This window comes from Streptomyces sp. NPDC110618, from assembly GCF_055657065.1.
Window position 1 is genome coordinate 111,705 of record NZ_JBVKBN010000016.1, and the last position, 56,232, is coordinate 167,936.

The following is a 56,232-nucleotide window of genomic DNA, read 5'->3' on the forward strand; positions in this document are numbered from 1 at the left end:
CGTCGAGGCGGCCGCCGCCGCCCAGCACCCGGCGTGCGCGCTGCTGCCCGCCGAGGCGGACGCACACGGCGTCAGCACCCTCGTCTGGCACCGCCGCCGCCCCTTCCACCCGGAGCGGCTGTACGCGGCGCTGGAGGACCTGACGTGCGCCGCCGCCCGCAGCCGGGGCCGCTTCTGGCTGGCCGACAAGCCGGACTCCCTGCTGCACTGGGACGCGGCCGGCGGCGCCCTGTGCGTGGAGAGCGCGGGCCCCTGGCTGGCCTCGCTCCCGGACGCGGCCTGGGAGCTTCTCCCGCCGGTGCGCCGGGCCGCCGCCGCCCTGGACTGGCACCCCGAGCACGGCGACCGCTGCCAGCACCTGGTCTTCACCTCGCCCGGCCTGGACCGCGACGGTCTGGAGCGGCTGCTGGAGTCCTGCCTGCTCACCGACGCCGAGTACACCGCGGGCCGCGACGCCTGGACGCGGCTGCCGCACTCCTTCGACACCTTCCTGGAGGTCTGACCCCATGCCCCCGAAGACCGCCCGCACCGCCCGCGGGGCCGTCAAGAACCGGCCCAATCCGCTGGACCGGGCGGGCATCGAGTACATCGACTACAAGGACACCGACCTGCTCCGGACGTTCCTCTCCGACCGCGGCAAGATCCGCAGCCGCCGTGTCACCCGGATCTCCGCCCAGCAGCAGCGGCAGCTCGCCAGGGCCGTCAAGAACGCCCGGGAGATGGCCCTGCTGCCCTACGCGAGCCGCTGACAACCCCCGCGCCGGGTGCTGTCGGCCCCTTCGGCCACATGGCCGACAGCACACCGGTCGGGAGGCGGTTCTGCGCCGTCCGGGGGAGACGGTCCCCCTCATTCGTACGACTGTTCCTCGCGCATGCGTCTGTATGGATCCGGCGGCATCCGGCACGGGATATCCGCCGACGGCCGACCCGCTCCCCCGGCGGATGACGGCCCGTCCGTCATCGGAGGCGGACGCCCCACTTCCCCGATGCCGTCCTGGCTGCCGACTTGCCCCACGCCAATGAGCGGATGACGGGCGTCCACTGGGACGAGACCCTTCCGGCCGGGTGCACTCGATCGAACACCGCTCGCAGGACGGAACACGAACGGCTCCTTGAGCGTCTCTTCTTCATGCACGAGCGAATCGATCCGGACGATCCGGCTCAGCTGTACGGCGCGGAGAACATGGGCGGAGCGAGACGTCCCTGCTGTAACCACGGGAACACCCCGCGTGCACGTGCATCTGCCCGTGCATCCTCCCATGCGTCTGCACATGAACGGGGTTATGATCCGGGTCAGTTGACCAATGCATCAATGGCCTCACCAGCCAGTGCACCACCGGGGAGCTACCTGTGGACCACGACGTGTACGACGTTGACGACGCGTCCAGCGTCTACAACGGCATGGCCGCGACCCGGCTCAGCGGGGTCCGGTGGCAGAAGAGCCGGCACAGCAATTCGCAGGGATCGTGCGTGGAGTTCGCCCGTCTCCCCGGGGGTGACGTGGCCGTACGCAACTCGCGCTTCCCGGACGGCCCGGCCCTCGTCTACACCCGCGCCGAGATCGAGGCGATGCTTCTCGGCGTCAAGGACGGCGAGTTCGACCACTTGATCGCGGGCTGAGACCGCCCGGCGCCAAAGCCGGGCTCCCCGCGGGCGACTCATCGGAGCGTTTGCGCCGGTCTACGGCGATTACCGACCGTGACAGTGTGGTTACGCGCGTAGAACCATGGCGCCGTGACGCGCCGTGGTTCCTCATTCGACGGGGTCGGACTGCGTCGGGTGCGGCAGGCGGAACAGCGCCCAGACCACCTTGCCGTGCAGCGTGCCGGCCAGCGGGTGCCAGCCCCAGCTGTCCGCGAAGGAGTCCACCAGGAACAGCCCGCGCCCGGACTCCGCCGAGAAGTCGTCCGAGTCCTGCGCCACGGGACTGTCGTGGCTGGGGTCGCGCACCGCGCACACCAGCCGCTCGGTCCACCGCATCAGATGCAGCCGCACCGGGGGCGTCTGCTCGGGCACGCGTGCGTGGCCGGCCGGAAGGGCGTGCCGCAGGGCGTTGGTGACCAGCTCGGACACGACCAGGCAGACATCGTCGAAGCGCTCGCCCATGTCCCACTGGTCGAGGGTTCTGCGGGTGAACTGGCGGGCCTCGCGCACCGCTTCGTAGCGGGCGGGCAGGGCGCAGGAGGCGGCGCTGGACACGGCCGCGGGATCCAGCGGCGGAAGGCCCTGCCGTAACGGCTCGAGCATGGTCGATCCATTCGTCCCCATGCGAGGCACTCCCGGGAATTCGCGGTCGTTGCGATGCAGCGGTTGCGCGGGACCATGGTTTCGGATGCGTACAGCAGATGCAAGGGCAGATGCACGTGCACGTGACCGAATTGGACCCTCCCGTACCGCTTGTTGGCCATTTTTTCCGCCATCTTCGCGTCCCCCGCTTGTGTTCCGCTCGTTCCTTCCTGAAGGAAATCTTTGGCTTCTTTCCGTCTCTGTAATCGGGCGAGTACAGCTCGGAGTGTTTTAGTGGCAGACTTCGGGCCCTGAAGAGGTTGGGGAGGCTGGCGAACGTGAGCGCGGGAGAGCCCGGATCGGTGGTGCGGCGCATGCTGCTCGGCTCGCAACTCAGGCGACTGCGTGAGGCGCGCGGGATCACGCGGGAGGCCGCGGGTTACTCGATCCGCGCGTCCGAGTCGAAGATCAGCCGGATGGAGTTGGGCCGGGTGAGCTTCAAGACCAGGGACGTCGAAGACCTGTTGACGCTGTACGGCATCACCGACGAGACGGAGCGCGCCTCACTGCTCTCCCTCGCCAAGGAGGCCAACGTCGCCGGCTGGTGGCACAGTTACTCCGACGTACTGCCCAGCTGGTTCCCCACCTACGTCGGCCTGGAGGGCGCCGCCGCCTCGATCCGGGTCTACGAGGTGCAGTTCGTGCACGGCCTGCTGCAGACCGAGGACTACGCCCGCGCGGTGGTGCGGCGCGGCATGAAGGGCGCGAGCGAGGCCGACGTGGAGCGGCGCGTGGCGCTGCGCCTGGAGCGGCAGAAGTACCTCGTCGACGAGAACGCCCCCGAGTTCCACATCGTCCTCGACGAGGCCGCCCTGCGCCGCCCGTACGGCGACCGTGATGTGATGCGCGGTCAGCTCCAGCATCTGATCGAGATCTCCGAGCGCCCCAATGTGCGCCTCCAGGTCATGCCGTTCAGCTTCGGCGGCCACTCCGGGGAGTCCGGCGCCTTCACCATCCTCAGCTTCCCCGACCCCGACCTGTCGGACGTCGTCTACCTGGAGCAGCTGACCAGCGCCCTGTACCTCGACAAGCCCGAGGACGTGGCCCAGTACGAGAAGGCGCTGAAGGAACTCCAGAACGACAGCCCGGGCCCCGACGAGAGCCGGGACCTTCTCCGAGGACTCCTTCAACTGTCTTGAAACACAAGTACGATGACGTGTGATCAGACCGTGGATGATCAAAACTGACCAGAAGTCCACAGGGATGTCCGCTAGGGGATTTGAGGGATCACATGTCGTCGTACTTCTCCGACCTGGCCCAGCAGTACATCGACGGTGAGTGGCGCCCGGGTACCGGCTCCTGGGACATCATCGACTTCAACCCGTACGACAACGAGAAGCTCGCCTCGATCACCATAGCCACGGTCGACGAGGTCGACGAGGCGTACCGGGCGGCCGCCAGAGCCCAGAAGGAATGGGCCGCGACCAACCCCTACGCGCGGCGCGCCGTGTTCGAGAAGGCCCTCGCGCTGATCGGGGAACGCGAGGCGGAGATCAGCGAGATGATCATCGCCGAGCTGGGCGGCACCCGGCTGAAGGCGGCCTTCGAACTCCACCTCGCCAAGGAGTTCCTGCGCGAGGCGATCCACCTCGCGCTGCGCCCCGAGGGCCGGATCATCCCCTCGCCGACGGACGGCAAGGAGAACCGCGTCTACCGCGTCCCGGTCGGCGTCGTCGGTGTGATCAGCCCCTTCAACTTCCCCTTCCTGCTGTCGCTGAAGTCGGTCGCCCCGGCCCTCGCGCTCGGCAACGGCGTGGTCCTCAAGCCGCACCAGAACACCCCGATCGTCGGCGGCACCCTGGTCGCGAAGCTCTTCGAGGACGCGGGCCTGCCCGGCGGGCTGCTCAATGTCGTCGTCACCGACATAGCCGAGATCGGCGACGCCTTCCTGGAGCACCCGATCCCGAAGGTCATCTCCTTCACCGGCTCCGACAAGGTCGGCCGCCACGTCGCCACGGTCTGCGCCTCGCACTTCAAGCGCTCGGTCCTCGAACTCGGCGGCAACAGTGCCCTGGTGGTCCTCGACGACGCGGACATCGACTACGCCGTCGACGCCGCGGTCTTCAGCCGGTACGTCCACCAGGGCCAGGTCTGCATGGCCGCCAACCGCGTCCTGGTCGACCGGAGCATCGCCGACGAGTTCACCGAGAAGTTCGTCGCCAAGGTCAAGACGCTCAAGGCCGGTGACCCGCGCGACCCGGAGACCGTGATCGGCCCGGTGATCAACTCCTCGCAGGCGGACGCGATTTCCGGTGTCGTCGAGCAGGCCATCGCCGAGGGCGGCACCGCCCTGGTGCGCGGCGCCACCACCGACAACCTGGTCGAGCCGTCCGTGCTGACCGGCGTGCCGGCCGACTCCGCGCTGCTGCGCCAGGAGGTCTTCGGACCGGTCTGCTTCCTCGTCCCGTTCGACGGCGAGGAGGAGGCCGTGCGCCTCGTCAACGACACGCCGTACGGCCTGAGCGGCGCCGTCCACACCGGTGACATCGAGCGGGGCGTGGCCTTCGCCAAGCAGATCGACACCGGCATGTTCCATGTGAACGACGGCACCGTGCACGACGAGCCGATCGTCCCGTTCGGCGGCGAGAAGCACTCCGGGGTCGGCCGTCTGAACGGCGACACGATGCTGGACGCGTTCACGACCCTGAAGTGGATCTCGGTACAGCACGGCCGCAGCGGATTCCCGTTCTAGCGACCCCTGAGGACTCCTGGGGGCTTCCAGGGACTCCCCTTTTCACCCACGCGGGCCATTGAGGACGGAACCTGTCCTCAATGGCCCGTAGCTTCATCGGTGTCAGGCAAGGAGCCCTCCCGATGAAAGGCGGCCGGTCATGGTCACTCACGTTCCCGCAGAGGCACACGGCGACGAGCGCGGAGCGCTGCTGAGCTTCCTGGAGGAGCAGCGCGGCGGAATCCGCCGCTCGGTGCTCGGCCTGACGGACGAACAGGCGTCGTCGCGGCCGAGCGCGAGCGAGCTGTCCCTGGCGGGCCTGGTCAAGCACGTGGCCGAGGTCGAGCAGGGCTGGGTCGCGCGGGCGAAGGGCGAGGCGCCCGCCGTGACCCGGGACCAGTCGAACTGGCACGAGTGCTTCGTCCTCGTCGACGGCGAGACGGTCGAGTCCCAGCTCGCGTACTGGGAGAAGGTCGCCGCCGAAACGGAGTCCTTCATCCGCTCCGCCCCGAGCCTGGACGACACCTTCGCCCTCCCCGACCAGCCCTGGTTCCCCCCGGAGGGCCGCGTCTCGCTGCGCTGGCTGCTCCTGCACCTCATCCGGGAAACGGCCCGCCACGCCGGGCACGCCGACATCATCCGGGAGTCCCTGGACGGCAAGACGGCCTTCGAACTGGTGGCGATGGAACAGGGATGAGGGCGCGGACGCCGTAGCCGGGGGCCCGCGGAGGCAGCGGGGAACGGGTCCCCGCCCGGCGGTCCAGGTCAAGGCCATAATCTGGACCGCATGTCAGCGATCCGTCTCCTGGTGCTCGGCGCGGTCCGCCAGCACGGGCGGGCCCACGGCTACCAGGTCCGCAACGACCTGGAGTACTGGGGCGCGCACGAGTGGTCCAACGCCAAGCCCGGCTCGATCTACCACGCCCTGAAGCAGATGGCGAAGCAAGGCCTGCTGCACGCGCACGAGATCGCGCCCTCCACGGCGGGCGGCCCGCCCCGCACCGAGTACGAGATCACCGAGAAGGGCACCGAGGAGTATCTGCGGCTGGTCCGCGAGGCGCTGGTCTCCTACGACCAGAAGATGGACGTGAAGTCGGCGGCGATCGGCTTCATGGTCGACCTGCCGCGCGCCGAGGCCGTCGCCCTGCTCAAGGAGCGCGTCCGCCGCAGCGAGGAGTGGCGCGCCGCCGTCACCGAGCACTACATCCCCGAGGAAGGCCCAGGTCAGCTGGGGCATATCGGCGAGATCATGAACCTGTGGGTCCATACGGCCGATGCCGAGGCCGAGTGGACGCAGGGCCTGATCGAGCGGATCGAGGGCGGCGCCTACACCTTCGCGGGTGAGGGCGAGCCGTTCGTCGGGGTCCTCGCCGACGGCGAGGAGAACCCGTACGCCTCCGGGGAGTGCCACCCCGGGGATCTCGATTAATCAAGTTTGACCAATCGCAGTTCGGGTACTAACGTCCAGGCGCCAGTAGTCAAGTTTGACTAACAAGGGAGTGTGCGTGGCCGACACCGCGATCACCGTCCGAGACGCGGAGAAGAAGTACGGCGACAAGAAAGCCCTCGACGGACTCGACCTGACCGTCCCCCGCGGCACCGTGCACGGCATCCTCGGGCCCAACGGCGCGGGCAAGACCACCCTGATCCGCGTCCTGTCCACCCTGCTGCGTCCCGACGCGGGACGGATCGAGGTGGCGGGCCACGACGTCGTGGCCCAGGCGCGCGCGGTACGCGCCCGCATAGGCCTGCTCGGCCAGCACGCGGCGCTCGACGAGGAGTTGGGCGGCCGGCAGAACCTGGAGATGTTCGGCCGCCTGTACCACCTGGGCGCCCGCCACGCGCGCGTGCGGGCCGACGAGCTCCTGGAGCGCTTCGGCCTCGCCGACACCGGCCGCAAGGCGGTACGGCGCTACAGCGGCGGTATGCGCCGCCGCCTGGACCTCGCCGCGTCCCTGATCACCGACCCGGAGGTGCTGTTCCTGGACGAACCCACGACCGGCCTCGACCCGCGCGGCCGCGCCGAGGTGTGGAGCGCGGTCCGCTCCCTCGTCGGCGGCGGGACCACGGTCCTGCTCACCACCCAGTACCTGGAGGAGGCCGACCAACTCGCCGACCGCATCTCGGTCGTCGACGCGGGCCGGGTCGTCGCCGAGGGCACGGCCGACGAACTCAAGGCCGCCCTCGGCGGCGACCGCATCGACGTCGTCCTGCGCGACGCGGGCCAACTGGGCGCCGCGGTGGCCCTGTTGCCCCTCGACCCGGCGGACGTCCGCGTCGACGCCGACCGGCGGCTGCTGAGCGCCCCGGTGACCGACCGGATGACCGCCCTCACCGGCGTCGTACGGGCCCTGCACGAGGCCGGGATCGAGGCGGAGGACATCGCCCTGCGCCGCCCGACCCTCGACGAGGTGTTCCTGCACCTGACCGGGGACGAGTGCCGGGCGATGGAATCCGCATGACTCCGACCGGGGGGGCGAGTGCCGGGCGATGGAGTCTGCATGACTCCGACCGGGGGGGGGGCGAGCGAGTGCCGGGCGATGGAGTCCGCATGACGACGACCGGGGACGAGTGCCGAGCGAAGGAGCCCGTATGACGACGACCGGAGACGACCGCCGAGCGAAGGAGCCCGCATGACACAGACCGCCTACGCGCTGAGCGACTCCTGGACCATGACCCGCCGCGAACTCGCCCACTGGGCACGCCAGCCGGTGCGCATCGTGGTCGGCCTCGTCTTCCCCGTGATGCTGATGCTGATGTTCGGCTACCTCATCGGCGGCGGACGGGGCGTGGAGGGCTCCTACATCGACTACCTGATCCCGGGCATGCTCGCGCTCACCATGGCCTTCGGCCTGGAGTCCACGATGATCGCGGTCACCCAGGACCTCAACAAGGGCGTGATCGACCGCTTCCGGTCCATGCCGATGGCCGACAGCGCGGTCCTGGTGGGCCGTTCGGCCGCCGACATGCTCCAGTCGGCGCTCACCCTCGTCGTCCTCATGGCCGTCGGGTACGCCCTCGGCTGGCGCACGAGCGGCGGCCCGGGCGCCCTCCTGGCCGCCGTGGGACTGCTCCTGCTGTTCCGTTTCGCCATGCTGTGGGTCGGTATCCACCTGGCCCTGGTCGCCGGTAAGCCGGAGATGGTCCAGGCGGTGCAGATCCTGGTCTGGCCGGTCGGCTTCCTGTCCAACGCCCTCGCCCACCCCGGCACCATGCCCGACTGGCTGGGCACGGTCGTGGAGTGGAACCCGATGTCCCACACGGCATCGGCGGTGCGGGACCTGTGCGAGGGCGGCGGCACGGGCCACGTGACGGCGGCGGTGCTCTGGCCGCTGCTCCTGCTGGCGGTGTTCTTCCCGCTGGCGGTGAGGCGGTTCGGGCGGTTGAGCGAGTAGCGGGGCGACGGGCGAGGGAGGAAGCAGGGCGACGCCGAGCACAAGCGTGCGGCCAGGGCCGGAATTTGTGCGGCGAAGAGCGGAACCCGAACCCGGTCTGCGGTGTACCAGGAGTAGCAATCGGCTGCCGGCCACCGCAGATCGGGGGATTCATGGGATGTCGCCTGCCGAGGGCCCTTCGGTTCTCGCTCCTGCTTCTCCTCCTCCTGACCCTGTTCCTGCCGCTCGCCGCGTGCGACGCCGGGTCGGCGAGCGGGCGTGCCGGGAGTTCCGTCGCGCCGTCCGGCACGCCCCCGGCCGCAGCGCGGTCCCCGCGGATACCGTCCGCGCCGGACCTCCCCGGCTGGTCCCACAGCGTCGGCTTCGCCGCCGACGGCTCGGGGTTCGCCCTGCTCGCGCGGTGCGACGACGCGCGCTGCGAGCAGCGGGTAGCCGTACTGGACAAGGGCGCCGCCCGCTGGCGCCTGGCCGCGTCCCCGTTGCCGGACGTCACCGGCGACCGCGGCATCACGGCCGGGCTGACGGTGCTCGGTCCGGGCCGGGCCGTCGTCGTCGACGTGGGCGAGCACTGGCTGCGGCCCGCCCCGACCTGGTTCACCCGGGACAACGGCCGCACCTGGAAACGCGGTTCGACCGAGCCGACGGGCCGCACGGCGACCGTCCCCGAGGGCGCCCTGCTCACCGACGAGTGCCTGGAGCCGGAGCCCGACCTCAACTCCTGCGCCCGCAACCGCCTGCTCGCCGTCCTGCCCGGGACCGGCGAACACCGGGTCCTGGAGCGGCAGCCGCCCCTGAAGGGCGTCCTCGTACCGGCCGGTGACGTCTCCGGGACCGCGCTGTTCGTCTCCGGCACGGACGCCTCCGGCCGCCCGGCGCTGGCGAGGAGCACCGACCGGGGCCGCACCTGGGAGGTGGCCCGCTTCGACTATTCCGCCGCGGGTGGCGGCAGCCCCCGCGTGGTCGCCGGACCGGACCGCCTCTACGCCGCCCAAACCGGCCAACTGCCCGAGGAGGAGGGCGTGAAGAACGGCCTGCGCGCCATCCACACCAGCCGCGACGGCGGCCGGACCTGGCAGCGCGTATGGGCCTACCGCCCGGGCGTCGAACCCCTCTCGCTCCTTGGTGACCTCGTCGCGACCGCCGACGGCGGCGTCACGGTCCACGGCGAGCGGGGCGTGTGGCACAGCACCGACGGCGCCCGCACCTTCCGCTCCGACGGCACCGACCGCACCCCCGCCGGCTCCGTCGCCCACACCCCCCTCGGCTGGCTGTGGAGCCGCAGCTACACCCACGGCCGCTACCGCATATCGGCGGACGGAGCGCACTGGCAGGGGTTCGGACTGGGCGAGCGCGGCCAGTGACGGCGGGAGGGGAGGGGATCTAGTGGTGGAAGGCCGTGGCCTGGCCGACGTCACGCCCCAAGGGATGCGACTGGCGCCGCAGTTCCGGCAGCAGGCGCTTCAGGTCCTCCAGGAGCAGCGTCGCGAGGTCCTCCGAGAAGCCGTTGCGGCACACCACCCGGAGCACGGACAGGTCCTCCCGGTTCGGCGGGAAGGTGTACGCGGGCACCAGCCAGCCGTGCTCACGGAGCCTGCGGGAGACGTCGAAGACGTCGTACGCCGTCACATCGGGTGCCGTGGTGAAGGCGAACACCGGCAACTGGTCGCCCCGCGTGAGCAGCCGGAAGTCCCCGAGGGCCTCGATGTCCGCGGCGAGCTTGCCGGCGACGTCCCGGGAGGCCTGCTGCACGGCCCGGTACCCCTCGCGGCCCAGCCGCAGGAAGGAGTAGTACTGCGCGACGACCTGGGCGCCGGGCCGGGAGAAGTTGAGCGCGAAGGTCGGCATGTCGCCGCCCAGATAGTTCACCCGGAACACCAGTTCCTCCGGCAGCGCCTCCCGGTCCCGCCACAGCGCCCAGCCGACGCCCGGGTAGACCAGGCCGTACTTGTGTCCGGAGGTGTTGATGGACGCCACGCGCGGGAGGCGGAAGTCCCAGGCCAGGTCCTCGTCGAGGAAGGGCGCGACCATCGCCCCGGAGGCGCCGTCCACATGGACGGGGATGTCCAGGCCGGTGCGTTCCTGGAGGGCGTCCAGGGCGGCGCACAGGTCGGCGACGGGCTCGTAGGACCCGTCGAAGGTGGAGCCGAGGATGCCCACGACGCCGATGGTGTTCTCGTCGCACAGCTCGACCGCCGCCTGCGGGTCGAGGTGGTAGCGCTCGCCCTCCATGGGCACCAGCCGGGCCTCCACCTCCCAGAAGTTGCAGAACTTCTCCCAGCAGACCTGGACGTTGACGCCCATGACGAGGTTCGGGCGGCCTCCGGTGTTCCGCTTGCTCCAGCGGCGCTTGAGCGCCATCCCGGCGAGCATGCAGGCCTCGCTGGACCCGGTCGTCGAACAGCCCACCGCGGCCGAGGGGTCGGGCGCGTGCCACAGATCGGCGAGCATCGCCACACAGCGCCGCTCCAACTCGGCGGTGCGCGGGTACTCGTCCTTGTCGATCATGTTCTTGTCCCGGCACTCCGCCATCAGCACCTGGGCCTGCGGCTCCATCCAGGTGGTGACGAAGGTGGCCAGGTTCAGCCGCGAGTTGCCGTCCAGCATCAGTTCGTCGTGGACGAGCTGGTACGCGGTCGACGGCGACATCGGCCGGTTCGGCAGCCGGTGCTGGGGCGGTGCCTCGGCCATGTCGCCGACCGGATTGGCCTCGCCGTAGAAGGGGTTGACGGACAGGGGGCGGTCGTCGGGCCGGTCGGGGCCTTTGTGGAGCGGCATCGGGGGTCTCCTTGTGGATGGGGGAGGGTGCCGGGGTCAGCGGACGGCGGTGCCGTCCTCGCGCAGCTGCATCTGAGGGCGCCCGGTGACCAGCAGCCAGGCGGGCAGCGAGGCGATGCAGAGTAGGGAGAGGATGGCGGGGGAGACGACCAGGACGGCGGCGGTGAACAGGCTCACCCAGCCCTGGCGGGTGACGGCGAGCAGGATGCCGAGCACTCCGGTCGAGACAGCGAGCGCCGGATGCACCTCCGGCACCAGCGCATGGGCGCACAGGCCGAGGGCCACGCCCACGAAGACGGCCGGGAAGATCCGCCCGCCGCGGAAGCCGCAGGCGGCGGCGACCACCAGCGCGGCCAGCTTCACCACCGCCATCCCCGCGAACTCGCCGGCCGTCCAGCCGTCGGGATCGGAGGCCAGCTCCCCGATCTCCTCCAGCCCCTTGAACAGCGTCAGATGGCCACCCAGGGCGCCCAGCAGCCCCAGGACGAGCCCGCCGGCGGGAAGCATCAGCATCGGGTGCCGCAGCCGCTGGAAGGCGGCGTGGACGTACGGGAAGACGTACACGCCCGCCATGCCGAGCACCGCGGCCGCCGAGGCGATCACCAGCGCCGCGAGCAGGTCGCTCCAGCCGGGGTCGGTGAAAGGGGGCAGATCCAGGTCGAAGGAGGGCTCGGCGACCAGGGTCATGGTCATCGCGCCGACGGCGGCGGCCATGAGCGGGGCGAAGACGTTGTCCCACAGCTTCCCGCGGATCGACCGCCCGGCCAGCGCCTCGGAGATCACCAGCGCCGCCGCCACCGGCGTGCCGAACAGCGCTCCGATGGTCGCGGCCTCCGCGAGCGCCATCCACACCTGGCCCGGCGCCCGGGGTGCGAACCGGCGCCCGAACCAGACGGCGAGCCCCACATTGGCGGCGATGATCGGGTTCTCCGGGCCCAGGCTGGGCCCGCCCGCCAGCATCAGGGCGGCGGCCAGCAGCAGACCGGGAAGCACCGCGGGCGGCAGCGCGGGGGCCTCCAGGCCCATGGTGGCCGGATCGGGCCCGGCGTGCCCCGGCACCTTCCACACCACCAGACCGACGGCGATGCCGGTCGCGGTGAGCATGGTGATCATCCACAGCGAGGAGTAGCGGCCGATGCCGAGCGCGTCCGGCAGTGTCTCCCACAGCACGTCCTGGAGGGCCTCGGCGGCCTCGCTCACGCCGAGGAACAGCAGGCTCGCGCCCACGCCCACGAGCAGGGCGGGGAGGAGCAACGGCAGCAGGGCGTGTGCCGGAGTCGCCGGGGCGGGGGGCGCCTGCGGCGCTGGGTCCTGAGCCACGGGGGACACCATAAGGTCGCAAATAGTGCAATCCGGGCAATGAAAAGGGGCTTGCACCTCACGTGGCGTGAGGATTCACCGTGGAGTGCGTACCGAGAAGGGAGCGGACGAAGTGAGCTACTCCGTGGGACAGGTCGCGGGCTTCGCCGGTGTGACGGTGCGCACGCTGCACCATTACGACGACATCGGCCTGCTCGCCCCGAGCGAGCGCAACCACGCGGGTCACCGTCGCTACAGCGACGCCGACCTCGACCGGCTGCAGCAGATCCTGTTCTACCGGGAGCTGGGCTTCCCGCTCGAAGAGGTCGCCACCCTCCTCGACGATCCGGACACCGACCCGCGCGCGCACCTGCGCCGCCAGCACGAGCTGCTGACCGCCCGGATCGAGAAGCTGCGGAAGATGGCGGCGGCCGTGGAGCAGGCCATGGAGGCACGCACGATGGGAATCAACCTCACGCCCGAGGAGCGCTTCGAGGTCTTCGGGGACAAGGACCCGGAGCAGTACCGCGAGGAGACCGAGGCACGCTGGGGCGACACCGAGGCGTACGCCGAGTCCCAGCGCCGCGCGGCGACGTACACCAAGGAGGACTGGAAGCGCATCCAGGCCGAGGTCGACGACTGGGGGCGGCGTTACGCGGCCCTGGTGGCGGCGGGCGAGCAGCCGTCCGGGGAGGCCGCCATGGACCTCGCCGAGGAGCACCGGGAGCACATCAGCAGGTACTACTTCGAGGTGCCGTACGAGATGCACCTGTGCTTCGGCGACATGTATGTTTCCGACGAGCGCTTCAAGCAGTTCTACGACGCCATGCACCCCGGCCTGGCGGAACACCTGAGGGACGCGATCCGGGCGAACGCCGCCCGCCGCACCGCGTGACACGTGGCCCGGGGGAGCCCTACTCCCGGGCCACGACCACGGCCGTCCCGTACGCGCAGACCTCGGTGCCGACGTCGGCGGCCTCCGTCACATCGAAGCGGAACGCCAACACCGCGTTGGCCCCGCGCGAGCGGGCCTGCTCCACCAGGCGCTCCATGGCCTGGTTGCGGGTCTGCACCAGCGTCTTGGTGAGCCCCTTGAGCTCGCCGCCGACCATCGACTTCAGCCCCGCGCCGATCTGGCTGCCCAGATGGCGCGAGCGCACCGTCAACCCGAAGACCTCCCCGATGACCTCCTGCACCCGGTGGCCGGGCAGGTCGTTCGTGGTCACCACCAGGACGTCGGACTGCGGGACTTGCCCGCCGCCATACTCATCGATACCCATGGTTCACAGCTTTGCCCGAGCCGGAGCAAAGGGCATCCCGGGTTCGCCCGTGGAACCTACGGCTCCAGCGGTGCGTTGGTAGGGGTGCCGCGTTGGTACGTTTAGCAACCAGCCCCCGCCCGACCCACCCCGCAGGAGCCACGAACCCGTGACCACGCTTGCGCTCGGCCCCGAGTGGCTCAGCCCGGAACACCTGATCGAGACCTTCAGCCTGCCCGGCATCCTGCTGATCGTCTTCGCCGAGTCCGGACTCTTCGCCTTCCTGCCCGGTGACTCGCTGCTGTTCACGGCGGGTCTGTTCGTGGCCGAGGGGACCTACATCGACCAGCCCCTGTGGCTGGTCTGCACCCTGATCGTGCTCGCCGCCGTCATCGGCGACCAGGTCGGCTACATGATCGGCAAGTTCTTCGGTCCGAGGCTCTTCAACCGCCCCAACTCCAAGCTCTTCAAGCAGGAGAACCTGGACAAGGCGCACGAGTTCATGGAGAAGTACGGCCCGAAGGCGATCGTCCTGGCCCGCTTCGTGCCGATCGTGCGCACCTTCGCGCCCATCGTGGCCGGCGCCGGCCGGATGAAGTACCGCACCTTCCTGACGTACAACGTCATCGGCGGCGTCGCCTGGGGCACCGGCGTCACCCTGGCCGGCTACTGGCTCGGCCAGATCGACGTCATCAAGGCCAACGTCGAGGCCATCCTCGTCCTGATCGTCTTCGTCTCGGTGGTCCCGATCATCATCGAGTACCTGCGCGAGCGCTCCAAGAAGAAGCGGGCGGCGGCCGAGACCCCGGCCTCCCGGCCCGCCCAGCAGCAGCCGCAGCACCCGCAGGTCATGGACGACGCGACGACCCAGCTCCGCCGCATCGACCCCACGGACGAGCCGCCCCAGCAGCAGTACTACGGCCAGCAGCAGCCCTACGCCCAGCAGTACCCGCAGTCGTACGGCAACCAGCAGCAGCCCTACGGCGCCGCTCCGCAGAACGACCAGTACCCGTACAACCAGGGGTACTAGAACGCCGGTAGAGGGCGCGGGGAAGCCTCAGAATCCCCGCGTCCGCTTGGCCGCACGCCGTCCCGCCGCCGCCCCGCCGGGCAGCCGCAGGAACAGCCGCGAGATCTCCGACCCCAGATTCACCCCAATGGCGATGGCCATGGCCAGCGACGCCGCCGTCGCCAGTGACACCAGCCCCCGGTCCATCTCGTTCTGCGCGATGGCCAACAGGCCGAAGTACGTCGCGGAACCCGGCAGCAGCGGCCCGATCGCCGCCGTCGTGTACGGCAGCGCGGAGGCGAACCGGTACCGCGACAGCAACTGCCCGAACAGCCCCACCAGCCCCGCCGCCGCGGCCGTGGAGGCGACCGGCGACAGACCGCCGGCGTAGTGCATCGCGCCGTACACCGACCAGGCGACCCCGCCGTTGAGCGTCACCGCCAGCACGGTGGATCGTTCCTGCTGCAGCAGCACCGCGAAGGTCAGCGACAGCAGCATCGACGCGCCGATCTGCCACAAGGGCCGCTCGGAGACGCTCAGCGCCGCGTCCGGGTTCAGCTCGGCACCCAGGTTCACGCCGAAGTACAGGACGATCAGCACCCCGACGACGATTCCCACGAAGAAGTACATGACCTCCAGCAGCCGTGCCGCCGCGGTGATGTAGAAGCCGGTCAGCCCGTCCTGCACGCCCGCCACCAGCGCCCGCCCCGGCAGCAGCGCGAACAGCCCACCGGTGATCACCGCGGACGCCTTCGCGTCCACGTGCGCCAGGTTCAGCGCGACCCCTATCGCGGCGGGCGGCATCGCGGCCACCGTGAACTGGTAGAACTCCGGCAGCCCCCGCCCCGCGCACAGCCACGCCAGCCGGTCCCCGAGCATCGCGCCGACCGCCGCAGCGACGAACACGATCAGGTCACCGCCGACCAGCACCGAGGCGGCACCGGCCAGCAGCCCGCTCGCCGAGGTCAGCACCCAGGTCGGATACGGGTGCCGGTTGCGCCGGATCTCCGCGAGCCGCCGGTAGGCCTCCTCCAGGGAGATGTGGTTCTCCGGGTCGCTGAGGTCGTCCACCAGCCGGAACACCGCCGCGAGCCGCGTGTAGTCGGTCCCGCGGCGCCGTACCGTACGCGCCGCCGACACCGGATGGTCCACCAGCGACGGCTGGTAGGAGATCGACAGCAGGGTGAAGGTGACGCTCGGCTCGCAGCGGTCCAGGCCGTAGGAGCGGCAGACCGCGAACATCGCCGCCTCGACGTCCTCCGCGCCCTCCCCGCCCGCCAGCAGCAGTTCGCCGATACGCAGGGTCAGATCCAGCACGCGCGGAACGGCCGGACCCTCCTCCTCCGACTTGGGGACCCGTTCCGGAGCGGGCCGCTCGGCCACCGGCATCCGCAGCATGGTGCGCATCCGGTCCTGCCACGGCACGTTCTTGGTCAGACTGACCGCCGGCACCCCGGTCGCCGGGGTGAAAGCGGGCGGCGCGTCCTGCACGTGATAGGTGCTCGGCGTGCTGAACGCCGACCCCTCCGGCTCCGCCACCGGCCCCGGCGGCGCGCCCAGCCCCTCCGGGACGGCGAACTCGGACGTCGTCTCCGGCTCACCGCCCGCCTTCGGCACGGCGAGCCCGTCGGGAATGGCGAACTCGGATGTGATCTCGGGGTCGAACGAGCCGCTCGCCTCGTCCGACGGCGGCTTGCGGTCCTCCGCATCCGTCACTTGCGCAGCGCTCCCTGTACGACGCCTCAAGGCCAAGCCTCAGTATGCGCACACACAGCGGAACGGGCCGCACGCGTGCGCGTACGACCCGTTCCGGTGGACGTGGGGGTCAGTGACCGCCCTGGTCCTTGAAGCGCTTGTAGGAACGCTCGATCTCGGCCTCGGCCTCGGTACGGCCCACCCAGTCGGCGCCCTCGACGGACTTGCCGGGCTCCAGGTCCTTGTAGACCTCGAAGAAGTGCTGGATCTCCAGGCGGTCGAACTCCGACACGTGGTGGATGTCGCGCAGGTGCTCCACACGCGGGTCGGTCGCCGGGACGCACAGCAGCTTGTCGTCGCCGCCCGCCTCGTCGGTCATCCGGAACATGCCGATCGCGCGGCACTTGATGAGGCAACCCGGGAAGGTCGGCTCGTCAAGGATGACCAGCGCGTCCAGCGGGTCGCCGTCCTCGCCGAGGGTGTTCTCGACGAAGCCGTAGTCGGTCGGGTAGGCGGTCGAGGTGAAGAGTCGACGGTCCAGGCGGATCCGACCGGTCTCGTGGTCCACCTCGTACTTGTTCCGCGAACCCTTCGGGATCTCGATCGTGACGTCGAACTCCACCGGTGGCTCCTCCATGATCAGCACATAGTTCTGGTGGTTAAGTGTCCCTCACGCAGGTGTGTGATCGCGAAAGGGGCTGGTGGTCGTGCCAGAGCTGAGGCCATGGCGGGCCGCGGGACCGCGACTGGCGCGGATCGCGGACGCCGTACGACCGCGTCTCGCCCGTACGGCCACGGCCGCGCGGCCCCGCCTGGTGAGGCTGGGCCGGACCGTGTCGTCGCAGGTCACAAGGCCGAAGACCTGGCAGTACACCGCCGGTGCCGCCACCGCGGGCCTGGCACTGGCCGTCGGGGTGGTGACCGCCGCCGGTCCCTGGGACTCCTCGGGTCAGCGTACGGCCGAGCGGGACCGGGCAGCCGCCCAGCGGCCCACGGGTGGCGCAGATCACGGTCGTAATTCCGCTACGACCGACCGGGCGCCCCGCCCCGCGCCCAGCGCCGCGTCCGTCCTCACCGGCCTCGGCGGCGCCACCGGCGGGGCCAGGCCGGCGCCGCGCACCAAGGCGCTGGCCAAGCTCCTGGGCCCGCTCCTGGACGCCCCCGCGCTCGGCGACCGGCAGTCCGCCGCCGTCGTCGACATCACCACCGGCAAGCGTCTGTACGGAGAGGGCGCCGGGACCGCGCTCACCCCCGCGTCCACCACCAAGATCGCCACCGCCGCCGCGGCCCTGTCCGCCCTCGGCCCCGACCACCGCCTCACCACCCGCGCCGCGCTGGAACCGGACACCGGGGAACTCGTCCTCGTCGGCGGTGGCGACCCCACCCTCACCGCGCGCGAGGACGCCGACGGCTTCGCCAGCCTGCGCACCCTCGCCGAGGACACCGCGGCCGCCCTGAAGAAGGACGGCGTGCGCGAGGTGACCCTCTCGTACGACACCACGCTCTACGCGGGCGACGAGCTCCACCCGATCGGCGTCGACGACAACATCGCCCGGATCACCGCCCTCATGGCCGACGAGGCCCGCGCCGACGACTCCACCAGCGGCCACGCCCCGCGCGTGCCCGAACCGGCCGTGGAGGCCGCCCGCACCTTCGCCGACCTGCTGAAGGACCACGGCATCAAGACCACGTCCCCCGGCCCGTCCAAGGCGACGAACCGCGCCAGGACCCTCGCCGAGGTCACGTCCCCGCCGCTCTCCGCCCTGGTCGAACGCATGCTGACCAACAGCGACAACGACATCGCCGAGGCCCTGGCCCGCCACACGGCCCTCGCGACGGGCGAACGCCCCGACCTGGAGGGCGCGGGCAAGGCGATCAAGGCCGAACTCACCAAGCTCGGCCTGCCCATGAAGGGCACGGCATTCCGGGACGGCAGCGGCCTGGACCGCGGCAACCTCCTCACCGCCGACCTCCTCACCACCCTCCTGACCAAGTCCGCCGACCCGGCCCACCCCGAACTGCGCCCCATCCTCACCGGCCTCCCCGTGGCCGGCTTCACGGGCACCCTCACCACCCGCTACGAGTCCGGCGCGGCGGGACTGGTCCGGGCCAAGACCGGCACCCTGACCGGCGTCAACGCCCTGGCGGGCACGGTCGTGGACGAGGACGGCCACCTCCTCGCGTTCGCCTTCCTGGCGACGGGCACCCCCAGCACGCCCGAGGCCCGCACGGCCCTGGACGAGGCCGCCACGGCCCTGGCGGCGTGCGGCTGCACCTGACGGCCGCGGCGCCGGACACAGCCCCAGCCGTACCTGTATCGGTCCCGTGGCCCACCGCAGGTGCGGGCGCGGACTGCGTTCACCCCCGGCCCCGTCGGCAGACAGTCGCGGCCTGCCTTCCGCGGCACCGCTCACGTACGGTTGACGCATGACGAGCATCGGTGGTGCCGCAAGTCCTGGGATGGTCGACTGGAACCTCGCGGTGGCGACCGCGACCCGGCTCGTACGGCCGGGCCCCGAGGTCAGCCGCGACGAGGCACGGGCCGTCGTCGCCGAACTGCGCCGCCACGCCAAGGCCTCGGAGGAACACGTCCGGGGCTTCACTCGTCTGGGTACCGAGGAGACCCACGACACCCCCGTCCTCGTCGTGGACCGCCCCGGTTGGGTGAAGGCCAACGTCGCGGGCTTCCGCGAACTGCTCAAGCCGCTCCTGGACAAGATGCAGGAACGCCGCGGCGCCACCCCGGGCGGCGCGGTCCTCGGCGCCGTCGGCGGCAAGGTCACCGGCGTCGAACTCGGCATGCTGCTGTCGTTTCTGGCCTCCCGGGTTCTCGGCCAGTACGAGACCTTCGCCCCCGCCAGCCGCGAACTGCCCGCGGCGAGCGGCGGCGGCCGACTGCTCCTCGTAGCGCCGAACATCGTGCACGTGGAGCGCGAACTCGACGTCCAGCCCCACGACTTCCGCCTCTGGGTCTGCCTGCACGAGGAGACCCACCGCACCCAGTTCACCGCCGTGCCCTGGCTCCGGGACCACCTGGAGGGCGAAATCCAGTCGTTCTTGGCGGAGACCGACGTCGACCCCATGACCGTGCTGGAGCGCATCCGCGAAGCCGCCCAGTCCCTCGCCGGCGGACGCCCCGAGGGCGAGGAGGACGACGGCGGCCGCTCCTTCGTGGAGATCGTCCAGACCCCCGCCCAGCGCGAGGTCCTCGGCCGCCTCACCGCCGTGATGTCCCTGCTGGAGGGCCACGCCGACTTCGTGATGGACGGCGTCGGCCCCGCCGTCGTGCCCTCCGTCGCCGAGATCCGCGAGAAGTTCCAGCAGCGCCGCGCCAAGGGCGCCTCCCGCCTGGACCTCGCCCTGCGCAAACTCCTCGGCCTGGACGCCAAGCTCCGCCAGTACCGCGACGGCGAACGCTTCGTACGCGCCGTCGTCGACCAGGTCGGCATGGACGGCTTCAACCGCGTGTGGACCTCCCCCAACACCCTCCCGACCAAGGCCGAGATCGCCAAACCCGCCGACTGGGTCGCACGCGTGCACCGCAAGGCCGAGTCGTGAACCCCGGCACACTCCGTGGGGCGAATCCGGCCGACGGCAGACCGGCGCCCCTCCAATCACCCGTCCGAGGGACCGTGAGTCATGGGTGGGCGTGCAATGCTCGGGGAACCGCCCGTTTCTGTCACCATCTACACACTCTGCGTGACCGGACTCGGGCTCACCCCCCGAAAACTTCATGAAGGGAACCGGACATGGGTCCCCATCCTGCGGTCGCGGCGATACGCCTGGCGGTCCGCCGCGTCCTCCACGACATCCTCACCGAACACAGCCGAATCACCGCCGACACCCCTGACGCCCCTGACATTCAGGACACCCCGCACGAGCGCCCGCCGTCGCCGCTCGTGCTCGTGGCGTGCTCCGGCGGCGCCGACTCCATGGCCCTCGCCTCCGCCCTCGCCTTCGAAGCCCCCAAACTCGGCATCCGCGCGGGCGGCATCACCGTCGACCACGGCCTGCAGCCTGGCTCCGACCTGCGCGCCGCCGAAGTAGTCCTGCGCCTGCGCGAACTCGGCCTCGACCCCGTCGAGTCCACCGCCGTCACCGTCGGCCGCGAAGGCGGACCCGAGGCCGCCGCCCGGGACGCCCGCTACGCCGCCCTGGACGCCGCGGCCCAGCGCCACGGCGCCACTGCCGTCCTGCTCGGCCACACCCGCGACGACCAGGCCGAGACCGTCCTGCTCGGACTCGCCCGCGGCTCCGGCACCCGCTCCCTGTCCGGTATGGCCGCGGTCTCGGGGGCCGGCGGCCGCTACCGGCGCCCCTTCCTGGAGATCGACCGGCAGACCGCCCGCCGCGCCTGCATGGTCCAGTCCCTGCCCGTCTGGGACGACCCCCACAACACCGACCCCGCCTACACCCGCTCCCGCCTGCGCCATGAGGGCCTGCCCGCCCTGGAGAAGGCCCTCGGCAAAGGCGTCGTCGAAGCCCTCGCCCGTACGGCCCAACTCTCCCGGGACGACGCCGACGCCCTCGACGCCTGGGCCAGCCAGGCCGAGTCCTCCGTACGCGACGCCACCGGCAGGCTGGAGTGCGCCAAGCTCTACGCCCTGCCGCCCGCCGTACGCCGCAGAATCCTGCGCCGCGCCGCCATCGAGGCCGGTGCGCCCGCCGGTTCGCTGTTCGCCCGGCACATCGAGGAAGTCGACCGTCTGATCACCGGCTGGCGCGGCCAGGGGGTCATCAACCTGCCCGGCAAAGTCGTGGCCCAGCGGCAGGGTGGCAGACTGGTGATCCGGCAAGGCTGAATCCTTACCCCTGTGACCGGGGGTCGGGTGGGCCGGTGGGACGACCGAAAGTGATGCGGGTGGACGCGAAAGACATGGGTGCCGACCTTCAGCAGGTGCTCATCACCAAGGAACAGATCGACGCGAAGCTGGCCGAGCTGGCCGCGAAGATCGATGCGGAGTACGCGGGCAAGGACCTGCTCCTGGTCGGTGTGCTCAAGGGCGCCGTCATGGTCATGGCCGACCTGGCCCGGGCCCTGTCCACCCCCGTCACCATGGACTGGATGGCGGTGTCCTCCTACGGCGCGGGCACCCAGTCCTCCGGCGTGGTGCGGATCCTCAAGGACCTCGACACCGACATCAAGGGCAAGCACGTCCTGATCGTCGAGGACATCATCGACTCCGGACTGACCCTGTCCTGGCTGCTGTCGAACCTCGGCTCGCGCGAGCCCGAGTCGCTCAAGGTGTGCACCCTCCTGCGCAAGCCGGACGCCGCCAAGGTCGCCATCGACGTGCAGTGGGTCGGCTTCGACATTCCCAACGAGTTCGTCGTCGGCTACGGCCTCGACTACGCCGAGAAGTACCGCAACCTGCCGTTCGTCGGTACGCTCGCGCCCCACGTCTACGGCGGCTGACCCGTCGGCCCGGGCCGGTGACCCACCGGTGACTGAGCCACAAGGGCGACGCTTGTAGGACGATCGGGAACCCCGGCGCGGTTCGCGCCGTTGGAGCATGCAGAGACGGGATTGCCAGCCGTCCGTGCGGCTTCGGGCCGATGCTGGGGTACCGTCAGAAGAACTGTCTTATCAAACTCACTATGGCAGGAGGGACGGGGCGGCACCGCTCCGTATGGATGGACGTGAAGCGATACTTCCGTGGGCCGGTCATGTGGATCGTGCTGGCCGTCCTTGCCGTGGTCGTGTTGATGCAGGTCGTCGGCTCGTCCGGCGGCTACAAGACGGTGGACACCGGCCAGGTCGTCCAGGCGATCAATGACAACAAGGTCCAGTCGGCCAAGCTGACCACCGGCGACGAGCAGACCATCAAGGTCCAGCTCAAGGACGGCGTAAAGATCGAGGACAGCTCGAAGATCCAGGCGAGCTACATCGGCGACCAGGGCGTCAACCTCGCGAACACCCTGCAGACCAAGTTCCAGGACAAGCAGATCCCGGACGGCTACACGGTCTCACCGACCAAGCAGAACGCCTTCGTGAGCATCCTGCTCTCGCTGCTGCCCTTCGTCCTCATCGTCGTCGTCTTCCTGTTCCTGATGAACCAGATGCAGGGCGGCGGCTCCCGAGTGATGAACTTCGGGAAGTCCAAGGCCAAGCTCATCACCAAGGACACCCCGAAGACGACCTTCGCCGACGTCGCCGGCTCGGACGAGGCGGTCGAGGAACTCCACGAGATCAAGGAATTCCTCCAGGAGCCCGCCAAGTTCCAGGCCGTCGGCGCCAAGATCCCCAAGGGCGTACTGCTGTACGGCCCGCCCGGAACCGGCAAGACCCTGCTCGCGCGCGCCGTCGCGGGCGAGGCCGGCGTGCCGTTCTACTCGATCTCCGGCTCCGACTTCGTCGAGATGTTCGTCGGTGTCGGTGCCTCCCGAGTCCGCGACCTGTTCGAGCAGGCCAAGGCCAACGCCCCCGCCATCGTCTTCGTCGACGAGATCGACGCGGTCGGCCGCCACCGCGGCGCCGGCCTCGGCGGCGGTCACGACGAGCGCGAGCAGACCCTCAACCAGCTGCTCGTCGAGATGGACGGCTTCGACGTCAAGGGCGGCGTCATCCTGATCGCCGCGACCAACCGGCCCGACATCCTCGACCCGGCCCTCCTGCGCCCCGGCCGCTTCGACCGCCAGATCGCCGTCGACCGCCCGGACATGCAGGGCCGTCTGGAGATCCTCAAGGTCCACCAGAAGGGCAAGCCGGTCGCCCCGGACGTCGACCTCGCCGCGGTCGCCCGCCGCACCCCCGGCTTCACCGGTGCCGATCTGTCCAACGTCCTGAACGAGGCCGCCCTGCTGACGGCCCGCTCGGACAAGAAGCTGATCGACAACCAGATGCTCGACGAGGCCATCGACCGCGTCGTGGCGGGCCCGCAGAAGCGGACCCGGATCATGTCGGACAAGGAAAAGAAGATCACCGCGTACCACGAGGGCGGACACGCCCTGGTCGCGGCGGCCTCCCCGAACTCCGACCCGGTCCACAAGATCACGATCCTCAGCCGCGGCCGCGCCCTCGGCTACACGATGGTCCTGCCGGACGAGGACAAGTACTCGACCACGCGCAACGAGATGCTGGACCAGCTCGCCTACATGCTGGGCGGCCGCGCGGCCGAGGAACTCGTCTTCCACGACCCGACCACGGGCGCCGCGAACGACATCGAGAAGGCCACCGCCACGGCCCGCGCGATGGTCACGCAGTACGGCATGACCGAGCGCCTCGGTGCCATCAAGTTCGGCGGCGACAACACCGAGCCCTTCCTCGGCCGTGAGATGGCTCACCAGCGCGACTACTCCGAAGAGGTCGCCGCGCTGGTCGACGAAGAGGTCAAGAAGCTCATCGAGACGGCGCACAACGAGGCGTGGGAGATCCTCGTCGAGAACCGCGACGTCCTCGACAACCTCGTCCTCGCGCTGCTGGAGAAGGAGACGCTGGGCAAGGAGGAGATCGCCGAGATCTTCGCCCCCATCGTCAAGCGCCCGCCGCGCCCGGCCTGGACCGGCTCCTCCCGCCGCACGCCGTCCACCCGTCCGCCGGTGCTCTCCCCCAAGGAGCTCGCCCTGACGAACGGCGCCAACGGCGCGACCCCGGCGATCAGCACCGCCAAGTCGACGGTCTCGGAGCAGACCCCGGAGCCCGCCCCCGAGGAGCGCCCGGAGAGCTGACCCGAGCCCCGGTGACCTCGCCGGGCCCGGAATGGATGCCGCGTCCCCCTGGTTCTAGCCTGGGGGACGCGGCATTTTCGTATGCCCGCACTTCAGACGCGTGACCCACACGCGCCACCCGCACAGGAACGAGGCACCACACATGACCGACCCCGTGACGCTGGACGGCGAGGGCCGCATCGGCGAGTTCGACGAGAAGCGCGCCGAGAACGCCGTACGCGAACTGCTGATCGCGGTCGGCGAGGACCCGGACCGGGAGGGGCTGAGGGAGACGCCGGGGCGGGTCGCCAGGGCCTACAAGGAGATATTCGCCGGGCTCTGGCAGAAGCCGGAGGACGTGCTGACCACGACGTTCGACCTCGGGCACGACGAGATGGTGCTCGTGAAGGACATCGAGGTCTACTCAACCTGTGAACACCATCTGGTCCCGTTCCGGGGCGTGGCGCACGTGGGATACATTCCGGCCACTTCCGGCAAGATCACGGGGCTGTCCAAGTTGGCCCGGCTGGTCGACGTCTACGCCCGCCGTCCGCAGGTGCAGGAACGACTCACCACGCAGATCGCGGACTCCCTGATGGAGATCCTGGAGCCGCGCGGTGTGATCGTCGTCGTGGAGTGCGAGCACATGTGCATGTCGATGCGGGGGATCCGCAAGCCGGGCGCGAAGACCCTCACGTCGGCGGTGCGCGGTCAGCTGCGGGACGCGGCGACCCGGGCCGAGGCGATGAGCCTGATCATGGCTCGCTGACGCCTTCTAGGCGGCCGGGGCCGCGCCTGTGCCGTTGTGGTTGTCGTCCTCCGGGAGGCGGCAGACGCGCTGGAGGAAGAGGGCGGCCGCTATGACGGCGATGCCTGCCAGGACCGAGAAGCCGGCGTAGATGGCCTGGTCGCGGCGGGCGGGGATGTCCAGGGACTCCAGCAGGAAGATGCCGGTGCCGCCGTACATGCCGGCGACGAGGGCGGCGACCAGGGCGCTGGACTGGCCGAAGACGACCGCGCGGGCGGCCATCAGCGGGTCGACGCCCTTGGCGCCGGGGCGTCGCTCGCGCTGGGCCTTGAGGCGGGAGCGGATCGACAGGGCCGTGGCCAGCAGGACCGCGGCGATCAGGGCCAGCACAATGGGCGCGGCCAGGGGGACGCTGGGCAGGGTCCCGATCGAGTTCCAGAGGCGGGCGCCCGCCCAGGACAGGACGAGGGCGACGACGAACACGCCGGCCAGCACCCTGATGCGCAGCTCTCTCACGGTGTCCCTTCAGCTCCCCCGGATCCCCACGGACCGCGGTCGGTCGTCTTGACCTTAACGACTACTCGGGCAGCCGGAGTTCCAGGTCCCCGCGCGGGACGACGCCCTCCCGGGGCACGGTGTCGAGCAGGTCGGCGACGGCGCCGCGGCCGGGGAGCTTGGCGCCGGGGTCGACGTCGTGCCAGGGCGCGAGGACGAAGGCGCGCTCGTGGGCGCGGGGGTGGGGCAGGGTGAGCGTCGGGTCGTCGGAGACGACGTCCGCGTAGGCGACGATGTCGACGTCCAGGGTGCGCGGGCCCCAGCGCTCGTCGCGGACGCGGTGGAAGGCTTCCTCGACCGCGTGCGCCCGCTCCAGCAGGGAGGACGGGGGCAGGGTGGTCTTGAGGATGACGACGGCGTTGAAGTAGGAGGGCTGGCTGCCGGGCTCGACGCCCCACGGCTCGGTCTCGTAGACGGGGGAGACGGCCTTGATGCGCAGGCCCGGGGTGTCCGCCAGCGCGTCCACGGCGCCCTGGAGGGTCTCCAGGCGGTTGCCGAGGTTGGAGCCCAGGGAGATCACGGCGCGCTGCGGGTTGTGCAGGGTGGTGTCGGCGGCGTCGACCTGCTCGACGACGGAGGCGGGTACCGGCTGTACGGTCGGGTCGCTGTGGCCCTTGGTGAAGGACGCGGTCATGAGCGGCTCCGGGTGATGGTGACGGTCACGTCGTCGAAGGGGACCGTGATGGGCGCGTCGGGTTTGTGGACGCGGACCTCGACCTCCTGGACCTCTTCGTGCTTCAGACAGACCTGGGCGATGCGTTCGGCGAGGGTTTCGATGAGGTTGACGGGTTCGCCCTCGACGACGGCCACGACCTCCTCGGCCACGATGCCGTAGTGCACGGTCTTCGTCAGGTCGTCGTCGGCGGCGGCCGGCCGGGTGTCCAGGCCAAGGACGAGGTCCACGACGAAGGGCTGGCCCTCCTCGCGCTCCTTGGGGAACACACCGTGGTGCCCGCGGGCCCTGAGGCCGCTCAGCGCGACACGATCCACGCGAATCACTCCTGCAATCGTCGGTAGCGGCCGGTCCGTACCGCGTGCGGGCGGCACACCGGCCTCGAACGAATCTACCTGCGGGCACTGACAGAGCCGTGCCACGGGGCGTGGCCCGTGCGGGGGCCGGGGGGATTTCCCGGTGTGTTTCCCGTGGGGAACCCGGCGGCTCACGGGTTGGTAGCCGCCCCTACCCAGGGCGGCGTGATTCCAACCACCTGTTCATCCCTGCGGGCGGTCTCCGTCGGGCCGCCCGTGGTCCGTGCGGGGCGACGGTCCGCTCACGCGGGTGAGTCGTCCTCGTCCTCGTCGGCTTCGGCGAGGACCGGTGAGGCGTGGTGGGACCAGAGCTTCCAGCCGTCGGGGGTGCGCCGGAAGACATTGGTGGCGACCACGAGCTGTCCGACGAGGGGGCCGAGTTCCTCGCTGCCCTCGGGGGTGGGGCCGCCGCTGAGGATGTTCTCGGTGCAGGTGACGAGGGCGGTGTCGCCGGTGACGGAGACGTGCACGTCGGTGAGGAAGAACTGGATGTACTCGGTGTTGGCCATGATCAGCGCGTACGACCTGAGGACCTCGCCGCGGCCGTTGAGGACCGGCCAGCCGGGGTGCACGCAGGAGATCACGCCGGCTCCGGCCGGGTCGTGGTACGTCTCGTCGACGCCCAGGTCGGCGGGGGTGAGCCAGAGGGAGGACAGCTCCTCGAAGTCGCCGCGCTCCAGTGCTTCGTAGAAGGCGGTGTTGGCGGCTTCCACCTGCTCGACGTCGGTGTGGGGGGCGCTCACCGGGCTCCTTCGGGGGAGTGCGCACCCCGTTCAGGGGCGTGTATGGCGTTGTGCGCGCCGAGCGCGTGTCCTGTTTCGCGCGCCCTCTCTACGGCGCGTGCGACGCGTACCGCGTCCGCCGTGGCGCGCACCTCGTGCACGCGCACCGCCCACGCGCCGGCGTGCGCTGCGAGCGCGGAGACGGCGGCCGTGGCGGCGTCCCGCTCGCGCGCGGGCGGGGGTGTGTGGTCGGGGCCGCCCGCCAGGACCCGGCCGAGGAAGCGCTTGCGGGAGGCGGCGACCAGCAGGGGGTGGCCGAGGGCAAGCAGCCGGTCGAGGTGGGCGAGCAGCTTCAGGTCGTGCTCGGCGTCCTTGGAGAAGCCGAGGCCCGGGTCGACGACGATCCGGTCGGCGGCGATGCCGCCCGCGAGCACGGCCTCCACACGCGCGTGGAGTTCGTCGGCGACTTCGGTGACGACGTCGTCATAGTCGCCCTTGACGTTGCCGCCTTCCAGGAAGCCGCGCCAGTGCATCACGACGAAGGGGGCGCCGGCGTCCGCGACGACGGGGACCATCGCGGGGTCGGCGAGGCCGCCGCTGACGTCGTTGACCAGGGCGGCGCCAGCCGCGAGGGCCTGCTCGGCGACGGTTGCCCGCATGGTGTCGACGGAGATCGTGACGCCCTCGGAGGCGAGGCCGCGGACGACGGGGATGACGCGCTTGAGTTCCTCGGCCTCGTCGACGCGGGTGGCGCCGGGGCGGGTGGACTCCCCGCCGACGTCGACCAGGTCGGCGCCCTCGGCGACCAGGGCGAGGCCGTGCTTGACGGCGGCGGTGGTGTCGAACCAGCGGCCGCCGTCGGAGAAGGAGTCGGGGGTCACGTTCACGACCCCCATGACCGCGCAGCGGTCCCATTCGGGAAGCCCTGTCACGCGCCCGCGTCCGCTCTGCTTGCTCATACGTTCAGCGTAGGCCCCCGGAGGGGCCGGGCCGGTCGGGCGGTGGGGCCGAGGGCGCCGGTGGCGTGGTGTGCGGCCCGGACGGCGGGCCCCAGGGGGAGGGGGCCGCCGCCCGGACCTGTCCGGGGTCACGCCGCGCGGGCGGTGGTGTCCGTCGCCGCGTGGGCGCAGGGGCGTGCGGGGGTGGTGCGGCGGCGCAGAGGGCGCGGGACGGGGCGCGGGAGGTTGAGGAAGCCCTCCGCCTGGAGGGCGGCGAGGCTGATGCGGGGCAGGTCGCCGGAGCCGCGGTAGACGACGAAGCGGGGCTCCCAGCGGGGGCGGAACTTGGCGTTGAACCTGTACAGCGACTCGATCTGGAACCAGCGCGAGAGGAACACCAGCAGCCCGCGCCACGCGCGCAGTACCGGGCCCGCGCCGATCCGCTCGCCGCGCGCCAGCGCCGAGCGGAACACGGCGAAGTTGAGCGACACGCGCGCGATGCCGAACTTCGGGGCCGCCTGGAGGGCGGCGACGATGAGGAGTTCGTTCAGGCCGGGGTCGGCGGTGCGGTCGCGGCGCATCAGGTCCAGGGAGACGCCGTCGGGGCCCCACGGCACGAAGTGCAGGACGGCCCTGAGGTCGCCGTACGGCCCGGGGGCGGCGTCGGGTCGGTGGGCGGTGGCGACGAGGCAGTCGCCGTCGGCGGGGTCGCCGACTCGGCCGAGCGCCATGGAGAAGCCGCGTTCGGTGTCGGTGCCGCGCCAGTCCTCGGCGGCGCGGCGGATCCGGTCCAGTTCGGCCTCGCCGAGGTCACGGACTCGTCGTACCCGGGTTGTGTATCCGGCTCGCTCGATGCGCCTGACCATCTGGCGTACGTTGCGCATCGCGCGGCCGGCGAGGGAGAAATCCGCGACGTCCACCACCGCCTCGTCGCCCAGTTCGAGGGCGTCCAGGCCGGTCTCGCGGGTCCACACCTCGCCGCCGGTCTCGGAGCAGCCCATGACGGCGGGGGTCCACGAGTGGGCCCTGGCGACGTCCATGAAGCGTTCGATGGCGCCGGGCCAGGCCTCCACGTCGCCGATCGGGTCGCCGCTGGCGAGCATGACGCCGGAGACGACCCGGTAGGTGACGGCGGCCTTGCCGCTGGGCGAGAAGACGACGGCCTTGTCGCGGCGGAGCGCGAAGTGCCCCAGGGAGTCGCGGCCGCCGTGCTTTTCGAGCAGGGCCCGCAGACGGGCCTCGTCCTCCTCGGTGAGGCGCGCGGCGGGGTGTTCGGGGCGCAGGGCGAGGTAGAGCGTGGTGACCGCGGTGAGCAGGCCGAGGGCGCCCAGCAGGCAGGCGACGGTCCGGGAGGTGCTGCCCTGGTACTGGACCGGGCCGTCGAGGCCGAACAGGCCGTACAGGACGTGCGCGATGCGCTCGGCCATGCTCGGGTTGCCGACCAGGGTGCTCGGGTGGGCGCTGACGACGACCAGGCCGAGGGCGAGGGAACCGGCGCCCATCAGGACGAAGTTGGCGAGCGCCATCCAGCGGCTGCGCGGGTCGGGCAGGGCCGCGAACCGGTCGCGGTGGCGCAGCAGGACGGCCAGCAGGGCGAGCGAGATGACGGCGCCGAGCAGGGAGTGGCGGTAGGCGAACTGGGCCAGCGCGCCGAGGGGGAGCAGGGCCACGGCGGCCCGCCAGGCCCGCCGCTTTCCGCGCTTGAGCGCGTGCGCGAGCAGCAGCAACAGCACGCCCGCGCTGAGCGAGAGGGCCGCCGCGAACGGGCCGAGCGCCCCGGGGAGCACTTCGGCGAGTGTGTGCAGACGGCTGTTCCGGAAGCGCGGGAAGACGCCCGCCGCGATGTCCAGGAGCCCGACCAGGGTGCAGGCCCGGCCGACGAGAAGCGGGACCGCCTCGGGGCGCGGGCCGCGCGGGAACCGGCGCCCGCGGCCCGGTTGTCGCGGGGCTCCGCCCGGCATGTGCTCATCTGTCCTGACAGGCATCGCATCCCGTGGTTCTGCGAGAGCTGGGTTCCGGTCCCGATTCGGGCATCCGGCGACATTGCGCCCTCTAGGACGGTGAGTCGCGGGGAGAGGTTCACTCGCCCCGGCAAAGCCGGTACCAGGGCGTCAGGAGGGGCGGAATGCCGGTTCCGGGGCGCCGAAGTGCCCGGCTGGGAGCCGGTGATTCGGTGAAGTCCTTGGGATGGCTGTGTTTTTACGGGGCGGGGCTCACAGAATTGCCTACGCGCGGTAAGTTTCTGGCCATGCCACGTGGACGTCACCGCCATTCCCCGCCCTTGCACAGGCTGCTGCCTCCGTCGGCCATCGCGGGCGTCTCCGTCGTCTGCGCGCTCGGCCCCTGGGTGTTCTCGGAGCCATTGGCGCTCCGGGGCCTGGCCGCGGCCGCCGCGGCGACGGCGGTCGTCGGCGCGGTCGTCATGCGCCGCTGGGACAGCCAGGCCGGTAAACGCGTCGCCGATCTGACACGCGCGCGTGCGAGCGACGAGTGGCGCTTCGAGGAGCGGGTCGCCGAACTGGAGGCCGACCTCGACGAGTCGCGCGAGCTGCGCGGCAAGCTGGAGCAGCGGCTGCGCGCCAAGCGCGCGGAGCTGGCCGGGCTGCGCAACGAGCACGCGGCGCTGCTGCGGCGGTACGCCACCGCCGAGACCGAGCGGGCGAGCGCCCTGGAGGGGCGTCGGCTGCTGGAGATAGAGGCGGCCGAGCCCGCGCGCGCGTTGCCGCCGGGAGCGGCGGCCGACGCGGCGGACGCGGCGGAGTCCGAGGCCGGGGCCGTGGCAGCCCCGGACGTCGAGACGGACGGCACGACCGAGTCCGACGCGGAGGACGCGCAGACCACGACCGCGGTCTTCTCGCCCGAGGGTTCGAAGCTGTTCCTGCGCGCGCGTGCGGCGCTGGCCAAGCTCGACCGCGAGGAGTCCTCGGAGCCGGAGGGGGACGGCGGTCCCGAGGGCGACGGCGGTCCGAAGGGCGACGGCACGCCGAAGAACGGCGGTGAGGCGGAGGCCCCCGCGCGGGGCGACGCCGACGCGCCGACCTCCGGTGACGCGCAGCCGTCCGAGGGCACGCCGGCCGAGGTGCCCGCGCAGCACGACGGCTCCTCGAACGACCGGGCCGCGCAGGCCGGTTCGGCCGCGCAGGAGGACGAGGCCCAGGGGAAGCCCGAGGCGGCCGACGCGCAGGAGCACGTGCACGCGGCCGCCGGCCCCCAGGGCAAGCCCGCGCTGCCCGCACAGCAGCCCGCCGGGCACTTCGTCGCGCCGACCGCGGTGGCCGTGGTGCCGTCGACGCCCGTGCGGCGCCCGGCGGTCGAGGGCGGCTTCGACTTCTTCGGTACGAGCAAGGGCACCGCGCCCGCCCTGGAGGATGTGCAGAACGAGGACCTCGCCGACGTCGTCGGCCAGGAGGCGCTCGCGCTGCACAAGGCCGAGGCGGAGGCGGAGTTCAAGCCCGCGAACGAGGAGTCCCGCGGCGTCGGCCAGGTCATCGACCTGACCGCGCACGACGAGACCGAGCAGATCGACGTCCAGGGGCTGCGCAGCGCGGTGTCCTGACGCGGGGCGAGCAGGAACGTTCACATGGGGTCGGCCCGAGGGGCCGGCCCCTTCTGCCGTCCCGGGCCCATTAGGCCATCCAGCGGTCCGGCCGGGCGTCCCGCCGTCCGGTGCGCGAGCGTTCGGCCTGGGCCCGCAGCAGCACCGCCGCCTCCTCGGCGTCCCGCAGACGCGCCGTGACCGTCTTGTCGGCCCCCGTGTCCACGTGGACGTCGGCGAGGCCCAGAGCGCGCTGCCAGGGGCCCTGGACGAGCCGTACGCTCTGCACCTTCGCGTGCGGAACCAGCGCCAGGCTCCGGCGCAGCAGCCCCACGTGCGCGGCGAACACGGCGTCGGTGACGACCAGACCGTAGCCCCGCCACCACACCGGTACGCACCAGCGCGCACGTCGGGGCGGCCGGGACAGCGCCGCGTCCGGCGGCACGCTCACGCCGGGCAGCACGCGCGCGATGACGGCCTCGGCGACCTCACGCGGGGCGACCGGAACCAGCACGGAGTTCGACGATCCCGCCACGTCCAGCTCCACCCGCACCCAGCCGCGCCGCCGCCACAGCAGCGGCCGCACGATCCGTACGGTCTGCACCCGGCCCGGCGGCACCGTCTCGTGGACACGGTCCAGCAGACCGCGGTCGATGCGCAGCCCGTCGGGGGAGTCGGCGACGGTCCAGTCGTACTCGGCGACGAAACGGCCCACGCTGCTCGCGCCCGCAGCACCGAGCAGCGGCAGGCCGGTGGCGAGGACTGTCCACAGGCTGTGGGTGGCGAACCAGAGGACCGGCGGGACGACAAGGGCGGCGATCAGGGTGCCCCAGGTGGCGCCCGTCAGCACGAGGGAGAGCGCGAGCTCGCGCGGGGGCGTGCGCATGAGCTCGCGCGCCGGAGCCTCGCCGACTTCGTGTGCCGTCTCGGGTGCGAATCCGGCGGCGCGCGCGAGCAGTTCCGCGCGGAGCGCACGCGCCTCCTGCGCGTCCAGGAAGGCGAGCTCGTCCTTCTTGTCGGTGCCGACGACATCGAGTTTGAGCTTGGCGACGCCCGCCACGCGCGCGAGGAGCGGCTGCGTGACGTCGATGGCCTGGATGCGTTCCAGCCGGATGTGCGCGGTGCGCCGGAACACCAGGCCGGTACGGATACGCAGTTCGGTGTCCGTCACCGCGAAGTGGGTGAACCACCAGGTGAGGAAGCCGTACAGGGCGGCGGCCGGGACGGCGACGGCTATCGCCAGCAGCAGGGTGGTCGTGGTCAGCCGCGTCAGCTGCCGCTGCGTCTGGTCCGGGTCGTGCACCGCCCACCCGATCACCACCGCGACCGGCGCCCACGCCCGCCTCAGGGGCGTCACGGGGTGCAGACGCCGCTCGATCACAGGCGGCCTCCCGCGTACGGCGCCGTCGACGCCCGGGAGGCTCACAGCCCCGCCGATCGGGCCTCACCGAGCTCGGTGAGCCGGTCGCGCAGCCGTTCGGCCTCCGCCGGGACGAGGCCGGGGATGGTCGCGTCGGTTGCCGCGGCAGCCGTGTGCAGCTGCACGCTGGCCAGCCCGAAGTGCCGCTCGACAGGCCCCGAGGTGACCTCCACCAGCTGCATCCGCCCGTACGGCACCACCGTCTCCTCGCGCCACAGCACGCCCCGGCTGATCAGCAGGTCGTCGGCGCGCTCGGCGTAGCGCCAGGAGCGCCAGTTGCGGCCGAGCATCACCCAGCCCCAGACCCCCACCGCGACGGGAAGCAGGGCGAACGCGCTCCAGGCCGGGCCGGCGAGCAGACCCAGGAGCACACCGAGGCCCACGGCCAGCAGTCCCAGCCACACCACGAGCAGCAGTCTCCGCATCCGCAGCAGCCCCGGTGGCAGTCCGGTCCAGTCCGGCTCGTGCCCGACAGCAGGCGCGGCACCGGTTTGCCCGGTATGCACCGCGTTTTCCTGGCTCCCCGTCTCCATACGGCCAGCCTACGTAGGAGAGACTGTGTCCATGCCTACGACGGAGACCATGGTCGGTATCGGCGGCGCCGCGGAGAGCACCGACATGGTGCTCAACATCGGTCCGCAGCACCCGTCCACGCACGGCGTGCTGCGCCTGCGGCTCGTCCTGGACGGCGAGCGCATCACCAGCGCCGAGCCGGTGATCGGCTACATGCACCGCGGCGCGGAGAAGCTCTTCGAGGCGCGCGACTACCGCCAGATCATCATGCTCGCCAACCGCCACGACTGGCTGTCGGCGTTCTCCAACGAGCTGGGCGTCGTCCTCGCCGTGGAGCGCATGCTCGGCATGGAGGTGCCCGAGCGGGCGGTGTGGACGCGCACCCTGCTCGCCGAGCTGAACCGGGTGCTCAACCACCTGATGTTCCTCGGCTCCTATCCGCTGGAGCTGGGCGGGATCACGCCGATCTTCTACGCCTTCTCCGAGCGCGAGGAACTCCAGCACGTGATGGAGGAGGTCTCCGGCGGGCGCATGCACTACATGTTCAACCGCGTGGGCGGCCTGAAGGAGGACCTGCCCGCCGGCTGGACGGCACGCGCGCGTGCCGCCGTCGCGGACGTGCGCTCCCGGATGGACCGCTTCGACGACCTGGTCCTCGGCAACGAGATCTTCCGCGGGCGCACGCGCGGCGTGGGCGTCCTGTCACCGGAGGCCGTGCACGCGTACGGCGTGAGCGGGCCGATCGGGCGCGCCTCGGGCGTGGACTTCGACCTGCGCCGCGACGAGCCGTACCTCGCCTACGGGGAGCTCCAGGACGTCCTGAGGGTCGTGACCCGGCAGGAGGGCGACTGCCTCGCCCGGTTCGAGTGCCTGCTGGAGCAGACCCACATCTCCCTCGACCTCGCCGACGCCTGCCTCGACCGGCTCGCCGAACTGGAGCCCGGCCCGATCAACCAGCGGCTTCCCAAGGTCCTCAAGGCGCCCGAGGGCCACACCTACGCCTGGACCGAGAACCCGCTCGGCATCAACGGCTACTACCTCGTCAGCAAGGGCGAGAAGACCCCGTACCGGCTCAAGCTCCGCTCGGCCTCGTACAACAACATCCAGGCCCTTGTGGAGCTGCTGCCCGGCACGCTCGTGGCGGACATGGTGGCGATCCTGGGCTCAATGTTCTTCGTGGTCGGGGACATCGACAAGTAGCTTCCGCAGCGGTCCGCCGAGGGCCGCCTCCGGCATGCCCACGCGCTGCAGCAGCCAGCCGAAGTCGCCGAGCCCGCCGGGCGCGGTCAGCTCGGCGGCCTCACCGGCGCTCGCGAGGGCGCGTACATAGGCGGCGGGTTGCGTACTCGCGAGCGAGAGCGGGGGGCGTGCGCCCGTGATGCCGAGGGCGCGCAGAGCGTCGCGCTGCGCGAGCAGCCGCGCACGTGGGAGCCCACGCGCCGGGGTGTCCAGCTCCACGCCCGCGCGCGAAGCGCGGTCAGCGCCCGCGCTTTCCTCTGCCCTCGCGCCGGTCGCGTGGGCGTCCGCGCCCGCGCCCGCACTCGTCTCCACGCCCGCGCACGGCTCTACCCCCACGCCCGCGCTTGCTTCTGCCCGCGCGCCGGGCGCATTGACCTTCGCGCCCGCGCTCGCGTTCACCTCTCCGCCCGCACGCGGATCGTCACCCGCGCCGTCCTCTTCGGTCATCGCGCGGCGGGCGTCGACTCCCGCGCCTGCATGAGCTTCCACGCCCGCGTGGGGATCGCGGCCCGCGCCCGCGCGCACCTCTGCCTCCGCGCCGCGCGCATCGGCATCCACGCCCGCGCCCTCCAGCGCCCCCACGCCCGCCCCCGCCCAAGCACACGCGTCCAGTGCCACATGCGCCGTGATGTCGCACGACCCGTCTGGAGCTGGCGCCGTCTCCCGGCCTTCCCGGAAGCCGGTCAACGTGCCGAACAGGGGGCGCGCGGCCGCTGTGTGGGCGTAGTCGACCGCGACCGCGACGCCCCGTGAGAGTGAAGCGACCGCTGTCGCCCACGCCGCGTCGCGGGGCCGCCCGATCTCGGCCCGGAGACCCTCCTCCGGGGGCAGCGGCCACCATCGGGCAAGCCACGACGCGTCCGCCCCGCCGACCGGCTCCCCGAGCCGTTCGGTGCCGTCGCGGCGTACGAGCACCAGGCGGGGCACTCCGGCCGCGTCGACCTGCGCGACCTCGACCGGCACGTTGTCGAGCCACTCGTTGGCGAAGAGCAGGCCTGTGATGCCGTGCGGCGGGCGGGGCAGCCACTCGATCCGGTGGTCGAGGCCGGACGGGCGAGGGGCCAGTTCGACGGCGTACGCGCGCGTGCGGGCGGACACATAGGCGGGGAGCGCGGCGAGGACGGCGGTGATCAGTTCGCCGCGGCCCGCCGCCACGTCGACGAAGTCGAGGGTCCGCGGGCGGCCGAGCGCCTCGTCGACGTGGCACAGCAGGCGGGCCACGGCCTCGGCGAACAGGGGCGAGGCATGCACCGACGTACGGAAGTGGCCCGCCGGGCCCTCGGGCCGGAGGTAGAAGCCGTCAGAGCCGTACAGCGCCTCCTGGGCCGCCGCCCGCCACCCACGCCATTCCTCACCTGTGTCCATCGTCACCGGCCCAGGCTAAAGGCACAGGCGAACGGGGCCTCCACCTTGCGGAGTACGCGCGCTCGCCCCGGATCGGCCCTCCGGTTGACCCGTGCACACGTCACGCTTCCCTACGCTGGGTTACGTGCAGCGCATCTATGACTTCATCCGCAGGCACCCGACATGGGTCGACAGCTTCTGGGCCGTCTTCCTGTTCGGGATCTCGTGCGTGTCTGCGGTCGCGCGGCAGGAGGTGGAGCGTGCCGACTACCCGGTGGTCGCCGTGCCGATCGCCCTGCTGCTCTCCCTGGTGGTCGCCCTGCGCCGGCGGATGCCGGAGAAGATGCTGCTGCTGGCCATCGGACTCGGCGTGGCCCAGCTGGTGCTGGACGTCGAGACGATGCCCGCCAACTTCGCCATGCTGGTGATCACCTACACCGTCGCCGCGACCGGCGCCCGCTGGGCCTCCCGGCTGGCCCTCGGCGTCGGCCTGTGCGCCGCGCCGCTGGCGCAACTGCGCTGGCCGGAGCGCGAGGCGAACGCGCTGCAGTACCTCGCCATCATCGTCTTCACCACCGTGCCGTTCGCCCTCGCCTGGGTGCTCGGCGACTCGATACGCACCCGGCGCGCCTACTTCGCGGAGCTTGAGGAGCGCGCGAGCCGGCTCGAAAAGGAGCGCGAGGCGCAGGCGAAGGTCGCGGTCGCCGCCGAACGCGCCCGGATCGCGCGCGAGCTCCACGACGTGGTCGCGCACAACGTCTCGGTGATGGTCGTGCAGGCCGACGGCGCCGCCTACGTCCTCGACGCCGCCCCGGAGCAGGCGAAGAAGGCCCTGGAGACGATCTCCTCCACCGGCCGCCAGGCACTCGCCGAGATGCGCCGCCTGCTGGGTGTGCTGCGCACCGGCGAGCACCAGGAGAGCGGCGAGTACGTCCCGCAGCCCGACGTCGAGCAGATCGACGAACTCGTCCAGCAGTGCCGCAGCGCCGGGCTGCCCGTCGACTTCAAGGTCGAGGGCACCCCGCGCCCGCTGCCCAGCGGCGTCGAGCTGACCGCGTACCGGATCGTGCAGGAGGCGCTGACCAACACCCGCAAGCACGGCGGCCCCAACGCGGGTGCGAGCGTGCGGCTGGTCTACTTCGACGACGGACTCGGCCTGCTCGTGGAGGACGACGGCAAGGGCGCCCCGCACGAGCTGTACGAGGAGGGCGGCATCGACGGCCAGGGCCACGGCCTGATCGGCATGCGCGAGCGGGTCGGTATGGTCGGCGGCACCCTGGACGCCGGCCCCCGCCCCGGCGGAGGATTCCGCATCAGTGCCCTGCTCCCGCTCAAACCCGTGCACTGAGGCCAGCCGCGCCTCGTGTTGACACCTGTAACGCCCCCGCAGACGGACATGGAAGAGGACCCGATGACGATCCGCGTGATGCTCGTCGACGACCAGGTGCTGCTGCGCACCGGGTTCCGGATGGTGCTCGCCGCCCAGCCGGACATGGAGGTCGTCGCGGAGGCGGGCGACGGCGTGGAGGCGCTTCAGGTGCTGCGGCAGACGCCCGTCGACGTGGTGCTGATGGATGTGCGCATGCCGAAGCTGGACGGTGTGGAGACCACCCGCCGCATCTGCTCGGACCCCAACCCGCCGAAGGTGCTGATCCTGACCACATTCGACCTCGACGAATACGCCTTCTCCGGGCTGAAGGCGGGCGCCTCCGGCTTCATGCTCAAGGACGTGCCGCCCGGCGAACTGCTCGCCGCGATCCGCTCCGTGCACAGCGGCGACGCGGTGGTCGCCCCCTCGACCACGCGCCGCCTGCTGGACCGGTTCGCGCCGATGCTGCCCAGCACCGGCAAGGAGCCCCAGCACAAGGAGCTGGACCGGCTCACCGACCGCGAGCGCGAGGTCATGGTGCTGGTCGCGCAGGGGCTCTCCAACGGTGAGATCGCGGCCCGGCTGGTGCTGTCGGAGGCGACCGTCAAGACACACGTGGGCCGCATCCTGACCAAGCTCGGTCTGCGCGACCGCGTGCAGGTGGTGGTCCTCGCCTACGAGACCGGGCTGGTGCGGGCCGGCGGACAGAACTGACCCCTCACCGCAGCAGCGCCTCCAGAAAGTCGCTGCCGAGCCGGGCCACCGCCGTCACGTCCAGCTGGTGCAGGACGTACCGCCCGCGCCGCCGGGTGGTGACCAGGCCCGCCTTCTTCAGCGCGCCCAGGTGCCGGGATATCTCGGGCGCGGTCATGCCGTGGATCTGAACCAGCTCGCCCGTGGTGTACGTGCTGCGGGCGAGGTTGCGGCACAGCTGCATGCGCACCGGGTGGGACAGCGCGGTCATGCGCAGGACCAGCTGGTCGACCGAGGGCGGTGCGGCCGGTTCGGCGGAGGTGACCGGGTAGTGCAGGACCGGCTGCCAGCCGTGCCGGTGCAGCACCATCAGATGCGGGCGGCCCAGGCCGGTCGGGATGAGCAGCAGGCTGCGGTCGCGGATGACGGTGTGGCCCTGGCGCAGCTTGTCGATGGTGATCCGGGCGCCGTCCTCGTCGAGCGTGATGGCCGCGGACACCGAGGTGAGGGCCTCGGCCAGCCCTTTGTGGCGCATCAGGTCGGTCCGGTGGCGGGCGTCGGCGGCGAGTTGGTGGCGCAGGCGGTGCCAGACGTCCGCGAAGAACGCCTCGTCGCAGTCCTCCAGGAACCGCCGCAGCCAGGCCCGGATCCGCGGCGGGTCCTCCAGCAGCCGCTTGGTGAAGCGCAGTTGCTGCGGCCCGCGCGCGGCGGCCAGTTCCAGGGCGCGGCGGCGCAGCTCGGCGTCGGCGAGCGCCGACGGGCCCGGGGTGGTGTAGGGCAGCGCGCAGGTGAACTCCAGGGCGGCGTCCACGAACTGTTCGTCCGTCAGCTTGTCGAGCAGGTCCAGGTCCTCGGCGAGACTCGCGCCGGGCAGAGCGGGGCCGCCGGGGACTCCGGCACAGGGCAGGAACAGGTCCGAGAACGTCGTACGCCACAGGAAGTCGGCCTCGCACATACGGTCGGCCAGATGCGGGTCCAGGCCCGCCGTCACGCTCGTCACCCAGCCCTGGAGGCCGGGGTGGTGGGCGGGCTCGGACAGCGCGTGCAGCGCCATGCCGAGCTCGGCGAGGGGAGAGGGCACGACGGCGACCCTCTCCGGCCGCAGCCCCGCGATGTCGATGCTCACGCTCATGCCCTCATGGTGCACCCCGCCACTGACAACGCCGTCCCCGTTTGACGCCCGCCGTCAATCGACGCGACGCGGGCGCCAGGAAGGCGCAGGCTGTAGGGACACGACCGGGGCGCCGCGGAGCCGTCCGGGAGCCCCCGAGCCCGTCCCGAAGAGGCGAACGCCATGAGCATCACCCAGCAGTACCTCCTCGACGCCTACCGGGCCCAGCAGCACGGCGAGCCCGCGCCGCCCGCTCCGGGCACCCACGACGCGCGGGTCGTACGGCAGTGGCGGGACGAGCGCCGGTTCCGTGCCGTCCTCGCCGGGCGCCCGGCCGGTGGCAGGCTCCGTCGTGCCCTCGCCCGCAGGCTGCGCCCTACGCGCTGACCGGCTCCGCCAGCCGCTCGGCGAACTCCGCGACCGCCGTGCGCACGTCGGCGGCGCTCCACTCCAGGCCCGCCGCGCGTACGTCGATCTCCGTGACGGCGAGCCCGGGCCCGGGCGCGGCCCAGGGGCGGGAGAACAGCAGGGTCCCCGTCTCCTCGGCGTGCCGGACGGCGGCCTCGGCGGCGGTGTCGGCGTCGTGCGGCAGCCAGAGCTGGAACTCGTTGGTGTGGGGCACGTCCGGATGGACACGGACCCAGGGCAGGCCCGCCGCGGCGAACCCCTCCCGCAGCGCCTCGGCGACCACGCGCGCGTGGCGGACGTAGTCGGGCAGCCGGGGCAGCTCCCGCTCCAGGCCCACCAGGGCCGACAGCGCGGTCGGGAACTGCTGGAAGACGGTGCCGCCGTACCGGTGCCGCCATGCCTTCAGCTCGTCCACGAGGGTCTGCGGGCCCGCGACCGCGGCGCCGCCGTAGCCGTCGAGGGACTTGTAGAAGGACACGTAGACGCTGTCCGCGAGGTCCGCGATCTCGTCCAGGGGCCGCCCGAAGTGCACGGTGGACTCCCACAGGCGCGCGCCGTCGAAGTGCACCACCGCCTCGCGATCCCGCGCCGCCTCGGTGAGCTCGGTCAGCTCCTCGAAGGACGGCAGGACGAAACCGGCGTCCCGCAGCGGCAGTTCCAGCATCAGCGCGCCGAAGGGCTCGTCGAGGCCGCGTACCTCTTCGGCGGTGGGCAGCCGGGGCTCGCTCGTCACCCTGACCGGACGCAGGCCGCTGACCTGGCTGAGCGCGTTGCGCTCGTGCACTTCGGGGTGGGCCAGCGCGTGCAGGGCGACGGCGGGGTTCTGGGTGCGGCCCGCCCAGCAGCGCAGGGCCACCTGCTGGGCCATGGTGCCGGTCGGGAAGAACGCGGCGGCCTCCTTGCCGAGCAGACCGGCGACCTTGGCCTCCAAGGACTCGACGACGCCGTCGCCGTACATGTCGGCGGGCTCGTCGAGGTCGTACACCTCCGCCGCGTGCTCCAGCAGCGCGAGCCGCTCGCGGAGCGTGCGTTGTGCCACAGCGCGCCCCAGCGTGCGCCGTGCGCCCCTGGACGCGCGGATGCGCCGCTCTCTGAGGCGCTCGCGCCGTTCGGTGTCCGAGAGCCGCTCCGTACCCTGCTGATTCGTCTCCGCCGCATCGCTCACCCCCGGATCATGTCGCGCACCGCCCCCCTCGGGCACCCGCATTTCGGCAAGCGTTTGCCCCGCGCGGGACGGGTCCGGGGAAACCCACAGGCTGTGGACAGCCGAACGCCCCTCGAACCAATCGCGTTAACATGACGAGAAATCGTCCGGTACCCCGAGCGGACTGGAACGGGAAGGCCACCGTCGCGTGAGTACAAGCCAACAGCCAGATCCGAAGGACCGCCCGGCGCGGCTCACCGTCGGCGTCGTCGGCGCCGGTCGCGTGGGACCCGCGCTCGCCGCGTCCCTCCAGCTCGCCGGGCACCGCCCGGTGGCCGTCTCCGGGGTCTCCGACGCCTCCCGGCGCCGCGCCGCGCAGATGCTGCCCGACGTGCCCCTCGTACCGCCCGCCGAGGTCCTGCGCCGCGCCGAACTGGTCCTGCTCACCGTCCCCGACGACGCCCTGCCCGGACTGGTCACCGGACTCGCCGAGACCGGCGCCGTACGGCCCGGCCAGCTCCTGGTGCACACCTCCGGCCGCTACGGCACCAAGGTCCTCGACCCCGCCCTCCGCGCGGGCGCCCTCCCGCTGGCCCTGCACCCGGCGATGACCTTCACCGGCACCGCGGTGGACGTCCAGCGCCTGGCCGGCTGCTCCTTCGGTGTCACCGCCCCCGACGAACTGCGCCTGGCCGCCGAGGCCCTCGTCATCGAGATGGGCGGCGAGCCGGAGTGGATCGCCGAGGAGATGCGGCCGCTCTACCACGCCGCCCTCGCCCTGGGCGCCAACCACCTGGTCACCCTCGTCGCCCAGTCCATGGAGCTGCTGCGCGAGGCCGGCGTCGAAGCCCCCGACCGGATGCTCGGCCCGCTGCTCGGCGCCGCGCTCGACAACGCCCTGCGCTCCGGCGACGCCGCCCTGACCGGCCCCGTCGCGCGCGGGGACGCGGGTACCGTCGCCGCGCACGTCAGCGAGCTGCGCCGGCACGCCCCCGGGACGGTCGCCGGATACCTGGCGATGGCGCGCGCGACCGCCGACCGGGCGCTCGCGCACGGGCTGCTCAAGCCGGAACTCGCCGAAGACCTGCTCGGAGTGCTCGCCGACAGCACCAAGGGAGACGCGGGATGACCACCACCCTGCTGCGCACCGCCGCCGAACTGGCCGCACGCGCGCGTACCGGCCGCCGTGCCGTCGTGATGACCATGGGCGCCCTGCACGAGGGCCACGCCACCCTGGTCCGCAACGCGCGGGAGATCGCCGGCCCCGACGGCGAAGTCGTGGTCACCGTCTTCGTCAACCCGCTGCAGTTCGGCGCGGGCGAGGACCTCGACCGCTACCCGCGCACCCTCGACGCCGACCTCAAGCTCGCCGAGGAGGCCGGTGCGAGCGTCGTGTTCGCGCCCTCCGTCGACGAGGTCTACCCCGGCGGCGAACCCCAGGTCCGCATCAGCGCGGGCCCCATGGGGGAGCGCCTGGAGGGCGCCTCGCGCCCCGGGCACTTCGACGGCGTGCTCACCGTCGTCGCCAAGCTGCTCCACCTCACCCGGCCCGACGTCGCGCTCTTCGGCCAGAAGGACGCCCAGCAGCTCGCCCTGATCCGCCGCATGGTCCGGGACCTGAACTTCGGCATCGAGATCGTCGGCGTGCCCACCGTGCGTGAGGACGACGGCCTGGCCCTGTCCAGCCGCAACCGCTACCTCTCGCCCGCCGAGCGCCGCACCGCGCTCGCGCTGTCCCGCGCGCTGTTCGCGGGCCAGGACCGGCACGCGGCGCAGGAGGCACTGCGCGCGCGGGCGCGCGAGGTGCCCGCCACGCACGCGCGTGCCGAGGCGCTCAGCGCGCTCGGCGAGTCCCGCGCCGCCGCCGACGCGCACGCCGTCGCCAAGGCGACCCCGGCCGCCCCGGGCGGACCCGCCGCCGTCCGCGCCGCCGCCCGCCTGGTCCTGGACGAGGCCGCGCGGCTGAACCCGCCGCTGGAGCTGGACTACCTCGCCCTGGTCGACCCGGACGACTTCACCGAGATCGACGACGGCTTCACCGGTGAGGCCGTCCTCGCCGTCGCCGCCCGGGTCGGCACGACCCGGCTGATCGACAACATCCCTCTCACCTTCGCTGCCCCCGGAGCCGCCTCGTGACCAGCACAGGCATACGACTGCACGCGCCCGCACCCGGATGGTCCATCGACGCGGACGTGGTCGTCGTCGGCTCCGGCGTGGCCGGACTGACCGCGGCCCTGCGCTGCGAGGCCGCCGGCCTGAGGACCGTCGTCGTCACCAAGGCACGCCTCGACGACGGCTCCACGCGCTGGGCGCAGGGCGGTATCGCCGCTGCCCTCGGCGAGGGCGACACCCCCGAGCAGCACCTGGGCGACACCCTGGTCGCGGGCGCCGGGCTGTGCGACGAGGAAGCCGTCCGCATCCTCGTCACCGAGGGCCCGGACGCGGTGCGCCGGCTCATCGAGACGGGCGCCCACTTCGACGAGTCGGAGGAGGGCGGCCTGGAACTCACCCGCGAGGGCGGCCACCACCGGCGCCGCATCGCGCACGCGGGCGGCGACGCGACCGGCGCGGAGATCTCCCGCGCGCTGGTGGAAGCGGTGCGCGCGCGGGGCATGCGCACCATCGAGAACGCGCTCGTCCTGGACCTCCTCACGGACGCCGAGGGCCGCACCGCGGGTGTGACCCTGCACGTGATGGGCGAGGGCCAGCACGACGGCGTGGGCGCCGTGCACGCCCCCGCGGTCGTCCTGGCCACCGGCGGCATGGGCCAGGTCTTCTCCGCGACCACCAACCCGTCCGTCTCCACGGGCGACGGCGTGGCGCTCGCCCTGCGCGCGGGCGCGGAAGTCTCCGACCTGGAGTTCGTGCAGTTCCACCCCACGGTGCTGTTCCTCGGCGCGGACGCCGAGGGCCAGCAGCCGCTGGTCTCCGAGGCGGTGCGCGGCGAGGGCGCCCACCTGGTCGACGCCGACGGCGTGCGCTTCATGGTCGGCCAGCACGAACTGGCCGAGCTCGCACCCCGGGACATCGTCGCCAAGGGCATCATGCGCCGCATGCAGGAGCAGGACGCCGAGCACATGTTCCTCGACGCCCGGCACTTCGGCGCCGACATGTGGGAACACCGCTTCCCCACGATCCTCGCCGCCTGCCGCGCCAACGGCATCGACCCCGTCCACGAGCCCATCCCGATCGCCCCGGCCGCCCACTACGCCTCCGGCGGCGTACGCACCGACTCCCACGGCCGTACGACCGTCCCCGGCCTGTACGCGTGCGGCGAGGTCGCGTGCACCGGCGTGCACGGCGCGAACCGGCTCGCCTCCAACTCCCTGCTGGAGGGCCTGGTCTACGCCGAGCGCATCGCCGCCGACATCGCCGCGAGCCACGCGCGCGAGGGCCTGCACGCGCGCATGCCGCACCCGGTGCCCTACCCGGAGGTGCCCGCGCACCCGCTGCTCGCCCCCGAGGACCGGTTCGCCATCCAGCGGATCATGACCGAGGGCGCGGGCGTCCTGCGCTCCGCCGAGTCCCTCACCCGGGCCGCCGAACAGCTCCAGCGGCTGCACACCGACGCGCGGGAGGCCCTCGACGAGAACGGCAAGACCGCCGAGCCCGGCGTCGACACCTGGGAGGCCACCAACCTCCTGTGCGTGGCCCGCGTCCTGGTCGCCGCCGCGCTGCTGCGCGAGGAGACCCGCGGCTGCCACTGGCGCGAGGACCGTCCCGAGCGCGACGACGACAGCTGGCGCCGCCACATCGTCGTACGGCTGAATCCGGACCGCACACTCGCCGTAGAGCCCACCGATACCGCAGACTTCCCCCCGACCCGGCAGCCCCAGGAGCAGTGACAGACGTGAGCACCCCCGACCTCCCCCTCGCCCAGGACAGCGGCTGCGGCGACGGCTGCGCCTGCGGGGCGGACAGCGACGAGACGTACCTGGAGTGCGGGCTCGACCCCGCGCTCGCCGAGCTGCTGGCCGACGCCGGACTCGACCCCGTGGAGGTCGAGGACATCGCCAATGTCGCCATCCAGGAGGACCTGGCCGGCGGCGTGGACGTGACGACCGTCGCGACCATCCCCGAGGACGCGGTCGCCACCGCCGACTTCACCGCGCGGGAGGCGGGCGTGGTGGCCGGGCTGCGGGTCGCCGAGGCGGTCCTGTCCGTGGTGTGCACCGACGAGTTCGAGGTCGAGCGGCACGTGGAGGACGGCGACCGGGTGGAGGCCGGGCAGAAGCTGCTGTCGGTCACCGCGCGCACCCGCGACCTGCTCACCGGCGAGCGCAGTGCGCTGAACATCCTGTGCCGCCTGTCCGGCATCGCGACCGCCACGCGCGCGTGGGCGGACGTTCTGGAGGGCACGAAGGCACGCGTGCGTGACACCCGGAAGACGACCCCCGGGCTGCGGTCGCTGGAGAAGTACGCGGTGCGCTGCGGCGGGGGCGTGAACCACCGGATGTCGCTGTCGGACGCGGCGCTGGTGAAGGACAACCACGTGGTCGCCGCGGGCGGGGTCGCGCAGGCCTTCGAGGCCGTGCGGGACGCCTTCCCCGAGGTGCCGATCGAGGTCGAGGTGGACACCCTGCACCAGCTGCGCGAGGTGGTCGACGCCGGGGCCGATCTGATCCTGCTGGACAACTTCACGCCCGGGGAGTGCGAGGAGGCCGTCGCGATCGTGCACGGGCGCGCCGCGTTGGAGGCGTCCGGGCGGCTGACCCTGGAGAACGCGAAGGCGTACGCGGACACGGGCGTCGACTATCTGGCCGTGGGGGCGCTCACGCACTCCTCGCCGATCCTCGACATCGGGCTGGATCTGCGAGCGGCGGAGTAGGGAGCGGGATCCGGCCATGCTGCTGACGATCGACGTGGGCAACACCCACACCGTCCTGGGACTGTTCGACGGCGAGGACATCGTCGAGCACTGGCGCATCTCCACGGACGCGCGCCGGACCGCCGACGAACTGGCCGTGCTGCTGCAGGGGCTGATGGGGATGCATCCCCTCCTGGGCATGGAGCTGGGGGACGGGATCGACGGGATCGCGATCTGTGCGACCGTGCCGTCCGTGCTGCACGAGCTGCGGGAAGTGACGCGGCGGTACTACGGGGATGTGCCGGCGGTGCTGGTGGAGCCCGGGGTGAAGACGGGGGTGCCGATCCTCACCGACAACCCCAAGGAGGTCGGGGCGGACCGGATCATCAACGCGGTGGCTGCCGTCGATCTGTACGGCGGGCCGGCGATCGTGGTGGATTTCGGTACGGCGACGACCTTTGACGCGGTGTCCGCGCGCGGGGAGTACGTCGGGGGTGTGATCGCGCCCGGTATCGAGATCTCCGTGGAGGCGCTCGGGGTCAAGGGGGCGCAGCTTCGGAAGATCGAGGTGGCTCGGCCGCGGAGTGTGATCGGCAAGAACACGGTTGAGGCGATGCAGGCCGGGATCGTGTACGGGTTTGCCGGGCAGGTGGACGGTGTGGTGAGCCGGATGGCTCGGGAGCTGGCGGATGATCCGGACGATGTGACGGTGATCGCGACCGGTGGGCTGGCGCCGATGGTGCTCGGGGAGTCGTCGGTGATCGACGAGCATGAGCCGTGGCTCACGTTGATCGGGTTGCGGCTGGTGTACGAGCGGAACATCTCGCGGATGTGAGCGGTACGCGTGCGTGGGGGCGGTTTGCCGCCCCCGCCGCCCCTTCCCGTCCCGTCCTCCAGGGGCTTCGCCCCTTCGACCCCACCAGGGGGCTCCGCCCCCTGGACCCCCATCGGCCCTGAACGGGCCTCGTCCTCAAACGCCGGACGGGCTGGAGGGGGCTGGGCCTCGTAGGCACCTGCGGGTGGGTGGGGGTCGGCCCTGGAGGGGCCTTGTCCTCAGGTGCTGGACAGGCTGGGAGGGGCTGGGCCTCGTAGGCACCGGCGGGTGGGTGGGCGTTGGCCTGGAACGGCCTCGGCCTCGAACCCCGGGCGGGCTGGGAGGGCAACCGGGTGGATCTTGGCGCGTCGTGGGGTGGGGTTATGTCGAGTTTGTCTGATTAGCGCGTACCGTCGGTTCATGCCCACGCCATACGGATCTCGCGGTGGCATGGCGTTCGGCGTCGAGGAGCTGCGTGTGCTCCGACGCGCGCTCGCCCTTGCCCTGAACCCCGACCCCGCCTCGGCCGAGGACGTCCAGGATTGTCTCCGTCTCGCCGAGTCACTGGACGAAGCGATGCGCGAGGGCGCTCGGCTGCGTGCCTTCCTGGTCTCCGATCTCGGACGGTATCGCGCCGCCCTGCCCGGGACGGCCGCCGGTTATCTCGCCCTGCTGGAAGAAGCGCTCGGTACCGGTTATCGGCCGGAGCCGGACGACCTTGCCGGATTGCGTGCCCTGCGGGGCAATCCTGTCGCCGCGGCGCTCCTGGAGCGCTGCCAGGTGATGGCCGAGCAGGACGTACGGGCCCGTCTCGCGCGTCGTACGGGACTGGGGGCCGCCACGGCCACTCCTGTTGTCCCGGCCTGCCGTACCCGCCTTCACGCCCTTCCTGGGGGGCTCTCCGAGGGGCCCGCCCGGGACGGGGAGGGGGAGCCCGAGCAGGAGCCGGCCAAGAAGCCCGCCACTCCGCCCGCCGAGAAGCCGGGCACCGGGCCCGAGCCCGCGGAGCCCGAGCAGCCCCGCCGGCCCATCCCCACGCCCGGTGAGGTCTTTCCGCGGCGCAAGCCCACTCCGCCCCCCGCTCAGCCGCCGCAGCAGTTGGCCGCCGGCTGAGTCCACCGCCCCCCTCGCTACTCTGGAGCCATGGACTACGTCTCCGCGCTGCTGCCCCCCGTCGTCATGGCTGTCTTCTTCGGTGCGGTCATCCGGGTGATCGTGAAGACCCAGGGCGGCGCCAACAAGACCAAGGAGGACGCCGCCGTCGACGCCGCGCTCGCCCGGGCCGAGGGGGCCCAGCAGGGCGCGGGGCGCGTCGACGGCTGAGGCGGCTTCGGCAACGTTCAGAGGCGTCGGCGACGGCGTATCGGCGTACGACTCCCACTTCGAGTCGTACGCCCTTTTTGTGTCTGTTTGCCCGGTAAAGCGCTATTGTGCTGAGCTGTGCCTCGCCCATTGGGAGAACTCGAAGACGCGGTCATGACGCGGGTGTGGAAGTGGAACCGCCCGGTGACCGTTCGAGAAGTCCTCGAAGATCTTCAACAGGAACGGACCATCGCGTACACCACGGTGATGACCGTTTTGGACAATCTCCATCAGAAGGGCTGGGTGCGCCGTGAAGCGGAAGGCCGGGCCTATAGGTATGAGGCGGTCTCCACTCGTGCCGCATACGCCGCCGCCCTGATGAACGACGCATGGGCGCAGAGCGACAACCCCGCCGCCGCCCTCGTCGCCTTCTTCGGCATGATGAGCGAGGAACAGCGACAAGCCCTTCGGGACGCCATCCGCATCGCCCAAGGACCGGAAGAAGCGGGGCAAGCCGATAGCGGCTCGGATACTCCCGCTACTCCCGCGGAGAACCCCGGCTCGGCACCGGAGGGTGACGGGCGATAGCGTCCGGTCATGTCCGCACAGAGCTCACCGGCAGAGAGACCGGAAGCCACCGCAAAAGCCATCACCGTCCGACGGGCCCGCACCAGCGATGTCCCGGCGGTGCGCCGCCTGCTTGACGCCTACGTCCGCGGTCGCATCCTGCTCGACAAAGCCACGGTGACGCTTTACGAGGACATCCAGGAGTTCTGGGTCGCGGAACGGGACGACAACGCCGAGGTCGTCGGATGCGGCGCCCTGCACGTGATGTGGGAAGACCTCGCGGAAGTCCGCACTCTCGCCGTGAAGCCGGGACTCAAGGGCGCGGGCGTCGGTCACCAGTTGCTGGAGAAGTTGCTGCAGACCGCACGATGGCTCGGTGTTCGCCGGGTATTCTGCCTGACCTTCGAAGTGGACTTCTTCGCCAAGCACGGCTTCGTCGAGATCGGTGAGACGCCGGTCGACACCGATGTGTACGCCGAGCTGTTGCGTTCCTATGACGAGGGTGTCGCGGAGTTCCTCGGTCTCGAACGAGTGAAACCGAACACCCTGGGCAACAGCCGGATGCTTCTGCATCTGTGATCGCCGGTAAGCCGAAGCCGCGGTAGCGGTCGCCTATGTCCGAAACTTCATGTTTCCGGGTGGGGAGGAGGCCGAGAGTCTCTCCCAGGGGTTTGTGTTTTTCCGGCAAAAGCGGTTTGCTTTCCGACGTACTGCAGTACTGCATATAACAGGGGGCGGCGAAACGGCGGGACGCCGCAGACCCCGGCCCGCAAGTTATCGATGAAAGGAAATCCGGTGGCACAGAAGGTTCAGGTCCTTCTTGTCGACGACCTCGACGGCGGCGAGGCGGACGAGACCGTGACGTTCGCGTTGGACGGCAAGACGTACGAGATCGATCTCACGACCGCCAATGCGGACAAGCTCCGCAGCCTTCTTGAGCCTTACGTGAAGGGTGGTCGTCGTACCGGAGGCCGTGCTTCGGGTGGGCGTGGAAAGGCGCGCGTCACTTCCGGCGGCAGCCAGGACACCGCCCAGATCCGTGCCTGGGCGAAGGAGAACGGTTACGAGGTCAATGACCGCGGCCGTGTTCCCGCGTCCATTCGCGAGGCTTACGAGAAGGCCAACGGCTGACGGCGCACGCGGCGCAGCCGCAGTCGGTGGCAGTGCGTCGCCACCGTGTCCAGGAGCCGTACGAGATCGGGGGCGCCCCCACCGCCCCCCAAGGCCGACAGCGTCGGCAGCGAGGCCTCGACCTCGCACCCCGGCTCGGGGGGTCGCAGCCATACGGCGACCCCCTGCGGCGTGCCCGGGCGGCCACCGGCCGACTCCCGGGAGCCGGGTCCGGGTCCGACCGTCGCGCCGGAGCCGGGGAGCGCGGGCGCCCTCATGACGCCCCCCTCGCCCGTCACCGTGAGGTCCAGCGGCAGCGAGCCCCACTGCAGCCAGCTCAGCACCCCCGGCAGCTCCTCCGCGCTGCCCGCGGCCACCAGCAGGCGCATCCGGTCGCCCTTGACGGCCACCGGGGAGCCCGGCGCCAGATGGCGCAGCGCCGCCCGGCCCGCCTCGGCCGGCACGTCCAGGACGTCGAAGCGCAGGCCCAGCCGGAGTCCCGGAGGATTCCCGGGCACCGTCGGCCACCCCAGTTCGTTCTCGTACCACCGGCGGACCTGATCGCTCGCTTCGAGCGGCCGGCGAGGGGGCGGGACCGCCGTGACCTGAGGGGTGCCCGGAGGGAGGCTGCCAACCATGCCAAGTGCAACCGCCGGAAAGCCTCGCGAGTTACGCTGGGTGTCCTCATGGGTGCGCAGAGTGTCGATCGAGGGGGCGTACGGGGGTGCGGGGAAGCGTGAGGTTGTTCGCCCGTAGCGGAGGGAACCGGTGCGCGCGGCATGGACTGTCAGTGACGGCGGGTAAGACATCCCTAGTGGGAGGGGGCGACACGCAGTACAGGACGTCTCACGTTCGCCATCGGCGTACTGGCGAAGCGGGTAACTGCCTGGCCTGCGGGAACATCGTCTCGCACCATCAGGTTGGAGCAGATGTCGGCGTTCGGGGTCAGGAGGCCATCGACGGTGTCGGCAGTTGGAATGAGCGGTCCCCGCTTGCGGGACTAAGCTGCGGAAGGACAGGGAGGGGAAGTTCCCCCCACTGCCTGACCGCTCTGAGGAGCGATTAACGATGTTCGAGAGGTTCACCGACCGCGCGCGGCGGGTTGTCGTCCTGGCTCAGGAAGAAGCCCGGATGCTCAACCACAACTACATCGGCACCGAGCACATCCTCCTGGGCCTGATCCACGAGGGTGAGGGTGTCGCCGCCAAGGCCCTTGAGAGCCTCGGGATTTCGCTCGAGGCGGTCCGCCAGCAGGTGGAGGAGATCATCGGCCAGGGCCAGCAGGCGCCCTCGGGCCACATTCCCTTCACCCCCCGTGCCAAGAAGGTCCTGGAGCTGTCGCTCCGCGAGGCCCTTCAGCTGGGCCACAACTACATCGGCACGGAGCACATCCTGCTCGGCCTGATCCGTGAGGGCGAGGGCGTCGCCGCCCAGGTCCTGGTCAAGCTGGGCGCTGATCTCAACCGTGTGCGGCAGCAGGTGATCCAGCTGCTCTCCGGTTACCAGGGCAAGGAGACCGCCACCGCCGGCGGTCCTGCCGAGGGCACCCCCTCCACGTCCCTGGTCCTCGACCAGTTCGGCCGGAACCTCACCCAGGCCGCTCGTGAGTCCAAGCTCGACCCGGTCATCGGGCGCGAGAAGGAGATCGAGCGGGTCATGCAGGTGCTGTCCCGCCGTACCAAGAACAACCCGGTGCTGATCGGTGAGCCCGGCGTCGGCAAGACCGCCGTCGTCGAAGGCCTCGCCCAGGCCATCGTCAAGGGCGAGGTGCCCGAGACCCTCAAGGACAAGCACCTCTACACCCTCGACCTCGGCGCGCTGGTCGCCGGCTCCCGCTACCGCGGTGACTTCGAGGAGCGCCTGAAGAAGGTGCTCAAGGAGATCCGCACCCGCGGCGACATCATCCTGTTCATCGACGAGCTCCACACCCTGGTGGGTGCGGGCGCCGCCGAGGGCGCGATCGACGCCGCCAGCATCCTCAAGCCGATGCTGGCCCGCGGTGAGCTGCAGACCATCGGTGCCACCACGCTGGACGAGTACCGCAAGCACCTGGAGAAGGACGCGGCCCTTGAGCGCCGCTTCCAGCCCATCCAGGTCGCCGAGCCGTCCCTGCCGCACACCATCGAGATCCTCAAGGGTCTGCGCGACCGGTACGAGGCCCACCACCGGGTCTCCATCACCGACGAGGCGCTGGTCCAGGCCGCCACCCTGGCCGACCGGTACATCTCCGACCGCTTCCTGCCGGACAAGGCGATCGACCTGATCGACGAGGCCGGTTCCCGGATGCGGATCCGCCGGATGACCGCGCCGCCGGACCTGCGCGAGTTCGACGAGAAGATCGCCTCCGTCCGCCGGGACAAGGAGTCCGCGATCGACTCGCAGGACTTCGAGAAGGCCGCCTCCCTGCGCGACAAGGAGAAGCAACTCCTGGCCGCCAAGGCCAAGCGGGAGAAGGAGTGGAAGGCCGGCGACATGGACGTCGTCGCCGAGGTCGACGGCGAGCTGATCGCCGAGGTCCTCGCGACCGCCACCGGCATCCCGGTCTTCAAGCTGACCGAGGAGGAGTCCTCGCGTCTGCTGCGCATGGAGGACGAGCTCCACAAGCGGGTCATCGGCCAGGTCGACGCCGTCAAGGCGCTGTCGAAGGCGATCCGCCGTACGCGTGCCGGTCTGAAGGACCCGAAGCGCCCCGGTGGTTCGTTCATCTTCGCCGGTCCGTCCGGTGTCGGTAAGACCGAGCTGTCCAAGGCGCTCGCCGAGTTCCTCTTCGGTGACGAGGACGCGCTGATCTCCCTCGACATGTCGGAGTTCAGCGAGAAGCACACGGTCTCGCGTCTCTTCGGTTCGCCCCCCGGTTACGTGGGCTACGAGGAGGGCGGCCAGCTGACGGAGAAGGTCCGCCGCAAGCCGTTCTCGGTCGTCCTCTTCGACGAGGTCGAGAAGGCCCACCCGGACATCTTCAACTCGCTGCTGCAGATCCTGGAGGACGGTCGTCTGACCGACTCCCAGGGCCGGGTCGTGGACTTCAAGAACACGGTCATCATCATGACGACCAACCTCGGCACCCGGGACATCTCCAAGGGCTTCAACCTGGGCTTCGCCGCCGCGGGTGACACGAAGACCAACTACGAGCGCATGAAGAACAAGGTCTCGGACGAGCTCAAGCAGCACTTCCGGCCCGAGTTCCTCAACCGCGTCGACGACGTGGTCGTCTTCCCGCAGCTGACGCAGGAGGACATCCTCGCGATCGTCGACCTCATGATCGGCAAGGTCGACGAGCGCCTGAAGGACCGGGACATGGGCATCGAGCTCTCCCAGTCCGCCAAGGAACTGCTGTCCAAGAAGGGCTACGACCCGGTGCTGGGTGCGCGTCCGCTGCGCCGCACCATCCAGCGCGAGATCGAGGACACGCTCTCGGAGAAGATCCTCTTCGGCGAGCTGCGCCCCGGTCACATCGTGGTCGTGGACACCGAGGGCGAGGGCGACGCCCAGACCTTCACCTTCCGCGGTGAGGAGAAGTCGGCGCTGCCCGACGTCCCGCCGATCGAGCAGGCGGCCGGCGGTGCCGGGCCGAACCTGAGCAAGGAGGCGTAAGCCTCGGCGCTCCTCGGAGCGAGCGAGAGGGCCGGTGCCGTTGTGGCACCGGCCCTCTCGTGTGCCCGGGGGCTTGGTCTACGACAGCTGGCCGTCGTAGTCCGGCAGCTTGTACGTCTTCTCGGCGTGGCCGCCTGAGAGGTCTGTCGCGCTGTTGCCGATGTTCGCAATGATCGTGTAGCCGCGGTTCTCGATGTCGACGCGCTGGGCGGTCTTGTACGCGGCGACATCCTTGAACAGGTCCAGGAAGCCACGGACGTAGAGCCCGGCGACCTTGTAGCCGCGGTACTTGAGGTTGTAGTCCGTGAAGGCGTAGATGATGCCCGGGCGGGCGGTCACGAAGAACAGGGCCACACCGTGCTCCTGGGCGTACTTGGCGACCTCCAGGACCGGCTTGTTGGCCGGCTGGGGATAGCTGAAGCCGAAGTCGGTCTCCAGGGTGGTGTTGTCGATGTCGAAGACGATGGCCTGCTTCTCACCCGGCTTGGCGTTCGCGATCCGCTGCTTGATCTCGGGCAGCGCGCGCTCCATCACCAGCCGGCAGTCCTTCTGCCAGGTCTCGTAGTCGACGTCCGCGGTGGCGGCGGCGGCCGCCACGGTCTGCGCGCCGGTGCTCGTGGCGGCCTCGGCGGGTCCGGCGAGAGCGACGAGGGCGGCTGCGGAGGCTGCGGTGGCGCCTATGCGGAGCGCCCAGGGGCGTCGGGTCGTCATCTGTGGGAGGTTCCCTTCGCGTACGGCCAGCATGTCGTGTGCATGTTCGTCTTGCTGGGTGGCGCGAGAGGAACCGTAGGGTTACTGGGGGGTAGGGCGCTAGAGGCGTGCATTAGACAATGCGGCGGATGCGTTCGAATGTGCGGTCCGGGGGGAGAGGGGTGAGCGTTTCCTCGGGGATCCGGGTGACGTTCGTGGCGGGGACGACGGTGGCCGAGCGCAGGTTCGGGAACAGGGCGGGGACCGTGGAAAGGTCCTCGGTGCCTTGGAAGTTGTTCAGCTTCAGGTGCGTGATGCCGGGCAGCGGGGGGCCGTTCCAGCCGCCGTGGTGCTGCCAGTCGATGTGCAGATGGGTCAGCTCCGGCAGGCAGGTGATCTCTTCGTGGTCGGCGGGGGAGAGCGGCGAGGTCAGCCTGGACAGGCTGAGCAGGCGCAGCGAGCGGAAGTGGCGCAGTCCGCGCAGTCCGGTCAGTTCCAAGGCATGCTTGGTGAACCGCAGATAGCGCAAAGTCAGATCCCGGGGCAGCGCCTCGACGAGGGACTCGCCCTCCAGCAGGATCCCCAGGTCGAGATGGTCCAGGGTGGGCGAGCCGGAGAGCACGGACAGGTCAAGTCCGCGCGGCAGGAGGTCCAACGACAGCCAGGCGAGGGGGAGATGGGCCGCCCCGACCAGACTCTCCAGGGCGAAGCACTGGCTGATGCCGAGGGAGGACAGTCCGTGCAGGCCGGACAGGCAGTCCAGGTCACGCAGCTCGTCGTTGTTCTCGAAGGTGAGTCGGGTCGTCTTCCCGGCATCGAGCCCGGCTCGGACCTCCTCCGGCGCGATACTGCCGACGAGGTGAACGGCGGGCCTGCCCCCGAGCCGGCGCAGAAAGCGGAGATGGCCGGCCGAGTGGGCGCTGAAGAACAGCTCCTCCTGCTGGAGGTGGGCGATGACCTCCTCCCCGTACCGCTACGTCGGGAACCGGTCCCAGGCCCACGACAGCTGCGCCCGTACCGCCACCGCCGGATGCTCCCGGAACCGCGCCAGCACCGGCAGCGCCGCCTCCGTGCCGATGAGGGACGCGGTGACGACGACCGCCCGTGCCTCCTCCTCGTCCAGCCCCTCGGGGCCCGGCAGCAGCTCCAGGGCCAGCGGGCCGACCTCCGCGAGCGCCCGCGCCTCCTCCGTGGTCCGGGGCGGGATCAGCTGGGCGGCGTCGCGCTCCACCTCCGCCCGCACCCCCGGGTCCAGCTCCGTCGCGTGCTCCAGCGAGGCCAGTGCGAGCAGCCGCAACCGGGCGCTCACCGCTCCCTCGGCCGACTCGGCAGCCGCACCCAAGTCCCGTAGCAGTTCCGCCCGTTCGCGTGGCCGCGCGTGCGCCACCGCCATCCGGACCACGTCCGCCCACTGCTCGTCGGCGGCCCCGCGCACCAGCAGTCCGAAGTCGCCCTCCTCCACGGCGGCCTTGGCGCCCAGGTAGTCCTGGAAGGTGCGGTGCACGAACTCCACGGTCCCGGGGACCGGTTCGCGCAGCAGGCCGCTGCGGACCAGCAGATGGCGCAGGATCTGCCCGGCGTCGCCCTGCTCCGCGACCACCGGCAGCGACGGCAGGGCATCGCCGATGATCCGCTCGGCGCGGTCGCGGTCCAGCTCGGACTGGTTGTTGCGGATCAGCCAGTACGCGAGCCGCTGGAGCAACTGGATCTGGGGCTGCTCGGCGAGGAACACCTGCCCCTGCCCGAACATGTCCCGTTCCTCGTCCCGGCGGGCCAGCAGCATCGACAGGGCGGCGTCGTACAACTCCTTGCGGCCGTGCGGGAGGTAGCCGCGCCGGTCGCGGTGCAACGCGCACAGCAGCCCGCACATCAGCGGGTTGGTGGCGAGCCGTCCGAGGTCGGGCTTGGTGCGTACGGCGTCCAGGAGAGAGCGCCGGTAGCCGTCCAGACGCTCCGGGTCGGGGGCGTCCGTCCGGGCCGCGGTGTGCCAGCGCTCGATGAAGGCGGCCACGTCGTCCTGGCTCATCGGCAGCAGGGCAAGCTCGGTGAAGCCGTCGGCGGCGAGCCAGTCCTCGCGTACGGCGGAGGGGCGGGAGGTGACCAGCCACTGGTTGCCGGGGTAGACGTCGAGGAGGTCGCGCAGCCAGCGGCGGGTGCGTTCGCGTTCCCGCTCGGGGATCTCGTCGATGCCGTCCACCAGCAGCAGCCCGCGTCCGCTGGTCAGCACGCGGTCGGGCCAGCCGTCGGGCTGGGCGGCGTGGAAGGGGACGCGCACGGCGGACAGGAACGCGTCGGGCGCCGGGAGACCGTCCGCGCGGCGGGCGAGGGTGCGCAGCGGCAGTACGAAGGGGATCCGGTCGCCGCGCTCACCGCGCGCCGCCGTGACCGCCAGCCACTGCACGAGCGTGGTCTTGCCCGAGCCCGCGACCCCGCGCAGCAGCACCCGGTCGGGCGCGGACAGCGCCCGCTCGGCGGGCTGCGCTCCGGCGGAGGAGGTGATGTGCGGGCCGCCCGCGCCGGTCGCCCGGTCGTCCTCGCCGGGGC

54 protein-coding genes and 1 pseudogene (2 of these 55 running past the window's edge) are annotated in these 56,232 nt (G+C 71.4%); 34 read left to right on the top strand and 21 right to left on the bottom strand.

Translation table 11 applies throughout. From position 1 onward, the window contains the following. From ACZ7L7_RS25785 to ACZ7L7_RS25795, 3 genes are all read left to right on the top strand, one after another. Window positions 1-502, top strand: the end of a protein-coding gene (locus tag ACZ7L7_RS25785; RefSeq protein WP_472077365.1) for a CobW family GTP-binding protein. The gene continues 623 nt to the left of window position 1, outside the view; only the last 502 of its 1,125 coding nucleotides appear in the window; its start codon lies beyond the left edge, outside the window; it ends in the stop codon at window positions 500-502. Between the two features lie 4 nt (window positions 503-506). After that, window positions 507-749: a 30S ribosomal protein S18 gene (rpsR, locus tag ACZ7L7_RS25790; RefSeq protein ID WP_471431141.1), complete on the top strand. Its 243-nt coding sequence runs from the start codon at window positions 507-509 to the stop codon at window positions 747-749. 601 nt (window positions 750-1,350) lie between these two features. Further along, entirely contained in the window at window positions 1,351-1,620 is a 270-nt protein-coding gene (locus ACZ7L7_RS25795) for a DUF397 domain-containing protein (protein ID WP_093724442.1), read from the top strand. Window positions 1,621-1,752: 132 nt separating this feature from the next. On the opposite strand, the gene ACZ7L7_RS25800 is transcribed toward ACZ7L7_RS25795, so the two are convergent. Then, window positions 1,753-2,268 carry an ATP-binding protein gene (locus tag ACZ7L7_RS25800; RefSeq protein ID WP_453603075.1) on the bottom strand — a complete coding sequence of 172 codons (516 nt, stop codon included), beginning with the start codon at window positions 2,266-2,268 and terminating at the stop codon, window positions 1,753-1,755. A gap of 332 nt (window positions 2,269-2,600) precedes the next feature. Here ACZ7L7_RS25800 and ACZ7L7_RS25805 point away from each other — a divergent pair, with 332 nt between their 5' ends. The 7 genes from ACZ7L7_RS25805 to ACZ7L7_RS25835 all read left to right on the top strand — a co-directional run bounded on the left by ACZ7L7_RS25805 (window position 2,601) and on the right by ACZ7L7_RS25835 (window position 9,713). Next, window positions 2,601-3,425, top strand: coding sequence for a helix-turn-helix domain-containing protein (locus ACZ7L7_RS25805; RefSeq protein ID WP_093724453.1), 825 nt, complete (start codon window positions 2,601-2,603; stop codon window positions 3,423-3,425). Window positions 3,426-3,517: 92 nt separating this feature from the next. Beyond that, a complete protein-coding gene (locus ACZ7L7_RS25810; RefSeq protein ID WP_285514191.1) occupies window positions 3,518-4,978 on the top strand; it encodes an aldehyde dehydrogenase family protein in 1,461 nt (486 codons plus the stop codon). Between the two features lie 139 nt (window positions 4,979-5,117). Further along, complete coding sequence (locus ACZ7L7_RS25815) at window positions 5,118-5,654, top strand: DinB family protein (RefSeq protein ID WP_285514190.1); 537 nt, start codon at window positions 5,118-5,120, stop codon at window positions 5,652-5,654. A 90-nt stretch (window positions 5,655-5,744) separates the two neighbouring features. Further along, window positions 5,745-6,386: a PadR family transcriptional regulator gene (locus tag ACZ7L7_RS25820; protein WP_285514189.1), complete on the top strand. Its 642-nt coding sequence runs from the start codon at window positions 5,745-5,747 to the stop codon at window positions 6,384-6,386. Between the two features lie 76 nt (window positions 6,387-6,462). Then, window positions 6,463-7,419, top strand: coding sequence for an ATP-binding cassette domain-containing protein (locus tag ACZ7L7_RS25825; protein ID WP_472077368.1), 957 nt, complete (start codon window positions 6,463-6,465; stop codon window positions 7,417-7,419). 171 nt (window positions 7,420-7,590) lie between these two features. Next, entirely contained in the window at window positions 7,591-8,352 is a 762-nt protein-coding gene (locus ACZ7L7_RS25830; RefSeq protein WP_472077370.1) for an ABC transporter permease, read from the top strand. A gap of 152 nt (window positions 8,353-8,504) precedes the next feature. Next, the gene (locus tag ACZ7L7_RS25835; protein WP_472077372.1) at window positions 8,505-9,713 is read left to right on the top strand and encodes a WD40/YVTN/BNR-like repeat-containing protein; all 1,209 of its coding nucleotides are present in this window, start codon (window positions 8,505-8,507) and stop codon (window positions 9,711-9,713) included. Window positions 9,714-9,732: 19 nt separating this feature from the next. Here ACZ7L7_RS25835 and ACZ7L7_RS25840 read toward each other — a convergent pair whose 3' ends face one another. After that, window positions 9,733-11,127, bottom strand: a complete 1,395-nt coding sequence (locus ACZ7L7_RS25840) for a glutamate decarboxylase (RefSeq protein ID WP_285516439.1) — start codon at window positions 11,125-11,127, stop codon at window positions 9,733-9,735. Between the two features lie 36 nt (window positions 11,128-11,163). Next, window positions 11,164-12,447, bottom strand: coding sequence for an ion channel protein (locus tag ACZ7L7_RS25845; protein WP_285516438.1), 1,284 nt, complete (start codon window positions 12,445-12,447; stop codon window positions 11,164-11,166). Between the two features lie 112 nt (window positions 12,448-12,559). On the opposite strand from ACZ7L7_RS25845, the gene ACZ7L7_RS25850 reads away from it, so the two are divergent. Then, window positions 12,560-13,321: a MerR family transcriptional regulator gene (locus ACZ7L7_RS25850; RefSeq protein ID WP_453603063.1), complete on the top strand. Its 762-nt coding sequence runs from the start codon at window positions 12,560-12,562 to the stop codon at window positions 13,319-13,321. Window positions 13,322-13,340: 19 nt separating this feature from the next. Here ACZ7L7_RS25850 and ACZ7L7_RS25855 read toward each other — a convergent pair whose 3' ends face one another. Beyond that, window positions 13,341-13,706 carry a YbjQ family protein gene (locus ACZ7L7_RS25855; protein WP_285516436.1) on the bottom strand — a complete coding sequence of 122 codons (366 nt, stop codon included), beginning with the start codon at window positions 13,704-13,706 and terminating at the stop codon, window positions 13,341-13,343. A gap of 148 nt (window positions 13,707-13,854) precedes the next feature. Here ACZ7L7_RS25855 and ACZ7L7_RS25860 point away from each other — a divergent pair, with 148 nt between their 5' ends. Further along, complete coding sequence (locus ACZ7L7_RS25860) at window positions 13,855-14,715, top strand: DedA family protein (protein ID WP_453603061.1); 861 nt, start codon at window positions 13,855-13,857, stop codon at window positions 14,713-14,715. Between the two features lie 27 nt (window positions 14,716-14,742). Here the strand turns inward: ACZ7L7_RS25860 and ACZ7L7_RS25865 are convergent, their stop codons facing one another. Both ACZ7L7_RS25865 and ACZ7L7_RS25870 read right to left on the bottom strand, forming a co-directional pair. Then, on the bottom strand, window positions 14,743-16,410 hold the full coding sequence (locus ACZ7L7_RS25865; protein ID WP_285516434.1) for a threonine/serine exporter family protein: 1,668 nt from the start codon (window positions 16,408-16,410) through the stop codon (window positions 14,743-14,745). A 109-nt stretch (window positions 16,411-16,519) separates the two neighbouring features. After that, the gene (locus tag ACZ7L7_RS25870) at window positions 16,520-17,011 is read right to left on the bottom strand and encodes an inorganic diphosphatase (protein ID WP_031487466.1); all 492 of its coding nucleotides are present in this window, start codon (window positions 17,009-17,011) and stop codon (window positions 16,520-16,522) included. Window positions 17,012-17,090: 79 nt separating this feature from the next. Here ACZ7L7_RS25870 and dacB point away from each other — a divergent pair, with 79 nt between their 5' ends. From dacB to folE, 6 genes are all read left to right on the top strand, one after another. Further along, the gene (gene dacB, locus ACZ7L7_RS25875; protein ID WP_471431147.1) at window positions 17,091-18,668 is read left to right on the top strand and encodes a D-alanyl-D-alanine carboxypeptidase/D-alanyl-D-alanine endopeptidase; all 1,578 of its coding nucleotides are present in this window, start codon (window positions 17,091-17,093) and stop codon (window positions 18,666-18,668) included. A 148-nt stretch (window positions 18,669-18,816) separates the two neighbouring features. Then, window positions 18,817-19,947, top strand: a complete 1,131-nt coding sequence (locus ACZ7L7_RS25880; protein ID WP_285516432.1) for a zinc-dependent metalloprotease — start codon at window positions 18,817-18,819, stop codon at window positions 19,945-19,947. Between the two features lie 191 nt (window positions 19,948-20,138). After that, entirely contained in the window at window positions 20,139-21,191 is a 1,053-nt protein-coding gene (gene tilS / locus ACZ7L7_RS25885) for a tRNA lysidine(34) synthetase TilS (protein WP_285516431.1), read from the top strand. A 53-nt stretch (window positions 21,192-21,244) separates the two neighbouring features. Continuing rightward, window positions 21,245-21,805 (top strand): hypoxanthine phosphoribosyltransferase, encoded by a 561-nt coding sequence (hpt, locus tag ACZ7L7_RS25890; RefSeq protein WP_285516441.1) that lies wholly within the window; start codon window positions 21,245-21,247, stop codon window positions 21,803-21,805. A 218-nt stretch (window positions 21,806-22,023) separates the two neighbouring features. After that, window positions 22,024-24,057, top strand: a complete 2,034-nt coding sequence (gene ftsH, locus ACZ7L7_RS25895) for an ATP-dependent zinc metalloprotease FtsH (RefSeq protein ID WP_093724528.1) — start codon at window positions 22,024-22,026, stop codon at window positions 24,055-24,057. Window positions 24,058-24,199: 142 nt separating this feature from the next. After that, the gene (folE, locus tag ACZ7L7_RS25900; protein WP_285516430.1) at window positions 24,200-24,805 is read left to right on the top strand and encodes a GTP cyclohydrolase I FolE; all 606 of its coding nucleotides are present in this window, start codon (window positions 24,200-24,202) and stop codon (window positions 24,803-24,805) included. Window positions 24,806-24,811: 6 nt separating this feature from the next. Here folE and ACZ7L7_RS25905 read toward each other — a convergent pair whose 3' ends face one another. The 6 genes from ACZ7L7_RS25905 to ACZ7L7_RS25930 all read right to left on the bottom strand — a co-directional run bounded on the left by ACZ7L7_RS25905 (window position 24,812) and on the right by ACZ7L7_RS25930 (window position 29,989). Next, window positions 24,812-25,300, bottom strand: a complete 489-nt coding sequence (locus ACZ7L7_RS25905) for a DUF3180 domain-containing protein (RefSeq protein ID WP_285516429.1) — start codon at window positions 25,298-25,300, stop codon at window positions 24,812-24,814. Between the two features lie 61 nt (window positions 25,301-25,361). Next, entirely contained in the window at window positions 25,362-25,973 is a 612-nt protein-coding gene (gene folK / locus ACZ7L7_RS25910) for a 2-amino-4-hydroxy-6-hydroxymethyldihydropteridine diphosphokinase (RefSeq protein ID WP_472077377.1), read from the bottom strand. Further along, on the bottom strand, window positions 25,970-26,329 hold the full coding sequence (folB, locus tag ACZ7L7_RS25915) for a dihydroneopterin aldolase (RefSeq protein WP_285516427.1): 360 nt from the start codon (window positions 26,327-26,329) through the stop codon (window positions 25,970-25,972). The genes folK and folB overlap by 4 nt, the downstream gene beginning before the upstream one ends. 281 nt (window positions 26,330-26,610) lie before the next feature. Beyond that, the gene (locus tag ACZ7L7_RS25920) at window positions 26,611-27,111 is read right to left on the bottom strand and encodes a nuclear transport factor 2 family protein (protein WP_472077379.1); all 501 of its coding nucleotides are present in this window, start codon (window positions 27,109-27,111) and stop codon (window positions 26,611-26,613) included. Beyond that, window positions 27,108-28,049: a dihydropteroate synthase gene (gene folP / locus ACZ7L7_RS25925; protein WP_285516425.1), complete on the bottom strand. Its 942-nt coding sequence runs from the start codon at window positions 28,047-28,049 to the stop codon at window positions 27,108-27,110. The genes ACZ7L7_RS25920 and folP overlap by 4 nt, the downstream gene beginning before the upstream one ends. Window positions 28,050-28,177: 128 nt before the next feature. Next, entirely contained in the window at window positions 28,178-29,989 is a 1,812-nt protein-coding gene (locus tag ACZ7L7_RS25930; RefSeq protein WP_472077381.1) for a phosphatidylglycerol lysyltransferase domain-containing protein, read from the bottom strand. Window positions 29,990-30,276: 287 nt separating this feature from the next. Between ACZ7L7_RS25930 and ACZ7L7_RS25935 the strand changes: the two genes are divergently transcribed. Further along, window positions 30,277-31,584 (top strand): coiled-coil domain-containing protein, encoded by a 1,308-nt coding sequence (locus ACZ7L7_RS25935; protein WP_453603052.1) that lies wholly within the window; start codon window positions 30,277-30,279, stop codon window positions 31,582-31,584. 70 nt (window positions 31,585-31,654) lie between these two features. Here ACZ7L7_RS25935 and ACZ7L7_RS25940 read toward each other — a convergent pair whose 3' ends face one another. Further along, window positions 31,655-32,989, bottom strand: coding sequence for a PH domain-containing protein (locus ACZ7L7_RS25940; RefSeq protein WP_453603050.1), 1,335 nt, complete (start codon window positions 32,987-32,989; stop codon window positions 31,655-31,657). Further along, window positions 32,986-33,516 (bottom strand): PH domain-containing protein, encoded by a 531-nt coding sequence (locus ACZ7L7_RS25945; protein WP_285516421.1) that lies wholly within the window; start codon window positions 33,514-33,516, stop codon window positions 32,986-32,988. Before ACZ7L7_RS25945 ends, ACZ7L7_RS25940 begins: the two co-directional genes overlap by 4 nt. Before the next feature lie 31 nt (window positions 33,517-33,547). Here ACZ7L7_RS25945 and ACZ7L7_RS25950 point away from each other — a divergent pair, with 31 nt between their 5' ends. After that, window positions 33,548-34,696 carry an NADH-quinone oxidoreductase subunit D gene (locus ACZ7L7_RS25950; RefSeq protein ID WP_285516420.1) on the top strand — a complete coding sequence of 383 codons (1,149 nt, stop codon included), beginning with the start codon at window positions 33,548-33,550 and terminating at the stop codon, window positions 34,694-34,696. 459 nt (window positions 34,697-35,155) lie between these two features. On the opposite strand, the pseudogene ACZ7L7_RS25955 reads toward ACZ7L7_RS25950, so the two are convergent. Next, window positions 35,156-36,100: pseudogene (locus ACZ7L7_RS25955) on the bottom strand (SAM-dependent methyltransferase); the annotation flags it as partial. Window positions 36,101-36,224: 124 nt separating this feature from the next. On the opposite strand from ACZ7L7_RS25955, the gene ACZ7L7_RS25960 reads away from it, so the two are divergent. Next, complete coding sequence (locus ACZ7L7_RS25960; protein WP_285516418.1) at window positions 36,225-37,427, top strand: sensor histidine kinase; 1,203 nt, start codon at window positions 36,225-36,227, stop codon at window positions 37,425-37,427. 63 nt (window positions 37,428-37,490) lie between these two features. Beyond that, the gene (locus tag ACZ7L7_RS25965; RefSeq protein WP_453603043.1) at window positions 37,491-38,162 is read left to right on the top strand and encodes a response regulator transcription factor; all 672 of its coding nucleotides are present in this window, start codon (window positions 37,491-37,493) and stop codon (window positions 38,160-38,162) included. A gap of 4 nt (window positions 38,163-38,166) precedes the next feature. Here ACZ7L7_RS25965 and ACZ7L7_RS25970 read toward each other — a convergent pair whose 3' ends face one another. Continuing rightward, complete coding sequence (locus tag ACZ7L7_RS25970; RefSeq protein WP_285516416.1) at window positions 38,167-39,273, bottom strand: DUF5937 family protein; 1,107 nt, start codon at window positions 39,271-39,273, stop codon at window positions 38,167-38,169. A gap of 162 nt (window positions 39,274-39,435) precedes the next feature. Between ACZ7L7_RS25970 and ACZ7L7_RS25975 the strand changes: the two genes are divergently transcribed. Next, complete coding sequence (locus ACZ7L7_RS25975) at window positions 39,436-39,639, top strand: hypothetical protein (protein WP_285516415.1); 204 nt, start codon at window positions 39,436-39,438, stop codon at window positions 39,637-39,639. Here ACZ7L7_RS25975 and ACZ7L7_RS25980 read toward each other — a convergent pair. Continuing rightward, a complete protein-coding gene (locus ACZ7L7_RS25980) occupies window positions 39,629-40,867 on the bottom strand; it encodes a threonine aldolase family protein (protein WP_472077386.1) in 1,239 nt (412 codons plus the stop codon). The two genes, ACZ7L7_RS25975 and ACZ7L7_RS25980, sit on opposite strands and share 11 nt — an antisense overlap. Before the next feature lie 145 nt (window positions 40,868-41,012). Here ACZ7L7_RS25980 and ACZ7L7_RS25985 point away from each other — a divergent pair, with 145 nt between their 5' ends. From ACZ7L7_RS25985 to ACZ7L7_RS26030, 10 genes are all read left to right on the top strand, one after another. Beyond that, a complete protein-coding gene (locus tag ACZ7L7_RS25985; protein WP_285516413.1) occupies window positions 41,013-41,933 on the top strand; it encodes a Rossmann-like and DUF2520 domain-containing protein in 921 nt (306 codons plus the stop codon). Beyond that, entirely contained in the window at window positions 41,930-42,940 is a 1,011-nt protein-coding gene (gene panC, locus ACZ7L7_RS25990) for a pantoate--beta-alanine ligase (RefSeq protein WP_285516412.1), read from the top strand. Before ACZ7L7_RS25985 ends, panC begins: the two co-directional genes overlap by 4 nt. Further along, on the top strand, window positions 42,937-44,649 hold the full coding sequence (locus ACZ7L7_RS25995) for an L-aspartate oxidase (protein WP_285516411.1): 1,713 nt from the start codon (window positions 42,937-42,939) through the stop codon (window positions 44,647-44,649). Before panC ends, ACZ7L7_RS25995 begins: the two co-directional genes overlap by 4 nt. A 5-nt stretch (window positions 44,650-44,654) precedes the next feature. After that, entirely contained in the window at window positions 44,655-45,632 is a 978-nt protein-coding gene (gene nadC, locus ACZ7L7_RS26000; protein ID WP_285516410.1) for a carboxylating nicotinate-nucleotide diphosphorylase, read from the top strand. 16 nt (window positions 45,633-45,648) lie between these two features. Next, a complete protein-coding gene (locus ACZ7L7_RS26005) occupies window positions 45,649-46,446 on the top strand; it encodes a type III pantothenate kinase (protein ID WP_285516409.1) in 798 nt (265 codons plus the stop codon). 429 nt (window positions 46,447-46,875) lie between these two features. Beyond that, entirely contained in the window at window positions 46,876-47,538 is a 663-nt protein-coding gene (locus tag ACZ7L7_RS26010) for a hypothetical protein (RefSeq protein ID WP_285516440.1), read from the top strand. Window positions 47,539-47,568: 30 nt separating this feature from the next. Beyond that, the gene (locus ACZ7L7_RS26015; RefSeq protein ID WP_261719117.1) at window positions 47,569-47,748 is read left to right on the top strand and encodes a hypothetical protein; all 180 of its coding nucleotides are present in this window, start codon (window positions 47,569-47,571) and stop codon (window positions 47,746-47,748) included. 129 nt (window positions 47,749-47,877) lie between these two features. Further along, complete coding sequence (locus ACZ7L7_RS26020) at window positions 47,878-48,315, top strand: BlaI/MecI/CopY family transcriptional regulator (protein WP_093723480.1); 438 nt, start codon at window positions 47,878-47,880, stop codon at window positions 48,313-48,315. Between the two features lie 9 nt (window positions 48,316-48,324). Next, complete coding sequence (locus ACZ7L7_RS26025) at window positions 48,325-48,873, top strand: amino-acid N-acetyltransferase (RefSeq protein ID WP_093723481.1); 549 nt, start codon at window positions 48,325-48,327, stop codon at window positions 48,871-48,873. A gap of 216 nt (window positions 48,874-49,089) precedes the next feature. Next, window positions 49,090-49,425, top strand: a complete 336-nt coding sequence (locus tag ACZ7L7_RS26030; RefSeq protein ID WP_285516408.1) for a histone-like nucleoid-structuring protein Lsr2 — start codon at window positions 49,090-49,092, stop codon at window positions 49,423-49,425. Here the strand turns inward: ACZ7L7_RS26030 and ACZ7L7_RS26035 are convergent. After that, the gene (locus tag ACZ7L7_RS26035) at window positions 49,404-50,042 is read right to left on the bottom strand and encodes an SCO3374 family protein (protein WP_453606328.1); all 639 of its coding nucleotides are present in this window, start codon (window positions 50,040-50,042) and stop codon (window positions 49,404-49,406) included. The genes ACZ7L7_RS26030 and ACZ7L7_RS26035 overlap by 22 nt on opposite strands. A 430-nt stretch (window positions 50,043-50,472) precedes the next feature. On the opposite strand from ACZ7L7_RS26035, the gene ACZ7L7_RS26040 reads away from it, so the two are divergent. Then, a complete protein-coding gene (locus tag ACZ7L7_RS26040) occupies window positions 50,473-52,998 on the top strand; it encodes an ATP-dependent Clp protease ATP-binding subunit (protein ID WP_472077390.1) in 2,526 nt (841 codons plus the stop codon). Window positions 52,999-53,076: 78 nt separating this feature from the next. Here the strand turns inward: ACZ7L7_RS26040 and ACZ7L7_RS26045 are convergent, their stop codons facing one another. The 3 genes from ACZ7L7_RS26045 to ACZ7L7_RS26055 all read right to left on the bottom strand — a co-directional run. After that, entirely contained in the window at window positions 53,077-53,709 is a 633-nt protein-coding gene (locus tag ACZ7L7_RS26045; RefSeq protein ID WP_472077392.1) for an HAD family acid phosphatase, read from the bottom strand. A gap of 112 nt (window positions 53,710-53,821) precedes the next feature. Beyond that, window positions 53,822-54,343, bottom strand: a complete 522-nt coding sequence (locus ACZ7L7_RS26050; RefSeq protein WP_472077394.1) for a hypothetical protein — start codon at window positions 54,341-54,343, stop codon at window positions 53,822-53,824. Window positions 54,344-54,661: 318 nt separating this feature from the next. Then, window positions 54,662-56,232, bottom strand: partial view of an NACHT domain-containing protein gene (locus ACZ7L7_RS26055; protein ID WP_472077396.1) — the 3' portion only. It continues 703 nt past the right edge of the window; only the last 1,571 of its 2,274 coding nucleotides appear in the window; its start codon lies beyond the right edge, outside the window; its stop codon occupies window positions 54,662-54,664.

Bases quoted from the DNA above. Each gene is read 5' to 3' on its own strand.
- ACZ7L7_RS25810 (WP_285514191.1), top strand. From the start codon at position 3,518: ATGTCGTCGTACTTCTCCGACCTGGCCCAGCAGTACATCGACGGTGAG.
- ACZ7L7_RS25945 (WP_285516421.1), bottom strand. From the start codon at position 33,516: ATGGAGACGGGGAGCCAGGAAAACGCGGTGCATACCGGGCAAACCGGT.
- ACZ7L7_RS25935 (WP_453603052.1), top strand. From the start codon at position 30,277: ATGCCACGTGGACGTCACCGCCATTCCCCGCCCTTGCACAGGCTGCTG.
- ACZ7L7_RS26005 (WP_285516409.1), top strand. From the start codon at position 45,649: ATGCTGCTGACGATCGACGTGGGCAACACCCACACCGTCCTGGGACTG.
- ACZ7L7_RS25855 (WP_285516436.1), bottom strand. From the start codon at position 13,706: ATGGGTATCGATGAGTATGGCGGCGGGCAAGTCCCGCAGTCCGACGTC.
- ACZ7L7_RS25815 (WP_285514190.1), top strand. From the start codon at position 5,118: ATGGTCACTCACGTTCCCGCAGAGGCACACGGCGACGAGCGCGGAGCG.
- ACZ7L7_RS25965 (WP_453603043.1), top strand. From the start codon at position 37,491: ATGACGATCCGCGTGATGCTCGTCGACGACCAGGTGCTGCTGCGCACC.
- ACZ7L7_RS26040 (WP_472077390.1), top strand. From the start codon at position 50,473: ATGTTCGAGAGGTTCACCGACCGCGCGCGGCGGGTTGTCGTCCTGGCT.
- ACZ7L7_RS25805 (WP_093724453.1), top strand. From the start codon at position 2,601: ATGCTGCTCGGCTCGCAACTCAGGCGACTGCGTGAGGCGCGCGGGATC.
- folK (WP_472077377.1), bottom strand. From the start codon at position 25,973: ATGACCGCGTCCTTCACCAAGGGCCACAGCGACCCGACCGTACAGCCG.
- ACZ7L7_RS26045 (WP_472077392.1), bottom strand. From the start codon at position 53,709: ATGACGACCCGACGCCCCTGGGCGCTCCGCATAGGCGCCACCGCAGCC.
- folE (WP_285516430.1), top strand. From the start codon at position 24,200: ATGACCGACCCCGTGACGCTGGACGGCGAGGGCCGCATCGGCGAGTTC.
- ACZ7L7_RS26035 (WP_453606328.1), bottom strand. From the start codon at position 50,042: ATGGTTGGCAGCCTCCCTCCGGGCACCCCTCAGGTCACGGCGGTCCCG.
- ACZ7L7_RS25950 (WP_285516420.1), top strand. From the start codon at position 33,548: ATGCCTACGACGGAGACCATGGTCGGTATCGGCGGCGCCGCGGAGAGC.
- ACZ7L7_RS25930 (WP_472077381.1), bottom strand. From the start codon at position 29,989: ATGCCGGGCGGAGCCCCGCGACAACCGGGCCGCGGGCGCCGGTTCCCG.
- ACZ7L7_RS25975 (WP_285516415.1), top strand. From the start codon at position 39,436: ATGAGCATCACCCAGCAGTACCTCCTCGACGCCTACCGGGCCCAGCAG.
- ACZ7L7_RS25800 (WP_453603075.1), bottom strand. From the start codon at position 2,268: ATGGGGACGAATGGATCGACCATGCTCGAGCCGTTACGGCAGGGCCTT.
- ACZ7L7_RS25820 (WP_285514189.1), top strand. From the start codon at position 5,745: ATGTCAGCGATCCGTCTCCTGGTGCTCGGCGCGGTCCGCCAGCACGGG.
- ACZ7L7_RS25835 (WP_472077372.1), top strand. From the start codon at position 8,505: ATGGGATGTCGCCTGCCGAGGGCCCTTCGGTTCTCGCTCCTGCTTCTC.
- panC (WP_285516412.1), top strand. From the start codon at position 41,930: ATGACCACCACCCTGCTGCGCACCGCCGCCGAACTGGCCGCACGCGCG.
- ACZ7L7_RS25830 (WP_472077370.1), top strand. From the start codon at position 7,591: ATGACACAGACCGCCTACGCGCTGAGCGACTCCTGGACCATGACCCGC.
- ACZ7L7_RS25840 (WP_285516439.1), bottom strand. From the start codon at position 11,127: ATGCCGCTCCACAAAGGCCCCGACCGGCCCGACGACCGCCCCCTGTCC.
- tilS (WP_285516431.1), top strand. From the start codon at position 20,139: ATGGGTCCCCATCCTGCGGTCGCGGCGATACGCCTGGCGGTCCGCCGC.
- rpsR (WP_471431141.1), top strand. From the start codon at position 507: ATGCCCCCGAAGACCGCCCGCACCGCCCGCGGGGCCGTCAAGAACCGG.
- folP (WP_285516425.1), bottom strand. From the start codon at position 28,049: ATGAGCAAGCAGAGCGGACGCGGGCGCGTGACAGGGCTTCCCGAATGG.
- hpt (WP_285516441.1), top strand. From the start codon at position 21,245: ATGCGGGTGGACGCGAAAGACATGGGTGCCGACCTTCAGCAGGTGCTC.
- ACZ7L7_RS25980 (WP_472077386.1), bottom strand. From the start codon at position 40,867: ATGCGGGTGCCCGAGGGGGGCGGTGCGCGACATGATCCGGGGGTGAGC.
- ACZ7L7_RS25880 (WP_285516432.1), top strand. From the start codon at position 18,817: ATGACGAGCATCGGTGGTGCCGCAAGTCCTGGGATGGTCGACTGGAAC.
- ACZ7L7_RS26015 (WP_261719117.1), top strand. From the start codon at position 47,569: ATGGACTACGTCTCCGCGCTGCTGCCCCCCGTCGTCATGGCTGTCTTC.
- ACZ7L7_RS25970 (WP_285516416.1), bottom strand. From the start codon at position 39,273: ATGAGCGTGAGCATCGACATCGCGGGGCTGCGGCCGGAGAGGGTCGCC.
- ftsH (WP_093724528.1), top strand. From the start codon at position 22,024: ATGGACGTGAAGCGATACTTCCGTGGGCCGGTCATGTGGATCGTGCTG.
- ACZ7L7_RS26025 (WP_093723481.1), top strand. From the start codon at position 48,325: ATGTCCGCACAGAGCTCACCGGCAGAGAGACCGGAAGCCACCGCAAAA.
- ACZ7L7_RS26010 (WP_285516440.1), top strand. From the start codon at position 46,876: ATGGCGTTCGGCGTCGAGGAGCTGCGTGTGCTCCGACGCGCGCTCGCC.